Annotated in this window: 54 protein-coding genes and 2 tRNA genes (2 of these 56 cut by a window edge); 27 read left to right on the plus strand and 29 right to left on the minus strand. The window is 66.5% G+C overall.

What is annotated here, in order from left to right; genetic code table 11:
* The 10 genes from trpD to pdxH all read right to left on the minus strand — a co-directional run.
* On the minus strand, positions 1-173 hold the start of the coding sequence (gene trpD / locus AC2D9V_RS12450) for an anthranilate phosphoribosyltransferase (protein ID WP_484714384.1). The gene continues 841 nt to the left of window position 1, outside the view; the window shows 173 of its 1014 coding nt (coding positions 1-173); its start codon is at positions 171-173; its stop codon lies beyond the left edge, outside the window.
* Positions 170-769 carry an aminodeoxychorismate/anthranilate synthase component II gene (locus AC2D9V_RS12455; protein ID WP_484714385.1) on the minus strand — a complete coding sequence of 200 codons (600 nt, stop codon included), beginning with the start codon at positions 767-769 and terminating at the stop codon, positions 170-172. The genes trpD and AC2D9V_RS12455 overlap by 4 nt, the downstream gene beginning before the upstream one ends.
* Before the next feature lie 277 nt (positions 770-1046).
* Complete coding sequence (locus AC2D9V_RS12460) at positions 1047-2519, minus strand: mannose-1-phosphate guanylyltransferase/mannose-6-phosphate isomerase (RefSeq protein ID WP_484714386.1); 1473 nt, start codon at positions 2517-2519, stop codon at positions 1047-1049.
* 203 nt (positions 2520-2722) lie between these two features.
* Positions 2723-3769 (minus strand): L-threonine 3-dehydrogenase, encoded by a 1047-nt coding sequence (gene tdh / locus AC2D9V_RS12465; RefSeq protein WP_484714387.1) that lies wholly within the window; start codon positions 3767-3769, stop codon positions 2723-2725.
* Positions 3766-4956 carry a glycine C-acetyltransferase gene (locus AC2D9V_RS12470; RefSeq protein WP_484714388.1) on the minus strand — a complete coding sequence of 397 codons (1191 nt, stop codon included), beginning with the start codon at positions 4954-4956 and terminating at the stop codon, positions 3766-3768. Before AC2D9V_RS12470 ends, tdh begins: the two co-directional genes overlap by 4 nt.
* A gap of 126 nt (positions 4957-5082) precedes the next feature.
* Positions 5083-6489, minus strand: a complete 1407-nt coding sequence (locus AC2D9V_RS12475; RefSeq protein WP_484714389.1) for a protein adenylyltransferase SelO — start codon at positions 6487-6489, stop codon at positions 5083-5085.
* Positions 6490-6595: 106 nt separating this feature from the next.
* A tRNA-Pro gene (locus AC2D9V_RS12480) sits at positions 6596-6672 on the minus strand.
* Positions 6673-6713: 41 nt separating this feature from the next.
* Positions 6714-7214, minus strand: coding sequence for a DUF192 domain-containing protein (locus AC2D9V_RS12485; protein WP_484714390.1), 501 nt, complete (start codon positions 7212-7214; stop codon positions 6714-6716).
* On the minus strand, positions 7184-7717 hold the full coding sequence (locus AC2D9V_RS12490; protein ID WP_484714391.1) for a cold-shock protein: 534 nt from the start codon (positions 7715-7717) through the stop codon (positions 7184-7186). The genes AC2D9V_RS12485 and AC2D9V_RS12490 overlap by 31 nt, the downstream gene beginning before the upstream one ends.
* Positions 7718-7832: 115 nt before the next feature.
* Positions 7833-8450 carry a pyridoxamine 5'-phosphate oxidase gene (gene pdxH / locus AC2D9V_RS12495; RefSeq protein ID WP_484714392.1) on the minus strand — a complete coding sequence of 206 codons (618 nt, stop codon included), beginning with the start codon at positions 8448-8450 and terminating at the stop codon, positions 7833-7835.
* 100 nt (positions 8451-8550) lie between these two features.
* Here pdxH and fabI point away from each other — a divergent pair, with 100 nt between their 5' ends.
* The 6 genes from fabI to trpE all read left to right on the plus strand — a co-directional run bounded on the left by fabI (position 8551) and on the right by trpE (position 15268).
* A complete protein-coding gene (gene fabI / locus AC2D9V_RS12500; protein ID WP_484714393.1) occupies positions 8551-9381 on the plus strand; it encodes an enoyl-ACP reductase FabI in 831 nt (276 codons plus the stop codon).
* A complete protein-coding gene (locus tag AC2D9V_RS12505; RefSeq protein ID WP_484714394.1) occupies positions 9378-9992 on the plus strand; it encodes a LysE family translocator in 615 nt (204 codons plus the stop codon). Before fabI ends, AC2D9V_RS12505 begins: the two co-directional genes overlap by 4 nt.
* Positions 9993-10004: 12 nt before the next feature.
* Positions 10005-10529, plus strand: coding sequence for a xanthine phosphoribosyltransferase (gene gpt, locus AC2D9V_RS12510; RefSeq protein ID WP_484714395.1), 525 nt, complete (start codon positions 10005-10007; stop codon positions 10527-10529).
* 79 nt (positions 10530-10608) lie between these two features.
* Positions 10609-11802 carry an aminotransferase gene (locus tag AC2D9V_RS12515; RefSeq protein WP_484714396.1) on the plus strand — a complete coding sequence of 398 codons (1194 nt, stop codon included), beginning with the start codon at positions 10609-10611 and terminating at the stop codon, positions 11800-11802.
* Positions 11803-11888: 86 nt separating this feature from the next.
* Positions 11889-13760, plus strand: coding sequence for a peptidylprolyl isomerase (locus AC2D9V_RS12520; protein WP_484714397.1), 1872 nt, complete (start codon positions 11889-11891; stop codon positions 13758-13760).
* On the plus strand, positions 13760-15268 hold the full coding sequence (gene trpE, locus AC2D9V_RS12525; RefSeq protein WP_484714398.1) for an anthranilate synthase component I: 1509 nt from the start codon (positions 13760-13762) through the stop codon (positions 15266-15268). Before AC2D9V_RS12520 ends, trpE begins: the two co-directional genes overlap by 1 nt.
* 77 nt (positions 15269-15345) lie before the next feature.
* On the opposite strand, the gene AC2D9V_RS12530 is transcribed toward trpE, so the two are convergent.
* Together AC2D9V_RS12530 and AC2D9V_RS12535 are read right to left on the minus strand one after the other, a co-directional pair.
* A complete protein-coding gene (locus tag AC2D9V_RS12530; RefSeq protein WP_484714399.1) occupies positions 15346-17235 on the minus strand; it encodes a divergent polysaccharide deacetylase family protein in 1890 nt (629 codons plus the stop codon).
* Positions 17236-17954: 719 nt separating this feature from the next.
* A complete protein-coding gene (locus tag AC2D9V_RS12535; protein ID WP_484714400.1) occupies positions 17955-18854 on the minus strand; it encodes a hypothetical protein in 900 nt (299 codons plus the stop codon).
* A gap of 232 nt (positions 18855-19086) precedes the next feature.
* On the opposite strand from AC2D9V_RS12535, the gene AC2D9V_RS12540 reads away from it, so the two are divergent.
* From AC2D9V_RS12540 to AC2D9V_RS12550, 3 genes are read left to right on the plus strand one after another with little or no spacing between them, the layout of a single operon-like run.
* Complete coding sequence (locus AC2D9V_RS12540) at positions 19087-19590, plus strand: PepSY domain-containing protein (RefSeq protein ID WP_484714401.1); 504 nt, start codon at positions 19087-19089, stop codon at positions 19588-19590.
* A 45-nt stretch (positions 19591-19635) separates the two neighbouring features.
* Entirely contained in the window at positions 19636-20295 is a 660-nt protein-coding gene (locus AC2D9V_RS12545; protein WP_484714402.1) for a response regulator transcription factor, read from the plus strand.
* Positions 20295-21653 (plus strand): sensor histidine kinase, encoded by a 1359-nt coding sequence (locus AC2D9V_RS12550; protein ID WP_484714403.1) that lies wholly within the window; start codon positions 20295-20297, stop codon positions 21651-21653. The genes AC2D9V_RS12545 and AC2D9V_RS12550 overlap by 1 nt, the downstream gene beginning before the upstream one ends.
* 117 nt (positions 21654-21770) lie before the next feature.
* Here AC2D9V_RS12550 and AC2D9V_RS12555 read toward each other — a convergent pair.
* The 4 genes from AC2D9V_RS12555 to AC2D9V_RS12570 all read right to left on the minus strand — a co-directional run bounded on the left by AC2D9V_RS12555 (position 21771) and on the right by AC2D9V_RS12570 (position 26078).
* Positions 21771-21844: transfer RNA gene (locus AC2D9V_RS12555), tRNA-Cys, on the minus strand.
* Positions 21845-21902: 58 nt separating this feature from the next.
* Entirely contained in the window at positions 21903-23021 is a 1119-nt protein-coding gene (locus AC2D9V_RS12560) for a lipocalin-like domain-containing protein (RefSeq protein ID WP_484714404.1), read from the minus strand.
* Positions 23011-25407, minus strand: a complete 2397-nt coding sequence (locus AC2D9V_RS12565) for an ABC transporter permease (protein WP_484714405.1) — start codon at positions 25405-25407, stop codon at positions 23011-23013. Before AC2D9V_RS12565 ends, AC2D9V_RS12560 begins: the two co-directional genes overlap by 11 nt.
* Positions 25404-26078, minus strand: a complete 675-nt coding sequence (locus AC2D9V_RS12570; protein ID WP_484714406.1) for an ABC transporter ATP-binding protein — start codon at positions 26076-26078, stop codon at positions 25404-25406. The genes AC2D9V_RS12565 and AC2D9V_RS12570 overlap by 4 nt, the downstream gene beginning before the upstream one ends.
* A gap of 161 nt (positions 26079-26239) precedes the next feature.
* Between AC2D9V_RS12570 and tpa the strand changes: the two genes are divergently transcribed.
* From tpa to ureC, 14 genes are all read left to right on the plus strand, one after another.
* Positions 26240-27619 (plus strand): hypotaurine--pyruvate aminotransferase Tpa, encoded by a 1380-nt coding sequence (gene tpa / locus AC2D9V_RS12575; protein ID WP_484714407.1) that lies wholly within the window; start codon positions 26240-26242, stop codon positions 27617-27619.
* Positions 27620-27924: 305 nt separating this feature from the next.
* Positions 27925-29385, plus strand: coding sequence for a MocR-like pyridoxine biosynthesis transcription factor PdxR (pdxR, locus tag AC2D9V_RS12580; RefSeq protein ID WP_484714408.1), 1461 nt, complete (start codon positions 27925-27927; stop codon positions 29383-29385).
* A 63-nt stretch (positions 29386-29448) separates the two neighbouring features.
* The gene (gene xsc, locus AC2D9V_RS12585; RefSeq protein ID WP_484714409.1) at positions 29449-31227 is read left to right on the plus strand and encodes a sulfoacetaldehyde acetyltransferase; all 1779 of its coding nucleotides are present in this window, start codon (positions 29449-29451) and stop codon (positions 31225-31227) included.
* Between the two features lie 36 nt (positions 31228-31263).
* Positions 31264-32004, plus strand: a complete 741-nt coding sequence (locus tag AC2D9V_RS12590; protein WP_484714410.1) for a sulfite exporter TauE/SafE family protein — start codon at positions 31264-31266, stop codon at positions 32002-32004.
* Complete coding sequence (locus tag AC2D9V_RS12595) at positions 32004-33077, plus strand: acetate/propionate family kinase (protein ID WP_484714411.1); 1074 nt, start codon at positions 32004-32006, stop codon at positions 33075-33077. Before AC2D9V_RS12590 ends, AC2D9V_RS12595 begins: the two co-directional genes overlap by 1 nt.
* Positions 33078-35936 carry a molybdopterin-dependent oxidoreductase gene (locus tag AC2D9V_RS12600; protein WP_484714412.1) on the plus strand — a complete coding sequence of 953 codons (2859 nt, stop codon included), beginning with the start codon at positions 33078-33080 and terminating at the stop codon, positions 35934-35936. It begins immediately after the preceding gene.
* Positions 35933-36661 (plus strand): 4Fe-4S dicluster domain-containing protein, encoded by a 729-nt coding sequence (locus tag AC2D9V_RS12605; RefSeq protein ID WP_484714413.1) that lies wholly within the window; start codon positions 35933-35935, stop codon positions 36659-36661. Before AC2D9V_RS12600 ends, AC2D9V_RS12605 begins: the two co-directional genes overlap by 4 nt.
* Positions 36662-37534, plus strand: coding sequence for a dimethyl sulfoxide reductase anchor subunit family protein (locus AC2D9V_RS12610; RefSeq protein ID WP_484714414.1), 873 nt, complete (start codon positions 36662-36664; stop codon positions 37532-37534). It begins immediately after the preceding gene.
* A gap of 12 nt (positions 37535-37546) precedes the next feature.
* Positions 37547-38890: a phosphohexomutase domain-containing protein gene (locus tag AC2D9V_RS12615; protein WP_484714415.1), complete on the plus strand. Its 1344-nt coding sequence runs from the start codon at positions 37547-37549 to the stop codon at positions 38888-38890.
* Between the two features lie 144 nt (positions 38891-39034).
* A complete protein-coding gene (locus AC2D9V_RS12620) occupies positions 39035-39838 on the plus strand; it encodes an urease accessory protein UreD (RefSeq protein WP_484714416.1) in 804 nt (267 codons plus the stop codon).
* 7 nt (positions 39839-39845) lie between these two features.
* Positions 39846-40148 (plus strand): urease subunit gamma, encoded by a 303-nt coding sequence (locus AC2D9V_RS12625; RefSeq protein WP_484714417.1) that lies wholly within the window; start codon positions 39846-39848, stop codon positions 40146-40148.
* Between the two features lie 8 nt (positions 40149-40156).
* Positions 40157-40327, plus strand: coding sequence for a hypothetical protein (locus AC2D9V_RS12630; RefSeq protein WP_484714418.1), 171 nt, complete (start codon positions 40157-40159; stop codon positions 40325-40327).
* Positions 40324-40629, plus strand: coding sequence for an urease subunit beta (locus AC2D9V_RS12635; protein WP_484714419.1), 306 nt, complete (start codon positions 40324-40326; stop codon positions 40627-40629). Before AC2D9V_RS12630 ends, AC2D9V_RS12635 begins: the two co-directional genes overlap by 4 nt.
* Positions 40630-40646: 17 nt before the next feature.
* Positions 40647-42389 carry an urease subunit alpha gene (ureC, locus tag AC2D9V_RS12640; protein WP_484714420.1) on the plus strand — a complete coding sequence of 581 codons (1743 nt, stop codon included), beginning with the start codon at positions 40647-40649 and terminating at the stop codon, positions 42387-42389.
* 4 nt (positions 42390-42393) lie between these two features.
* On the opposite strand, the gene AC2D9V_RS12645 is transcribed toward ureC, so the two are convergent.
* On the minus strand, positions 42394-42600 hold the full coding sequence (locus AC2D9V_RS12645; protein ID WP_484714421.1) for a hypothetical protein: 207 nt from the start codon (positions 42598-42600) through the stop codon (positions 42394-42396).
* A gap of 70 nt (positions 42601-42670) precedes the next feature.
* On the opposite strand from AC2D9V_RS12645, the gene AC2D9V_RS12650 reads away from it, so the two are divergent.
* The 4 genes from AC2D9V_RS12650 (at position 42671) to AC2D9V_RS12665 (ending at position 45372) form a co-directional block, all read left to right on the plus strand.
* A complete protein-coding gene (locus AC2D9V_RS12650; RefSeq protein ID WP_484714422.1) occupies positions 42671-43117 on the plus strand; it encodes an urease accessory protein UreE in 447 nt (148 codons plus the stop codon).
* The gene (locus AC2D9V_RS12655) at positions 43107-43736 is read left to right on the plus strand and encodes an urease accessory protein UreF (protein WP_484714423.1); all 630 of its coding nucleotides are present in this window, start codon (positions 43107-43109) and stop codon (positions 43734-43736) included. Before AC2D9V_RS12650 ends, AC2D9V_RS12655 begins: the two co-directional genes overlap by 11 nt.
* Positions 43733-44350 (plus strand): urease accessory protein UreG, encoded by a 618-nt coding sequence (gene ureG / locus AC2D9V_RS12660; RefSeq protein WP_484714424.1) that lies wholly within the window; start codon positions 43733-43735, stop codon positions 44348-44350. The genes AC2D9V_RS12655 and ureG overlap by 4 nt, the downstream gene beginning before the upstream one ends.
* A gap of 191 nt (positions 44351-44541) precedes the next feature.
* On the plus strand, positions 44542-45372 hold the full coding sequence (locus AC2D9V_RS12665; RefSeq protein ID WP_484714425.1) for an SDR family oxidoreductase: 831 nt from the start codon (positions 44542-44544) through the stop codon (positions 45370-45372).
* A 61-nt stretch (positions 45373-45433) separates the two neighbouring features.
* On the opposite strand, the gene AC2D9V_RS12670 is transcribed toward AC2D9V_RS12665, so the two are convergent.
* From AC2D9V_RS12670 to AC2D9V_RS12725, 12 genes are all read right to left on the minus strand, one after another.
* A complete protein-coding gene (locus tag AC2D9V_RS12670; protein WP_484714426.1) occupies positions 45434-45865 on the minus strand; it encodes a c-type cytochrome in 432 nt (143 codons plus the stop codon).
* A gap of 76 nt (positions 45866-45941) precedes the next feature.
* Complete coding sequence (hemA, locus tag AC2D9V_RS12675; RefSeq protein WP_484714427.1) at positions 45942-47150, minus strand: 5-aminolevulinate synthase; 1209 nt, start codon at positions 47148-47150, stop codon at positions 45942-45944.
* A gap of 5 nt (positions 47151-47155) precedes the next feature.
* Positions 47156-47959 (minus strand): putative photosynthetic complex assembly protein PuhE, encoded by an 804-nt coding sequence (puhE, locus tag AC2D9V_RS12680; RefSeq protein WP_484714428.1) that lies wholly within the window; start codon positions 47957-47959, stop codon positions 47156-47158.
* 97 nt (positions 47960-48056) lie between these two features.
* Positions 48057-49154 carry a magnesium-protoporphyrin IX monomethyl ester (oxidative) cyclase gene (acsF, locus tag AC2D9V_RS12685; RefSeq protein WP_484714429.1) on the minus strand — a complete coding sequence of 366 codons (1098 nt, stop codon included), beginning with the start codon at positions 49152-49154 and terminating at the stop codon, positions 48057-48059.
* Entirely contained in the window at positions 49151-49447 is a 297-nt protein-coding gene (locus tag AC2D9V_RS12690) for a hypothetical protein (protein ID WP_484714430.1), read from the minus strand. Before AC2D9V_RS12690 ends, acsF begins: the two co-directional genes overlap by 4 nt.
* A 12-nt stretch (positions 49448-49459) precedes the next feature.
* A complete protein-coding gene (gene puhC, locus AC2D9V_RS12695) occupies positions 49460-49921 on the minus strand; it encodes a photosynthetic complex assembly protein PuhC (protein WP_484714431.1) in 462 nt (153 codons plus the stop codon).
* 10 nt (positions 49922-49931) lie between these two features.
* Positions 49932-50567 (minus strand): photosynthetic complex putative assembly protein PuhB, encoded by a 636-nt coding sequence (puhB, locus tag AC2D9V_RS12700; RefSeq protein ID WP_484714432.1) that lies wholly within the window; start codon positions 50565-50567, stop codon positions 49932-49934.
* A 65-nt stretch (positions 50568-50632) separates the two neighbouring features.
* Positions 50633-51403 carry a photosynthetic reaction center subunit H gene (puhA, locus tag AC2D9V_RS12705; protein WP_484714433.1) on the minus strand — a complete coding sequence of 257 codons (771 nt, stop codon included), beginning with the start codon at positions 51401-51403 and terminating at the stop codon, positions 50633-50635.
* Between the two features lie 18 nt (positions 51404-51421).
* Positions 51422-52855: a PucC family protein gene (locus AC2D9V_RS12710; RefSeq protein WP_484714434.1), complete on the minus strand. Its 1434-nt coding sequence runs from the start codon at positions 52853-52855 to the stop codon at positions 51422-51424.
* On the minus strand, positions 52852-53517 hold the full coding sequence (gene bchM / locus AC2D9V_RS12715) for a magnesium protoporphyrin IX methyltransferase (RefSeq protein WP_484714435.1): 666 nt from the start codon (positions 53515-53517) through the stop codon (positions 52852-52854). Before bchM ends, AC2D9V_RS12710 begins: the two co-directional genes overlap by 4 nt.
* Positions 53517-54419 (minus strand): ferredoxin:protochlorophyllide reductase (ATP-dependent) iron-sulfur ATP-binding protein, encoded by a 903-nt coding sequence (gene bchL / locus AC2D9V_RS12720; RefSeq protein ID WP_484714436.1) that lies wholly within the window; start codon positions 54417-54419, stop codon positions 53517-53519. Before bchL ends, bchM begins: the two co-directional genes overlap by 1 nt.
* 28 nt (positions 54420-54447) lie before the next feature.
* Positions 54448-56199: the 3' end of a magnesium chelatase subunit H gene (locus AC2D9V_RS12725; RefSeq protein ID WP_484714437.1), read on the minus strand. It continues 1821 nt past the right edge of the window; only the last 1752 of its 3573 coding nucleotides appear in the window; its start codon lies beyond the right edge, outside the window — the gene reads right to left on this strand; it ends in the stop codon at positions 54448-54450.

Below are 56199 nucleotides of genomic sequence, written 5' to 3' on the forward strand. Positions count from 1 at the left end.
GCGGCGTATTCATCCACCGTCTCGCCACGGGTGCGCAGCGCCATCAGGAAGCCGCCCATCTGGGCCGGTGTGCCCTGGCCTTCGAAAAGCGCATCGAAGGCGGCCACTGCCTCGTCCCGCGTGAGGGGACGGGTGGCGGCGACGCCGATCAGGGGTTTCAGGACCTCGCTCATGCCGGGACCGCAGAACGGTTTGTGGCGCGGGCCTCGTCAAGGAAGTTCCGCAAAAGCTGGTGGCCGTGTTCCGAGGCGATGCTTTCCGGGTGGAACTGCACGCCCTCGATCAGGTGCTTCTTGTGCCGAAGGCCCATGATCGTGCCGTCCTCGAGCCAGGCAGTCACTTCCAGTTCCGCCGGCAGGCTTTCCTTCTCGACGACGAGGCTGTGGTAGCGCGTCGCCTGGAAGGGCGAGGGCAGGCCGCGGAAGACGCCCTTTCCGGCATGATGCATCGTGCCCATCTTGCCGTGGACGATCTCGTGGCAGCGGATGACCTTGCCGCCGAAGGCCTCGCCGATGGTCTGGTGGCCAAGGCAAACGCCCAGAAGGGGTATGCCGGCAGTCGCGGCGGCGCGGGTCAGGGGAAGGCAGATGCCGGCGGCGGCGGGGTCGCAGGGGCCGGGGGAAAGGACGATCACCTCGGGCCGCATGGCGACCACCTCCTGCACCTCAAGCGCGTCGTTGCGCTTGACGACGACCTCGGCCCCAAGCTCGCCCAGGTAGTGGACGAGGTTGTAGGTAAAGCTGTCGTAGTTGTCGATCAGAAGAAGCATGGACGTCACCCGGGGCCGCTACCGGCTGGTTATCGCCGATGCCGGGGGCGGTGTAAACCGGGGGCGTCGCGGGGTAGCCGCGGTGGCGGACGGTGCCGTCCAAGCGAAATCAAGGGGTTGCCCTCGCGCTTTAAGATTTGCCATATCGTGAAAGGTAGGACCTTTCGCCTGTCCGGGACGCACGATCCTTCTGCGGGATCGAAGTCGGGCGGCTCTCGCAGACTTCGGCCGGGTGAAGGTGACCGATCCTTCGCAGAAGGATCGTCCGCGCTGCCGGTCAGGTCCGGGCGTAGCGGTCGTCGTAGCGGATGATGTCATCCTCGCCCAGGTAGGCGCCGGTCTGAACCTCGATCAGTTCCACTGGCAGGTGGCCGGGGTTTTCCAGGCGGTGCATCTCGCCCAAGGGGACGTAGATCGACTGGTTTTCCGCTACGAGGCTGATCCGGTTGCCCACCGTCACCCGCGCGGTGCCCTGCACCACGACCCAATGCTCGGACCGGTGGAGATGCGACTGCAATGACAGTGCGGCGCCTGGATCCACATGGATGCGCTTGACCTGGAAGCGGGAGCCCGCGCCGATCGTCTCGTACCACCCCCAGGGCCGGTGGTCGCGCGCGAAGGCCGTCGCCTGCGGCGCGCCGCGCGCCTTCAGCGTCTCGACCGCAAGGCGCACCAACTGGGCCGAGCCCTTGTCCGCCACCAGCACCGCATCGCGCGTGGCGACGGCGACGATGTTGGTCAGGCCGATCCCAACCAGTTCCACCCCGTCATGGTCGGACCGCAGGAAAGTATTCCGGCAACCGATCGCCGCCGCATGGCCCATGCTTGCATTGCCCTCCGGGTCATGGTCCACCTCGTCGAAGACGGCAGCCCAGGACCCGAGGTCGGTCCACTGGCCATCGTAGCGGACGACCGACAAAAGCCCAGACCGTTCCATGATCGCATGGTCAAGCGACAGGGCCTCGGTCATCGCCCAGGCAGCGGCGGAAAGTCGGACAAAGCCAAGGTCGAGCCTCGCCCCCGCCAGCGCCTCACGCGCGGCAGCAAGCGTTGCGGGCGCATGACGGGCCGCTTCGGCAATCAGCACATCGGCCCGCGTGAGGAAGATGCCCGCGTTCCAAAGGCAGTCCGGGCTGGCGAAAAGCGTGGCCGCAACCTCGGCGTCCGGCTTTTCGATGAACCGCTCCAGCCGCTCGACCCCCGGATGGCTGGGCGCGCCGCAGTCAAGCCAGCCATAGCCGGTTTCGGCATGGGTCGGGCTTATGCCAAAGGTCACGATCCGCCCCTCACGCGCCGCCAGCGTCCCCCGGTCCACCGCCGTCCGGAAGGCGACAGGGTCGTCGATCAGCTGGTCGGTCGGCACGATCAGCATCAGTGCCTCGGGTTCGACCAGCGCGAGCATCAGCGCGGCGGCGATGGCGGCGGGCGCGGTATTCCGCGCATCGGGTTCGATCATCAGGGCCTGGGGCTGAAGCCCGGCCTTGCCCAGCTGTTCGGCAACGATGAAGCGGAAATCCTCGGCCGTGAGGACAAGGGGCGAGGCAAAGCCCGGCGCGTCGAACCGACGCGCGGCGGTCTGGAACAGGCTTTCCTCACCGAAGAGGGGTGCGAACTGCTTGGGGAACCGCGCCCGTGACACGGGCCAAAGCCGCGTGCCCGACCCGCCCGCAAGGAGCACAGGCGTGACCAGCCCTGCGCCGACCCGCCCGCACCGGATCATGCCGCTGTCTTCGTGGAGGCTGCCGTCCATGATGCCCTCACCTGACCCTGGGTCAGACTGGGGTAGAAAAGGTTACCAAAGGGTAAAGAAATCAGGGAAGGAACTGCCTGAAGGCTGGATTTTTCCCATGAGATTCAAGGCTCTGCGTGCTGTTGCCTGGCCTTCGGACACGCGGCCCGGCACTACCTACGGTGGTTGATCATGTCACAACCGCAAGTGGTTGCGCATACTCTTCAGGTCCAGTCCAGCACGACCTTGCCAGAAAGGCCCGAGCGCATGGCGGCGAAGCCGTCCTGGAACTCGTTCACCTTGAACCGGTGGGTGATCACGCGGCGGATATCGAGGCCGTTTTCCAGCATGGCGATCATCTTGTACCAGGTCTCGAAGATCTCGCGGCCGTAGACGCCCTTGATGGTGATGGCCTTGAAGACGATGCGGCTCCAGTCCACAGGCGACTTCCCCGGCGGGATGCCCAGCATCGCGATGCGGCCGCCCATCACCATATGCTCGACCATCTGGTCAAGGGCCTGCTGGGAGCCGGACATTTCCATCCCCACGTCAAAGCCCTGGGTCATCTTGAGGGTGGGGTAGACCGACCGGAGGTCGGTGGTGGCGACGTTCACGGGGACGACGTCGGCGACCTGCCCTGCGAGGTCAAGCCGCGCCTGATTGATGTCGGTGATCACGACATGCCGCGCCCCGACATGCCGGGCGACGGCGGCTGCCATGATGCCGATGGGACCGGCGCCGGTGATCAGGACGTCCTCGCCCACAAGGTCGAAACTGAGCGCGGTGTGGACGGCATTGCCAAGCGGGTCGAGGATCGCCCCGATCTCGTCATCGATCGCATCGGGCAGGGGGACCACGTTGAAGGCCGGAAGGCGCAGATACTGGGCGAAGGCGCCCGGTTCGTTGACGCCGATCCCGCGCGTCTCGGGGTCGAGGTGGAACTTCCCCGACCGGCTCTGGCGCGAGGTCTTGCCGATCAGGTGGCCCTCGCCCGAGCAGCGCTGGCCAATGCTCAGCCCCTCGACGTTGCGGCCCTTGTCGACGATGATGCCTGCGAATTCATGTCCGGTGACAAGGGGCACCGGCACCGTCTTCTGCGCCCAGTCGTCCCAGTTCCAGATGTGGATGTCGGTGCCGCAGATGCCGGTCTTGTGGATCTTGATTAGCACGTCGTCGGGGCCGATCTCGGGGACCGGGCGGGTTTCCATCCAGAGTCCGGGCGCAGGATGCGACTTGGCGAGGACCGTCATTTCGTTCGGGCGTTCGGTCATGTCAGGACTCCGGTGGCTTTTCCGGCTGCAGTAAAGGCGTCGAGGGCGAAGTCGAGGTCCGCGCGGGTCAGGGCCGCGTTCATCTGGGTGCGGATGCGGGCCTGGCCCTTGGGCACGACGGGAAAGAAGAACGGCGCGACATGGACGCCCCGGACGTAAAGGTCGGCAGCCATCGCCTGTGCGAGCTTCGCTTCGCCCAGCATGACGGGAACGATGGGGTGGGTGCCCGGCAAAAGGGTGAAGCCAGCGGCGGTCAATCCCGCGCGCCAGTGGTTCGCATTGGCGGTCAGCCGCGCGCGGAGGTCGTCGGCCGCCTCGACGATATCAAGCGCGGCCAATGCGGCGCCGACGACGGCGGGGGGCAGAGCGTTGGAGAAAAGATAGGGCCGCGCACGCTGGCGCAGAAGGTCGATCACCGGCTGAGGCCCGGCGATGTAGCCGCCCAAGGCTCCGCCCAGCGCCTTGCCGAGGGTGCCGGTCAGGATGTCGACCTGCACCCCCGCCCGCGCCGGGGTGCCTGCGCCCTTGGGGCCGGTAAAGCCCGTGGCGTGGCAATCGTCAACCATCACAAGCGCGCCGTAAGTATCTGCCAGGGCACGGATTTCCGGCAGATTCGCGTAGTAGCCGTCCATCGAGAAGACGCCGTCCGTCGCGATCATGACGAACCGTGCCCCATCGGCACGGGCCTGTTTCAGCTGCGCCTCAAGGTCGGACATGTCGGAATTCGCATAGCGGTAGCGCCGCGCCTTGCAGAGGCGGATGCCGTCGATGATGCTCGCATGGTTCAAGGCATCCGAGATCACCGCATCCTCGGGGCCGAGAAGCGGCTCGAACAGCCCGCCGTTGGCATCGAAACAGGCGGCGAAGAGGATGCTGTCGTCCTGACCCAGATAACCGGCCAGCCGGGCTTCCAGTTGGCGGTGCAGGTCCTGCGTGCCGCAGATGAAGCGGACCGAGGCCATGCCGAACCCGTGGTCGTCCATTGCGGCCTTCGCGGCCGCGATCAGGCGCGGATCGTCGGCAAGGCCAAGGTAGTTGTTGGCGCAGAGGTTCAGCATCTGCCGCCCGGCGATCTTCATATGCGCGCCTTGGGCACCCGTGATCAGGCGCTCGCGCTTCATCAGGCCGTCGGCATCGATCGCGGCTAGGGTCGCAGTGATGTGCTCCAGGAAGGCGGGGTTGGTCATGCAGACCTCATGTGGCGTCGCAGGACATTGAAGCGGAAGGTGGAAAGCGTCAATGACCGGGGCTCGTCGTCGCCTTCGGCGCTCCTCGCTGGCGACGAGATGCCGAAGGCGCACGAGGAGCGCCGGTCAGGTCCCGCAGAAGGTAACGTATTGGCCAAAGCCGGACGGGGCGGGCAGCATGTAGGCCTCGGCCTCGGCAAAGGGCTGCCGGATCGCGGCGAGAAGCGCGTCGAAGGGCGCCATGTCGCCCGTCGTCGCGGCAGTGAGCGCCTCTTCGACCTTGTGGTTGCGCGGGATCACGGCGGGGTTCGCGGCGGCGATCCTATCGGCGGCACCAGCCCCTGCGCGCGCCCGCCAGCGGGGCAGCCAGTCGGCCATCCGGCTGAAATCGTCAAAGAGCGGGCGAAGCGCGCCTTCGTCGGCGAGCCGGCGGAAGGTCAGCGTCCAGTCCGCCCCCTCCATCGCCACGAGAAGATCGTCGGCGAGAGCCGCATCTCCCTCCTCCTCGCCGACGAGTCCCAGCTTGCGGCGCATCACTGCCAGCCATTCTTCTTGGTAGCGCCCGGCGATCCCAGCAAGCCGCGCATTGGCAAGGTCCACCGCGCGGTCCGCGTCCGCGTCGAGGAGCGGCACCAGCGCTTCGGCCAGCCGGGCCAGGTTCCAGCCCAGGATCAGCGGCTGGTTGGCATAGGCATAGCGCCCCTGATGGTCGATCGAGGAAAAGACCGTGCCGGGCGCATAGCCTTCCATGAAGGCGCAGGGACCATAGTCGATCGTCTCGCCCGAAATCGCCATGTTGTCGGTGTTCATCACCCCGTGGATGAAGCCGAGCCCCATCCATTCGGCGATGAGCCGCGCCTGCCGGGCGATGACCGCGTCAAGGAAGGCAAGGTAGGGCGCCTCGGTGCCGGCGAGGGTGGGGTAATGCCGGGCAATGGCGTAATCCGCCAGCCGCCGGACCTGCGCCTGGTCGCCCCGGGCAGAGAAGAACTGGAAGGTGCCGACGCGCAGGTGACTGGCCGCGACACGGGCGAGGACGGCACCCGGCAGCTTCGTTTCGCGCCAGACCTCCTCGCCCGTGGCCACGACGGCCAGGGCGCGGGTCGTTGGCACCCCCATCGCGGCCATGAATTCCGAGATCAGCACCTCGCGCAGCATCGGGCCCACGGCGGCCTTGCCGTCGCCCCCGCGCGAAAAGGGCGTGCGGCCCGATCCTTTCAGCTGGATGTCGAAGCGTCGGCCATCCGGGGCGACGCTTTCACCCAGAAGATGCGCGCGCCCGTCGCCCAGCTGGGGCGAGAAACCGCCGAACTGGTGCCCGGCATAGGCCTGCGCGATCGGATCGGCCCCGGGCGGCAGCGCCGCGCCGGAGAACCAGTCCCGCGCCTCGTCCTCGGAGATCGCAAGGCCAAGCTCGGCGGCAAGCGCGCGGTTCAGCATCAGAAGCCGCGGGGCAGGGGCCGGGTCCGGTGCCACGCGCAGATAGGTGCCGGGCAGGTCGCGGGCATAGGAATGATCGAAGGCGATGGTCATGGGTATACCCTTTGGTCATGGATATGGGCCCGCCCGCGGCCCGAAGCAAGCGGCGGCGGGAATGTCCAACCGCAGGATCAACCAGAATGGCGACGACCGGAGGTGATGGTCGGGGCGGAGGGATTCGAACTCTCGACCTACGGTACCCAAAACCGTCGCGCTACCAGACTGCGCTACGCCCCGACTGCGCTTCCCTTACCGGTATCGCGCGGCGAAGGAAAGCCTTAGCTGTCGCAGGGCCATGCCGCCGATGCCCCCACCGCGGGGTGGCGCAGTTCGGCGCCGGGGGCGATCCCCAGCCGGGCCGCAAGACCGCCATTGATCTCAAGGACGAAGACCACGTCCTCGCCGCCGTCGATCGGGGTTGTGTCGCCCGGGACCGCGTTGGCATGCACCCTGGTCACGGTGCCTGTCGCATCCGCGAAGATCATGTCCAGAGGAATGAGGGTGTCCTTCATCCAGAAGGAGGCACGGCGCGGGCTTTCATAGACGAAGAGCATGCCTGCCGCCGGATCAAGGCTTTCGCGGAACATCAGGCCTCGCGCCCGTTCCGCACCGTCATCTGCCACTTCGACCGAAAAACTCTCTGCCCCGCCGGACCACCGCACATCGACCCGGTCTGGGGCGCAGGCGGCTTCGGCCAGCACCGGGACGGGGGCGATCGAAAGGCCCAGACAGATCAGGAAGCCGCGGGTCATGCCGTGCCGCGCGATGCGACTTCCCATGACAGGACCTGAACCGCCATCCGGCCGCGGCGTCCCTCGACAATTCGCAGGGCAATGGCCTCTCCGGCAGTCAGATCGGCAAAGCCCGAGACCCGCAGCACCTCGGCATGGATGAAGACGTCCTCGCTGCGGCTGAAGACATTGGCAAAGCCGAAGCCCTTGCTCTTGTCGAACCATTTCACGCGCGCCGGTTCCAGTTCCAGCGACTGGATATCTGCGGCGATGACCTGCGCGGCCTCTTCTGCGAGCGGGAAGGTCACACCTTCCGGCGGGTCGATCCGAAGTACTTCGGCTGCCTGCACGCCGCGCAGTGTTCGTTGGACCCGTACGACGATCCCTGCGTTGTCCGCGACCGAACTCTGGCCGAAGTTTCGCAGTACGTTGGCGTGCAACAGGATGTCAGTATCGGTCTCATCGGATACAATGAACCCGAAACCCTTTGCCGGATCGAACCACTTAACGCGACCATGCACAGTCTGCATGACCTCAGTTTCTTCCGTCATCAGCAGAGCCTTCTCCCCAGAATGAGCCCTAATCGCGGCAGATGCTGGCATTCCGAAGGCAGCCGCAAGTGCGAATCCGCAACGGCAGACAGCTTCTTGACCAACTGTGTCAAAACTAGGGATAGAGACGCTGGGAAAACCAACTAATTTTGTTGGCATCGCGCGACCAGCGAAAACGATCGTGCAACCTGAAGTTACCGTCTGCCCAAAATTCGATCTCGACCGGGCGGATGCGGATGCCGCCCCAGAACGGCGGCCGGGGCGGATTCGGGCCCTTTGTGACGCCAACCTTTGCCGCTTCGGCCATCAGATGCTCGCGAGATGAAAGGGGCTGCGACTGCTGGCTGGCCCAGGCGCCCAGCCTCGATTTCAGGCTGCGGCTGGCAAAGTAGGCATCGGCCTGCGGGCCTTCCTCGCGGCTTGTCATTCCGCGCACCCGGATCTGGCGGCGCAGCGACTTCCAGTGCAGCACGAAGGCCGCCTTGCCCGAGGCCGCGATCTCCTGCCCCTTCGTTGATCCGTAGTTGGTGTAGAAGACGAAGGCGCCGTCGCCGTTTCCGTCGCTTTCGATCTCCTTCAGAAGCACCATCCGTACATTCGGCATCCCCTCGGTATCGACCGTCGCCAGCGCGATCGCATTGGGATCGTTCGGCTCGGTCTTCTCGGCCTCTTCCAGCCAGGCGCGGGCCAGAAGGAAGGGGTCGTCACCCGCAAAAATGCCGGTCCTGTCCATGGACTCTCTCCTTGGTTCATGCGGCGGGTCCCGCCTTGAAGCAGGGGAATACATCGCCTACACGTCGTGCACGGGGTCAAAGGTGGGCGAGGGGGCGGGAATGTCAACCGGACTGATGCAGGGCAAGCGCGGCCTGATCATGGGGCTTGCGAACGACAAGTCGATCGCTTGGGGCATCGCGCAGGCAATTGCGGGGCAGGGCGCGGAACTGGCCTTTTCCTATCAGGGCGAGGCCCTGAAGAAACGGGTCGAGCCGCTTGCAGCATCGCTTGGCACCCCGCTTCTCTTTGAGTGCGACGTGGCCAGCGACGATAGCATTGACGCGCTCTTCGCCGGGCTGAAGGCGCACTGGGGCCAGATCGACTTTCTCGTCCATGCCATCGGATTTGCCGACAAGAACGAGCTTCGCGGCCGCTATGTCGACACCAGCCGCGCGGGCTTTGCGCTTGCGATGGACATCTCGGTCTACAGCTTCACTGCCGTCTGCCAGCGGGCGGCGGCGATGATGGGTCCGGGGGGCAGCCTGCTGACCCTGACCTACTACGGCGCCGAAAAGGTTATGCCGCATTACAACGTGATGGGCGTGGCCAAGGCGGGGCTTGAGGCGTCGATCAAGTACCTGGCCGAAGACCTCGGCAAGGACGGCATCCGCGTCAATGCGATCTCAGCGGGCCCGATCAAGACGCTGGCGGCCTCTGGCATCGGCGACTTCCGTTACATCATGCGCTGGAACGAGCTGAACTCGCCCCTGCGCCGCAACGTGACGCAGGAAGAGGTTGGCAAGGCCGCGCTCTACCTTCTCTCCGATCTCGGGTCGGGGACTACGGGCGAGAACCTGCATGTCGACGCGGGCTATCATGTCGTGGGCATGAAGGCGATCGACGCGCCCGACATCGACATCGTGACGGGGAAGAAAGAGGGCGGACAGTGACCCTTGCGGCGCTCGCCACCGTCTGGTTCGTGCATCTCCTGGCCGCGGCCAGCCCCGGCCCCGCGATCCTGATGGCGGCGCGCACGGGCGTCACCCAGGGCTTCGTCACCGGCATGTGGCTGTCCTTCGGGATTGGCGTCGGCGCGCTCTTCTGGGCCCTGGCGGCGCTCTTCGGGATGGCGACGCTGTTCCACGTCGCCCCCTCGCTGCTCTGGGGTTTCAAGATCGCAGGCGGCCTTTTCCTGTGCTGGATCGCCTTTCAGATGTGGCGCCATGCGCCGGAGCCTCTTGAACTGCCGACCGGGGGCGTCACGCCGCGCAGCCCCTGGTCCGCCTTCCGGCTCGGTCTTTTCACGCAGCTCTCCAACCCCAAGCCGGCGGTCTTCTTCGGCGCGGTCTTCGTCAACACGATTCCCGCCGGGACCGGGCTGCCCTGGATCGCCCTGATCCTGGTTCTCGTCATGCTGAACGAACTCGCCTGCACCCTGATCGTCGCCCGCGCCTTCAGCCTCGACCGCCCGCGCCGGGCCTATCAGCGCTTCAAGCTTTACATCGACCGCAGCTTCGGGGGCATCCTCGCGGCTCTGGGGATCAAGATCGCCACTACCTGAGGGGAGCCACCGATGTCCGCCGAACGTCTGCCGCACGAAAAAGGGTTCCATGTCAGCTGGGACCAGATCCACCGCGACGCAAGGGCGCTGGCCTGGCGGCTGGACGGCAAGGGGCCGGAAGAAGGCGGGTCCTGGCGGGCGGTCGTGGCGATCACCCGCGGTGGCCTCGTCCCGGCGATGATCGTGGCGCGCGAGCTTGACATCCGGGTGATCGACACGATCAGCGTAAAGTCCTACCACTCTGGCGGCGGCCAGGCAGACCAGCGGCGCGAGGCGCGGGTGCTGAAGGCCCCCGATGCGGCGCTGATGGGCGATGGTGCAGGGATTCTGGTGGTTGATGATCTGGTGGACAGCGGCAAGACGCTGGAACTGATCCGCAGCCTTTACCCCAAGGCGCATTGCGCCACGGTCTACGCCAAGCCGCATGGCAAGCCCCAGGTCGACAGCTACATCACCGAGGTCAGCCAGGACACCTGGATCTTCTTCCCCTGGGATATGGCGCTGCAATACGTCCAGCCGATGCGCGGGACGGACTGACGCTCTTCGTCGCATTTCATGCGCTTATCGCTTGGGCGCTCCCCTTACGACGAGAAGCGAAGCGCACGAGGAGTGCCTCATGACCCTTCCCCTGAACCCTGCCTTCGCCGCGACCGAACCGCCCCCGGTGATGGAGGCGCGGCGCTGGCTGAACGGTGTCACCTTCCCGGCCGACCGTCCGCTGATTAACGTCAGCCAGGCCGCCCCGGTCGAAAGCCCGCCGCTCGGCCTCCGCCAGGCCCTTGCCGACGCCGCGCTGAACGACCCCGCCGCGCATCTTTATGGCCCGGTCCTCGGGCTTCCCGCCCTGCGCGCCGAGATCGCGGCGCAATTCTCGGCGGCCTACGGCGGCCAGATAGGTGCTGAAGAGGTGGCGATCACGCAAGGTTGCAACCAGGCTTTCACCGCTGTCATGGCGACCCTCGCCGGGGCAGGGGACGAGGTGATCCTGCCGACGCCGTGGTACTTCAACCACAAGATGTGGCTCGACATGACCGGTGTGACCGCCGTGCCGCTGGATACCGGGCCGACGCTGATCCCCGACGCAGAGGCCGCCGCGGCGCTGATCACGCCCCGCACGCGCGCCATCGTCCTTGTCACGCCGAACAATCCCGGCGGCGTCGAATACCCGGCCGAAACCGTCGCCGCCTTCCGCGACCTTGCCCGCTCCCGAGGCCTCGCGCTCATCATCGACGAGACCTACCGCGACTTCGACAGCCGCCATTCGATCGAGCTTGGCGGCCGTCCGCACGACCTTTTCGCGGATCCCGACTGGCAGGACACCGTCATCCAGCTCTACAGCTTTTCCAAGGCCTACCGTCTGACCGGCCACCGCGTCGGGTCCATCGTCGCCGGCACCGCGCGGCTGGCCGAGGTCGAGAAATTCCTCGACACAGTGGCGATCTGCCCGTCGCAGCTGGGCCAGATCGGCGCGCTCTGGGGGATGCGGAACCTTTCGCAATGGGTCGCGGGCGAACGGGATGAAATCCTCGCCCGCCGCCGCGCGATGACCGAAGGCTTCAAGGCGCTGAAGGGCTGGAAGCTTCTGGGCTGCGGCGCCTATTTCGCCTATGTCGAACACCCCTTCGACATGGCCTCGGACAGGCTGTGCAAGCGGCTCGTCAGCGAGGCCTCGCTTCTGATGCTTCCCGGAACCATGTTCCAGCCCGAAGGCAGCCACGCAGGCCAGCAGCAGATCCGCATCGCCTTTGCCAATGTCGATGCCGCCGGCATCGCGGAAATGTTTCGTCGTCTGGCCGCTTTCCGGCCCTGAAACCCGTTTACGGTCTCGCTTCCGGTCTTGCCCCGCTGTCGGGCAGACACTATTCACCAGATCGGCAACAACCCATAGGCAGGCTGATGGCGAAGACCCCCGAGACGGACGCAAAGCGCCCGAAGAACGTGGTGAAGGAAACCGCGGTCTGGGTCATGATGGGGATGCTGATCCTGGGCCTAGGCGGCTTCGGCGTCACCAATTTCGGTGGCGGGGTCAGCACCGTCGGCACCGTGGGCGATGTCGAGATCACCGCCGACGATTATGCCCGTGCCTTCCAGTCGCAGGTCAGCGCCTTTTCGCAGCAGGTCGGCCAGCCGATCTCGTCGCAGGAAGCGCTGGCCTTCGGGCTTGACCGTCAGGTCCTGCAAAGCCTCGTGACACAGGCTGCACTGGACAATGAAGCTGCGCGGGTCGGCATATCCGTGGGCGACGAGGTGGTTGCAGCCGAGATAACCAATCTCGACGCCTTCAAGGGCATCTCCGGTACCTTCGACCGCGAGGCCTACCGCTTCGCCCTGGACCGCACGAACCAGACCGAGGCCGAATTTGAATCCGGCCTGCGCCGGGACATCACCCGTTCGCTCTTGCAGGGCATGGTTGCGGGCGGATTTGCTGCCCCTGATACGCTGACCGAAACGCTGTACGCCTGGATCGCCGAACGCCGCGGCTTCTCGATGATCCGGCTGGGCGAGGCGGATCTTGTCACGCCGGTCCCTGATCCGACCGAGGACGAGCTGAAGGCGTTCCACAGCGACAACATCGACCGCTTCACCGCGCCCGAAGCGAAGCGCATCACCTATGCGGCGCTGCTGCCCGAGGCCATCGCCGCCGATCAGCCGGTCGACGACGCGGTCCTGCGCGACCTTTACCAGTCCCGGATCGACGAATTCGTGATCCCCGAACGCCGGATCGTGGAACGGCTTGTCTATCCTGACCAGGTCGCCGCCGATGCCGCGCGGGCTGAGCTGGACGCGGGCACCACCTTCGAAGACCTCGTCGCCGCGCGTGGACTGACGCTGGATGCAATCGACCTCGGCGATGTCACGCGCGAGGATCTGGGCGCTGCGGCTGACACCGTGTTCGCAGGGGCCGAAGGCGACGTGATCGGCCCGGTCGCATCGGACCTCGGTCCTGCGCTCTACCGCGTGGTCACCGCCCTCGACGGCGAGGAGACCAGCTTCGAAGACGCCCGCGCGACCCTGGCCATCGAGATCCAGACCGATGCCGCGCGCCGCGCGATCTCGGACAAGGTGGAACTGGTCGACGATCTGCTGGCCGGCGGGGCCACACTCGAAGACCTTGCGAAAGAGGCGGGCATGACGCTTGGTACCGTCGACCACGTCGTCGGCCAGCAGGGCAGCGCCGCCATCGAAGGCTATCCGGCCTTCCGCGAGGCCGCCGATGCCGTCCTTGCCGATGACTTCCCGCAGGCGATCTTGCTTGAGGACGGGGGGCTTGTCGCGCTCCGTCTTGACGAAATCGTGCCCGCCGCACCCATCCCGTTCGAAGAGGCGCGCGAGGCGGTCGATGCCGGCTGGCGGGCTGATGCGCTGGCCAAGGCACTCTCAGCCCGGGCGATCGAGATCAAGGCCGCGATCGAGGGCGGGGCCGCCATCGGCAGCTTCGGCATCGTGGATGTGACCCCCGAAATAGCCCGCGACGGCTTTGTCTCCGGTGCGCCCGAGACGTTGCTGCCCTCCGTCTTTTCTATGTCCGAGGGGGATGTGCAGGTGATCGAGGCCGAGGGCTTCATCGCGGTCGTTCAGCTTGACCGCATCCAGCCCGCCGAAACCGAAGGCGAGGATGCCGAGGCCCTGCGCGAGGCGATCGCGACCCAGGCCCGCCAGGCGATCACCGCCGATGCCTTTGCCGCCTTTACCGCAGCCCTCAGCGCCGAGGCCGGGATCACCCTGGACCAGACCGTGATCAACGCGGTCAACACGAGCCTGCCCTGATGCAGCTTTCGCCAGACTTCGCCGCCTTCGAGGCGGCCTGGAACCGTGGTGAGAACCAGATCGTCTGGGCCCGCCTTGCAGCCGATCTCGACACGCCGGTCAGCCTGATGCTGAAGCTTGGCGATGCCCGGGCCGATACCTTCATGCTGGAATCAGTGACCGGCGGCGAGGTGCGCGGGCGCTACTCCATCGTCGGGATGAAACCCGACCTCATCTGGCGCTGCCGCGGCACGGAAAGCGAGATCAACCGTGAGGCGCGCTTTGATGCCGGGGCGTTCCGGCCGCTGGAAGGTCACCCGCTCGACACGCTGCGCGCGCTGATCGCGGAATGCCGGATCACCATGCCCGAAGGTCTGCCCGCCGTGTCTGCGGGGCTCTTCGGCTATCTCGGCTATGACATGATCCGGCTGGTGGAACACCTCCCGGACGTGAACCCCGACCCTCTCGGCGTTCCTGATGCGGTTCTGATGCGCCCGTCGGTGATCGCGGTCCTCGACGGCGTCAAGGGCGACGTCACCCTTGTTGCGCCCGCCTGGGTGGCCTCGGGGCTGACCGCCCGCGCCGCCTATGCCCAGGCGGCCGAACGGGTGATGGACGCGCTCCGCGACCTCGACCGCGCGCCCTCGGCGGCCCGTGACCTGGGCGAGGTCGCCCCGGTCGGCGCGCCGAAATCCAACTTCACGCATGCGGGCTACAAGGCCGCGGTCGAAAAGGCGAAGGAATACATCCGCGCCGGCGACATCTTCCAGGTCGTGCCCAGCCAGCGCTGGGCGCAGCGCTTCGAACTCCCGCCCTTCGCCCTCTACCGCAGCTTGCGCCGGACCAACCCGTCGCCCTTCATGTTCTTCTTCAACTTCGGCGGCTTCCAGGTCGTCGGTGCCAGCCCCGAAATCCTCGTCCGCCTGCGCGATGGCGAGGTGACGGTCCGCCCCATCGCCGGCACCCGCAAGCGCGGTGCGACGCCGGACGAGGACAAGGCGCTCGAGGCGGACCTGCTGGCCGATCCCAAGGAACGGGCCGAGCACCTGATGCTCCTCGACCTCGGCCGCAATGACGTGGGCCGGGTGACCAAGGTCGGCACCGTGCGCCCGACCGAACAGTTCATCATCGAACGCTACAGCCACGTGATGCACATCGTCAGTAACGTGGTGGGCGAGATTGCCGACGGCGAGGACGCGCTCTCTGCGCTGCTTGCAGGCCTGCCGGCCGGGACCGTCTCCGGCGCACCCAAGGTCCGGGCGATGGAGATCATCGACGAACTTGAACCCGAAAAGCGCGGGATCTACGGCGGCGGCGTCGGCTACTTCGCGGCGAGTGGCGAGATGGACTTCTGCATTGCGCTGCGGACGGCGGTCCTGAAGGACGAAACCCTGTACATCCAGGCCGGGGGCGGGGTGGTCTATGACAGTGACCCCGAGGCTGAGTATCAGGAAACCGTCAACAAATCCAACGCCCTGCGCCGCGCGGCCGAGGACGCGGGCCTCTTCGTCCGACAGGGCAACCGCTAGGAGTCCTTCTGCGAAGGATCAGAAGCAGGCCGCAGCCCGATCCTTCGCAGAAGGATCGTGACCTGTCTCCGGCCCCGCTATTCGACCGTCATCACCGCTGTCACCGGCCCCAGCGCGACCGTGGCGGCCTTGCCTTCGACGGTCCATTCCAGAAGCGCCGCGACCGTTTCAGGCGTGGCGGTGCCCGCAACGGCGGCACGGCCGTCCTGCCCGGCCTTGAAGACCGCCCGGTCCAGAACCCTGCGGATCGCCGTGCTGCCCGTCCCCGCCTGGTCAAGATCGCGGAAGAGAACCGCAGCCGGTACATCGTCGCGCCGGGCAACCTGGTCGGCAGCGTTCAGACCCCGGTCCCAGGTCAGGAGGCCCCGGCCCTGCGCGCCGACGACGGGAACAACCACGCTTGCAACCGGACGCCGGTCCTGGAACTGCGGCTCGGCCAGGTCCATCACCGCCACCGCTTCGGGCAGCCCCTGCGCCATCGACTGGAAGGCGACCTCGATGTCTGATGGCTGGGCGCCCTCGGCGATGCCGGTGGCGAGCATCACCACCTCCTTGCCCGCCGCCCGGTAGATCGCCGCACGCTCGGGCGTGGCGGGGTCCATCGGGTCAAGCGCAAAGCTGACCGGGAAGGGCAGGGCGGCCAGACCCGCGCGGTCCAGACCGGCGGTGCCGGGGTCAATCAGCACAAGGGCGAGAACCGGCTTCTGGTCGGGGTTCTCGAAGTCCGCGGCAAACGCCGTGATGGGCAATTCCGGCGCTCCTGTCCCGGCTCCGGGAAGGGCTTCGGCAGCCTCGGTCTCGCCCGTCGCCGGGGCCGCCTCGGCCGGCGCGTCACCGATCCGGGGGAGGCGACCGACAATCACGCCCTCGGCAGTGTCGCCAAGGCTCGGCGTCGGCGTGAAGGTCGAGTCGGACGTGTCCGGCGCGGCATCCTCGGCAAGCTGGCCCGCCTCCGGCTCTCCGGCTTCCCCTTCGGGCATGACCGGCTCGTCCGCATCCGGCGTCATCCCCTCGACCTGGGGCAAGGGTTCGTCCGCCGGCAGCCCGGGCTGCGGTGCGGACGGCGCCTCCGTCGCAGGTGCTGCGTCCTGGGGGGCCTCGGCGGGAGAGGCCTCGGGCACCGGCGTCGGTTCAGGTGCCGCCTCCGCAAGCTCCAACTCCGGCGCGGACTCCTCGACTGTTGCCGGCGCAGGCTCAGTGGCCTCGGCAATCACGGGGGGCGCCTCCGCCGCAACGTCCGGAGCGGCATTCGCATCCGCCGCCGGCGGCTCCAGTGCGGCCGGCGCCTCGGGCGGTGTCGCCGCTTCGGCAAGAACGGGCGTCTCGGGAGTGACCTCTGCCGCAGGCGCAGTCGCTGCTGGTGCCTCGGGGAGCTCCGCCTCTTTCGTTGCCGGCTCTGGCGCCGGGTCCAGCTCGGCGGTTGCTTCCGGGCTGGCCCCGGCCTCAGCAGCTACCGCGGCATCAGCTTCCGCAGCCGCGTCGGAAGAGGGTTCGTCTACTGTAGCAGACTGCGCGTCCGGTGCCGTTGCTTCCACCGCCCTCGGCGCGGGAGCGGCTTCTGGGGCGGCTTCGGGTTCGGGCGCGGCTTGGGGGGCAGGCGCAGGTTCGGCAGCTGCCTGTGGCGCGGCTTCGGCCTCCGGAACGGCAGGCTTAGGCGCAGGCTCGGGTGCAGGCGTCGCGGCCGGTTCTGCTGCGGCCTCGGGCTCAGGCGCGGGCGCAGGAGCGGGCTCGGGGGTCGGCGCAGGCGCAGGTTCGGGCGCGGGTTCTGGTGCAGGTTCAGGCGCGGGTTCTGGCGCTGGGGCTGGCCCTGCCTCCGGCTCCGCAGCCGGTTGCGGTGCCTCGGGCGCATTGGCGACCTCGACGGGCGCGACCGCCCTTTCAACCGGGATCACCATCGACCCGACGACAAAGGCACCCGTAACCAGCACCGCACCGGAGAGCACGCCGTATAAGAACCTGCCGTTCACTGCCGCCTCCGCGTTCTTTTCTTGCACGGCTGGCGCAAGGGCGCTCTCGCCGCCGCCTTGCCCGATTGATCCCTCGGGCCGAGGCACTCTGTCCCAACGCAAACGAGTATAGCGCGCGGCAGGGCTGCCATCACCCCCAATTCATCGCATGAGTCAACAAGTTGCCGGTCAGTGTTCCCGTTGCCATAGGGCAAGCCCGGCGCTGCGGACCGGACGGCATGGCTCAAGCGCCCGTCTGGCTGAACCTGGGACCACGTTCCGGGCGTGCCTGCCGTTCACCATGATGAACGGAAGATGAATGGCATCTTTGCGGCGTGTTTAACTCCGGTAGTGCAATCTTGACGAGAATCGTGGCTTGGACGGAATCCCATGTGTCGTCCTGATGGGGAATGCAAGATGCCTCGAGTTGGATTTGATCAAGCAAGGCTGTTGTTGACGGCAGAGTTCCTGACACGGGATGCGTTGCACAGCTTGTTGCCTTCGCCCCAGGGCCAGAAGACCGGCAGGAAGTGGGAACACCGTTTCGAACCGGTCGAGGATCTGGTGATATCGCTCGATTCGCACGCAGCGGCAGCAGTCGCGGTCTGATCCGCGGCGCCTCCGCAAGCAGGCAAAGCCAGGGGCCGTCCTTCCGCGGGGCGGCCTTTTGCGTGGCCTGACTGTCTTCAATCGGAAAGAGGCGGCGGAACATCCGCCGCCCCGACCCCTTCCGCCAGCGGTCAAAGGCCCAGGAGTTTCTTCACCGCCGCTTCGACATCGTCGGTCACCGGCTTGTTTGCCGCAGCTTCCAGGAGCGAGCGCTCGAGGTCCGGCTGGTTCTCCACCAGTTCTTCCAACTCGGCGATCCTAGCGCTCAGGGTTTCGTACTCTTCGGCGGCAGCCAGTTCGGCCTTCAGTGCCGTCACTGTGCCCTCGGCCACCACCACCGCTTCGCGGGCGAGTACAAGCTCGGCTTCGATCTGCGCGGGATCTCCGACGCCGTCACGGAGGTCCTGCTCAAGCTTGGTCACCGTTGCCCTGGCTTCCGCAGCGACAAGCTCTGCGGCATCAACCTCATTCTGGATCTCCGCGCTGCTGCTGTCCGGCGGTGTCAGGTCATCCAGCTCGGCCTGCTTGTCCTCAAGCTCTTCCGCCAGCGCCTCCCCTTCCAGGACAGCCGCCTTGTAGGCCGCGATCCTGCCGACGCGCGAGTTGGGCGAGGCATTCGCCAGTGCGTTCGGCGACGCATGGGCCGCGTTCAGGGCGCCAAGTTCGGAAGGGCTCAGTCCCAGTTCCTCGGCCGGGGGCTTCTTCTTGGTCTTTTTCGCCTTCTCGGATTTCACCGCCTTGGTGGCGGCCTTCTCGCTCTTGGACTTGGTCGAGCTCTCGGCTTTCTCCGACTTGGCGCTGTTGCCGTTACCCCCGCCGCCGTTGCCGCCGCCCCCGTTGCCCCCACCGTTGCCGCCGCCGCCCCCGTTGCCCCCGCCGCCGTTGCCGCCGCCGTTGCCGCCACCGTTCCCCTTGCCGTTGTCGGCATATGCCGGAAGCGGAAGGGCGGTCGACAGCACGAGCGCCGCCGAACCAGCCAGAGCCAGCGATAGCGAGCAGGCCCGCAGGACTTTCACCGTTGTGTCTTTCATGGTCAGCCTCGTTGCAATGCAGCCGGACAAGCCGCATGGTTTCGTCAGATCAGCGGCGTTTCCCGCGGAACCGCGAGCCCCGCTGCCGGATGCCGAAACAGTAAACAACAGATGGGTTTAACTCAGCGGGAACCACCTATTCATCTTGGGTTCACCTCGCAGGTGATAGACAAAAGGCATGATACCCAGAGCCTCCATTCTGCTCTCCGCCCTTCTGGTCCTTGCGGGCTCAATGGCCGGGGCGACGGTCCGCGAAATCGGCGCATCGGAATTGCGCCGAATGGTCGGTTCGGGCGAGACGCTCAGTCTGAAGTCGGTCGTCGCCTCGGTTGCCGCGTCGACAGGGGCCGAGCCGATCGAGGCGCGCGCTTTCGACGTTGAGGGGATCTATTACCGCATCGTCCTGAAGCGGCCCGACGGCTCGCTTATCAGTGTCATCATCGACGCCGGAAGCGGCCAGCAGGTGAAGTCGAACTCTGCGGTCGGCAAGCAGGTCAGAGAGGCCGCCACCTCTTCGGAAGGCACGTCGAACCGGGGCAAGAGCGCGACGGCCGGCGAAAAGGCGAAAGGCAGTGCCGGCGCCGACAAGAAATCCGGGGGCAACGGCAATTCCGGCGGCAATGGCAAGGGGGGCGGCAACGGAAACAGCGGCGGTGGCGGCAGCAACGGCAATGGTGGCGGCAACGGTGGCGGCAACGGCGGTGGCGGTAATGGCGGTGGCGGCGGAAAGGGATGAAATCCGCCGCAAAGAATGTCAGTGTTAGGCAAACGTGGAACTGACATGCGCATCCTGCTTGCCGAAGACGAACCGGTCCTCTGCGACCAGATCAGGAAACTTCTTGCCGCCGAAGGCCGGATCGTCGACGTCGTGCATGACGGCGAAGAGGCCGGTTTCCTTGGGGCCACCGAACCCTATGACATGATCATCCTAGACATCGGCTTGCCGATCCGGGACGGCACGTCGATCCTCAAGGAATGGCGCAGCAAAGGTATCGACACGCCGGTTCTCATCCTGACGGCGCGGGACGGGTGGTCCGACCGGGTGGACGGGCTTGATGCAGGTGCCGACGATTACATGACCAAACCGTTCCATCTCCAGGAACTTGCCGCCCGCGTCCGCGCGACGCTGCGGCGCAGATCCGGACGGACAAGCCCGATTTTCGAGCGCAATGGCGTCGTCTTCGACACACGCTCGGGCCGGGTCACGGTGGCCGGGATGCCGGTTGACCTGACCGGGCAGGAAGTCGCGGTCCTGTCCTACCTTGTGCACAATACCGGCCGCATGGTTTCGCGTACGGAACTGTCGGAACATATCTACAGCTATGACAACGACCGCGATTCAAATACGATTGCCGTCTTCATCAACCGGCTGCGGAACAAGTTGGGCCCTGACCTGATCCAGACGATGCGCGGTCGGGGATACACCATCGACCCCTCCTGATGCCGTCCCTCCGCAAGCGAGCCTGGATCAGCGGCGGCCTGTCGGCCCTGGCGGCGGTGACGGTCGGAACGCTACTGCTCTACTCCTACCTTGACCGCAGGACACAAGAGCGTTTCGACCGCGCGCTGGCGGACCGGCACACGCAGATCGTCGTGGCGCTCAGCAATGTCGCTGACGACCCGGACCGGCTGGGCGAGCTGATCTTCGATCCCGCCTTCAACATGGCCGCCTCCGGCCGCTACTGGCAGGTTGTCGGACCGGACGGGGGAATCTACACCTCGGGTTCGCTGTTCGACGGAACGCTTCCGCCTTTGCCGCAGGGCGGTGATCTGACCATCAGCGACGCCATCAGCGCGGATGGCGAAAGACTGCGCATCGCTCAGCAGCTCATCACCCTCGAGGATGGCAGTGCCTGGACCGTGGCCGTTGCCGAAAGCCTCGCCGGGCTGGACGCGGACCGCGCCGAGACCCGCCGCAGTCTCGTTCTGGCTTTCGCCCTCGTCGCGGCCATGGGCCTTGCGGGAACGCTTTTCCAGACGGCCGTGATCCTGAGACCGCTGGAAAGGCTTCGCAAGGATGTGACGCGCCGGTGGGAACAGGACGAGGTCCTGAATGCGGACGACTATCCCGAAGAGGTCGCCCCCCTTGTCGTCGACATCAACATCCTTCTGCAGCGCAACCGCGACATTGTCGGCCGGTCACGTCGTCAGGCGGCCGACCTCGCCCATGCGCTGAAGACCCCGAGCGCCATCCTGCGCAACGAGCTGTCGCAGTTGTCAGAGGACGGCCACGACATCCAGAGGGCCCAAGACGCGCTTGACCGGCTGGACGCACAACTCGCCCGATCGCTTGCGCGGATCCGCATGTCGAACACCGGGGAATCCAGTTATTCGCGGACTGATCTCACCGCGACGGTGTCCCGTTTTGCCCGTTCCTTCGGCAAGCTGGCCGAGCGCGACGGATTGCAGATCAGCCTGCGCTGCGACCCCGATCTCATCGTCCGCATGGATCCGCAGGATCTGGAAGAGGTCATCGGCAACCTTCTCGACAACGCACTGAAGTGGTGCCGCAAGCAGGTGCTGCTTTCGGCTCGTCGCCTGCCGGACGGGATCGAACTCATGATCGAGGATGACGGGCCCGGCATCCGGACCGAAGATCGCGAGGCAGCCGTCGAGGCCGGAAGACGGCTGGACACATCGAAACCCGGGACCGGACTTGGCCTGTCGATCGCAACCGATCTGGCGGCAGCCTATGGCGGGCGTCTGGAACTCGGCGTCGGGCCCAAGCTCGGCGGCCTTCTGGTCACCATCGTGCTGCCCCGCCTGCCGGAAGCGCCTGCTGCCGGCTCCGGCGCCTGATCCCGCAGCGGCGCATTTCGTCGGTGCGCAGCGGGGACACCGCGCATGGCCTGCGGCAGGGAAGCCACCCGTCGCCAGCCGCCGGGCAGGACAAGGCGCAAAGGTCGACCGAACGGATGGAGGCGGGTACCGGAATCGAACCGGTCTACACGGATTTGCAATCCGCTGCGTAACCTCTCCGCCAACCCGCCGGAAGAGTGAAGCGGGGATAACGGATCGGCCGGGGGGCCGCAAGGGCCTCGTGTGGGGTCAGTAGCCCGTCATCTCCAGATAGCCGCGCCCCGCATGGCTGCCCATGATGCTGACGGGGCCTTCCCAGTAGGGCACGCTGGTGGTCATCCAGGCGTTCGGGTTCAGGGCCGAAAGCGTCACGTCAAGGCCGCGTTCGGGCAGGGTCAGTCGCCAGCCGACCGGCACCTCGCGCCCGGCAACGCTGGCGAACTCCAGGGGTTCGGCCTGCAATTCGCCCGGTGCCAGCGGCGCGGGCGTCCCGTCTGCCGCGATCCAGGTGCCCGATGTGAACCCCGGCCCCCTGTCGCGCAGCACGAAGCCCATCAGCTTTTCGCCCGTGTTGAACGACAGCGAAAACCAGTCCCAGCCCGTCTGGTCGGGTGCCAGCGGCTGGGACGACCACTCGCGGTCCAGCCAGGCCTGTCCGGTCACCTCGACCGGGCCGCCGGGCAGCTCAAGCGTCCCGGTCAACTGGTAGAAGGGCTGCGAATAGTAGTGGCTTGCCTGGCCGCTTTCGGACTTGACCGAATACCCCGCCTCTCCCTGCAGAACGAGCGGCCCTTCGGCCTCAAGCCACATCTCGTAGCCGAAGTTCGCCCCGTGCGCCGTGAGGCGCAGCGCCGACAGGGGATCGCTGCCGTCCGGGGCCAGCGAAAGCATCTCCCAGTCGTCGATCCAGGCGCGGAAGGGCGCGCCGGTGCCCTCGGGACCGGACAGTTCCACCCCCGCCTGCCCGGTGCCACCGCGGGCAAGACGCTCGGCGACGAAATGCTCGGCTTCCGTCGTGACAGCGGCATGTCCCATCCAGAGCTGCGGGCTCTTCCAGCCTTCGGCCTCGCCAGGGGCCATCGCCGTGCGGAAAAGCGTCCATTGCAGGCCATAGGGCGTTCCGTCCGGCCCTTCGAGGTTCGCCGTCAGATACCACCACTCGATGCGGAACTCGGGATGCGCACCGTGGTCTTCCGGGAAGGTCAGGACCGTCTCGCGCGAGGGCAGGGCAAAGCCGTCTGCCGGGGCGCCCATGTCGGCAAAACCCTGTGGCAGGGCTGGAGTGGCAAGCGAGGCCAGCAGCGTGGCCAGTCCCGCGATCCAACGCCGCGTGCGCCCGCCCCGCATCTTTAGAAGGTCAGCGTTCATTGGCAAAGACCCGCAACAACTCGGCCGGCTGCCGCCGCATCAGCCGCAGGGCCGGAACCAGGCCTGCCAGGAGCGCCGCGGCCAGCGCCGCCAGGAACAGCGTCAGCCAGTCCGCCGGAAAGACCTGCATCGGCAGCCGCCAGCCGAAGGCGGCCACATTGACCACCGCCAGAAGCACCCAGGCCAGCGCCAGACCAAGGGGCAGCGCGGCAATCGCCGTCAGGATTGCCAGCACCACCGTCCGCCCCAGATCAAGGCCCGCAAGCCGCCCTTGCGTCAGTCCCGTCGCCCAGACCGGGGCCAGCTGCGGCAGGCGGCGGTCGGCGAGCGTCAGAAGGCTGGTGAGGATCGCGATGGCGGCCACCCCCAGGGTCAGCACGTTCAGCGCCCCGGTGACGGCGAAGGTTCGCTCGAAGATCTGCAGGGAAAAGGCCTTGATCCCCGCCTGGTCGATCAGGGCCCCCTCGGGCAAGGCAAACTCCCTTCGCAGCGCGGTCGCAACCTCGTCCACCCGGTCCGCCGGCAGCCGCAGGGCAAGGCGTGTCACCTCCACCCCGGGGAACCGCGCCATCAGGCTGTCAAAGCTGATAATCGCCTGTGGCGATGGGTTGCCGTAGTCGGAGTAGACTCCGACCACCGACAGCGCCCCGCCCGGTAGATCGATCTCGCTCCCAAGGTCCAGCTCCGCGCGGCGGAAAAGCTGCTCATTGACCAGCACGCCTTCGCCCGCAGCGATGCGGTCCCAGACATCGGGGAGGGCGGCGAGCAGCGGCCAGTAATCGCGGTAGGTCGCGTGGTCGGCAACCCCGTAGATCTCGCCCGGCTGCCCCAGAAGCCCGGTCTCGGCGGCGGCGATGGGCAGGATCGCGTCGACCCTCGGCTCCAGCCAGTCGCGGATCGCCTCGGCCTCGGCCGGGCTCTCGGCGGTCAGGTAAAGCTCGGAGGCCAGCCGCTGGTCCAGCCAGCCGGTGAAGGTCGCGCGGAAGCTCGCCACCATCGTCCCCACGCCCACGTTCGCGGCAAGGGCAAGCAGCAGCGCCATCATCGCCAGCGAAAGGCCGGGCAGCTGAAGTCGGGCATCGGCCCAGAACCACTGTGACACGACACCCGCCGCCCGCGCCTCGCCCATCCTCAGCCCCGCCGCCAGTACCAGCGGCAGCAGAAGCGCCGCCCCAAGCAAGAGGCCGGCCAACCCCGCGAACCCGGCCCAAAGCCCGTCCCCCAGTGCCAAAGCCAGCCCCGCCCCGGCCAGAAGGGCCACTCCCGCCACTGCCTGCCAAAGCCTGGCTCTGGCCGCCGTCCTTGCCCAGGCCTGCGGTGCCGCAGATGCCAGCGGCGGCAGCCGCAGAAGCTGCCAGATGCCCTGCGCCCCCGCCGCCAGCGTGCCCCCCACGGCCATCGCGAGACCCGCCAGCGCCCAGCCGGGCCGCAACTCCAGCGTCCCCGGCACCGCCGCACCGTAAAGCCCGCCCAGCGTCGCCGCCACATCCGGCAGAAGCGCCGCAGCAAGGACATATCCCAGCCCAACCCCGACCAGCCCCGCAACCAGCGCCAGCGTCACCAGTTCCGCCATGACCAGGACGGCCAGCAATCGCCCCGGAACCCCCAGCGCCCGCAGCGTCCGCATCGCGCCGCGGCGGCTTTCGAAGGCAAGCCCGATCGCGGCATGGACGATGAAGATGCCCACCGCAAAGGCCAGCACACCGAAGGCGGTCAGGTTCAGGTGGAAGCTGTCGGTCAACCGCGCCAGCCCGTCATCCGCCGCCGGGGCGCGCAGGGTCAGCCCCTCCGGCACCGGCCCCGGGATCGGACGCGCCGGATCAAGGAGCAGCGCCGAGATCTGGCCCGGCCGGTCCAGCAGCCGCTCTGCCAGCCCGATGTCGACCAGAAGCGTCATCGGCGGCAGGTCCGGGGCTGGGCTGGTCGCCATGCCTTCAAGGGACCCCACGACCTCCGCCCGCGCCAGCGTTTCCGGCGCGCCAAGGGCCAGCTCACCCCGCAGGAACGCGCCCAGATCTCCTGCCCCCACAGCCGGAGCTCCCGGTGTCGCAGCCGCCTCGGGCAGGGTCAGAGGCTCGATACCAAGGATCCGCAGCCTCGCCTCCGTTCGCCCCTCCAGGACCGGCGAGACCGGCCACCCCGCCTGCCGCAGCGCCGCGAAGTCGGCCAGCGTCAGGCCTTTCCCCGCCGCAGGCACCAAACGGTCCAGACGGTCCTGCCCCAGCGTCGCCGCCGCCCGGGCATAGGCCGCGCGCGCTTCGGCATTGATCGCCTGCACCCCGGACCAAAGTGCGGTGGCCAGCGCGAGGCCCAGGACCAGCATCGCCAGCTGCAACGGATGCCGCCGCCAATGCGACAGAAGGGCGGTGAGGACCGTGCCGATCATGCCTGCACCCGCCCGCCCGCCAGGTGCAGCCGCCGGTCCAGCCGCGCCGCCAGCCGCCCGGAATGGGTGACCATCAACAGCGCCGCTCCCGTCTCGGCCACGAGGCCCAGCATCAGGTCCAGGACCGCATCGCCCGTGGCCTCATCAAGGTTCCCCGTCGGCTCATCCGCAAGGATCAGGTCGGGCCGCACCGCCAGCGCCCGGCCGATCGCCACGCGCTGCTGCTGGCCGCCGGAAAGCTCTTCGGGATAACGGTGCAGCAGCGCCGCCAGCCCCAGCGTCGCCGCCAGGTGGTCGCACCAGCCCGCGTCATGCCGCCCCGCCAGTCGCGCCTGGAACGCAAGGTTCGCCCCCGCCGTCAGCGAGGGGATCAGGTTGAACTGCTGGAAGACCAGCCCGATCCGATCGCGCCGCAGCCGCGCACGCCCCGCATCGTCCAGGCTTTCCACCGCCACGCCGCCAATTTCGACCCGCCCGCTGTCGGGCCGGTCCAGCCCCGCGATCAGGTGCAGAAGCGTCGACTTCCCGCTGCCGGATTCCCCCGTCAACGCCAGGCTTTCGCCGGCCGCAAGCGACAGGCTGACATCGGCCAGCACCGCGACCCGCCCCTCGGCCGAGGCATAGGACTTTGAAACCCCGCTGACGTTCAGAACCACTGTCGACCTGCTCACCTTTTTCTGCGTTGATCATCTAGCGCCGGTCCGGCAGTCTCAACCCGCAATCGATGTCGCAGCCAGCGGTTCTGGACCTATCGGGCCCTAGGCTCTGGACATAAGCCAGAGACCCGGTTTCGCCGATACTGCAAGGTGACATTTTCCAAGAAGGACAGCCCATGGAAGACTATGCAGGCATGAACGACATCGGCGCCGTGGTCGAGGCCGACCGCGCCCATGTCTGGCACCACCTCTCCCAGCACAAGCAGTACGAAACCGTAGATCCCCGCGTGATCGTCGAAGGCAAGGGGATGCGCGTCTGGGATGCCAAGGGCAAGGAACATATCGACGCCGTCTCGGGCGGCGTCTGGACCGTGAACGTGGGCTATGGCCGCGAAAGCATCGCCAACGCCGTCCGCGACCAGCTGATCAAGATGAACTATTTCGCCGGCGCCGCCGGGTCGATCCCCGGCTCGATGTTCGCCAAGCGCCTGATCGAGAAGATGCCAGGCATGACCCGCGTCTATTACTCGAACTCGGGGTCCGAAGCGAACGAGAAGGTCTACAAGATGGTCCGCCAGATCGCCCATCGGCATCACGGCGGCAAGAAGTGGAAGATCCTCTACCGCGACCGCGACTACCACGGCACCACCATCGCCGCGCTTGCCTCCGCAGGCCAGGACCAGCGCGCGATGCAGTACGGGCCCTTCCCCGACGGCTTCGTTCGCGTCCCGCATTGCCTTGAATATCGCAAGCAGTGGGACGTGGAAAACTACGGCCAGCGCGCTGCTGACGCGATCGAGGAAGTGATCCTGCGCGAAGGCCCCGACACCGTCGGCTGCCTGATCCTGGAACCCGTCACCGCCGGCGGCGGCGTGATCGTCCCGCCCCAAGGCTACTGGGACCGCGTCCAGGAAATCTGCAAGAAATACAACATCCTCCTCGCGATCGACGAGGTCGTCTGCGGGGTGGGGCGCACCGGCACCTGGTTCGGCTACCAGCACTACGGGATCAAGCCGGACTTCGTGACCATGGCCAAGGGCGTCGCCTCCGGTTACGCCGCGATCTCCTGCACCGTGACCACCGAAGCCGTCTTCGAAATGTTCAAGGACGACCCCTCGGACCCGATGAGCTACTTCCGCGACATCTCCACCTTCGGTGGCTGCACCTCCGGCCCGGCGGCGGCGCTTGAGAACATGGCGATCATCGAACGCGAAGGCCTTCTCGCCAACACCGTGGCGATGGGCGACTATTGCCTTGGGAACCTCGCCGCGCTGATGGACAAGCACAAGGTCATCGGCGACGTCCGTGGCAAGGGCCTCTTCCTCGGGGCCGAGCTGGTTGCGGACCGTTCGACCAAAGAGCCGGTGGACGAGAAGAAGGTCCAGGCCGTCGTCGCCGACTGCATGGCGCAGGGGGTGATCATCGGGGCGACGAACCGTTCGCTGCCGGGGCTGAACAACACCCTGTGCCTATCGCCTGCGCTGATCGCGACGAAGGACGATATCGACGAGATCACCACGGCAATCGACGGCGCACTGACCCGGGTGTTCGGGTAAGGACTGAAGTCCGTTGCGGGCAAGGAGGGTGTCCGGAAACGGGCACTCTTTTTCGTGACCGGCGTCAAGGCGCTCTTGCACCGCCGTGCAGGCGCTGCTTTCGGCGACGGGATCGGTGCGCTGTAGCGCAGGCTGCTCCGCAGCGTTGGGCGCGATACAGCGCACCGTCCTCTGCGATTCCCCTACATGGTTAACACTTTCCCATCTCCACGCGCGTAGAGACGGAAGGAAGACGCATGGAAGACGGAACGAAGACGGCAAAATCGTCTTGACTCAAGGCGTTAAGCGACCGCTCATCTGGACTCATGCCTGCGATCCCCGTCGAAGCCTTCTACCTCACTCCAGGAGCCACCGGATCGCTGCAACAGCAGATCCGGACCATGGTCACGCAAGGTATCCTCGGCGGCCGTTTCCGGCCCGGTAGCCGGATGCCCTCGTCGCGCGGCCTTGCCGAACACCTCGGGGTCAGCCGGATCACCGTCACGCTGGCTTATGCTGATCTTGTCTCATCGGATTACCTCACCTCGTCGGGCCGGTCGGGCTATTTCGTCTCGGACACTGCCCCCTTGGCACCAGAATTCCCGCAATCCGAACCCCGCGCAGAGGCCATAGATTTCAAGGGCTTGACCGGCGGTCGCTTCACCCTGACCCCGCGCGTCGAACGGCCGGAGGATTGGGATCGCTACCCATATCCCTTTATCTACGGCCAGGCCGACCCCACGCTTTTCGACCATCAGAACTGGCGGCAATGCGCGTTGCGCGCGCTTGGCAAGCGCGACTTCGCGGCGCTGACGACCGACTACTACGAACGCGACGATCCCCTTTTGATTCAAGAGCTTCTCCGCACCATCCTTCCCCGTCGGGGCATCGCCGCGCGGGAAGATGAGGTTCTGCTCACTCTGGGCGCGCAGAACGCACTTTGGATCGCGGCCACCACGCTTCTGGGCCCCGGCCGCCGGGCCGTGGTCGAAAACCCCGGCTACCCGGCCTGGCGCGCCATCGTCGCAGCCACCGGCGCCACCGCCATCCCGGTTGACGTCGATGCCCAGGGCCTTCCCCCGCAAGTGCTTGACGCAGATGTGGTTTTCACCACCCCCTCGCACCAGTGCCCGACCAATGCCACCATGCCCGTCGACCGCCGCGTTGCCCTGTTGGAGGCTGCGGAGGCGCAAGGCGCGATCATCATCGAGGATGACTACGAATTCGAGATGTCCTTCCTGAAGCCCGTCGCCCCGGCGCTGAAATCGCTCGACCGGAACGGCAGGGTGATCTACGCCGGCAGCTTCTCGAAATCGGTCTTTCCCGGCCTCCGCCTCGGCTATCTCGTCGGCCCGCCCGGTTTCATCGCCGAGGCACGTGCGTTGCGGGGCCTGATGCTGAAGCATCCCCCCGGCCATATCCAGCGGACGATGGCCTATTTCCTGGGCCTCGGCCACTACGACGCCCTCGTCAACCGGATGAAGAACGCCTACCGCCGACGCCGCCAGCTGATGTCCGAGGCCATCGCTGCAGAAAGGCTGACCGTGGCAGGGCAGGGCGGTTTCGGCGGTTCCAGCTTCTGGATGCGCGCGCCGGACGGCGTCGACACTGAGCATCTGGCTCTATCCCTGCGGCAAGAGGGCGTCCTCATCGAACCCGGCCGCGCCTTCTTTGCCGGCGACGGCCCGCGGAACTTCTACCGCCTCGCCTATTCCTCCATCGCCCCGCAGAAGATCGCCGAAGGCATCCAGCGGATCGCCAAGGCTCTGGCGATAGCGGGCCGCTGAAACTGGCCCTAAGCTTGGACTCATCGCGGCGCTAATGTGCCACGCAAACCAGGGAGACGCGCCATGAAGATGACGACCGAAGAAGCCTTCGTGAAAGTCCTGCAGATGCACGGCATCGAACACGCCTTCGGGATCATCGGGTCCGCCTTCATGCCGATCTCCGACCTCTTTCCCAAGGCCGGCATCACCTTCTGGGACTGCGCCCATGAAGGGTCTGGCGGCATGATGGCCGATGGGTTCACCCGCGCTTCGGGCAAGATGTCGATGATGATCGCCCAGAACGGGCCGGGCATCACCAACTTCGTCACGGCGGTCAAAACCGCATACTGGAATCACACGCCCTTACTTCTGGTTACCCCCCAGGCCGCCAACAAGACCATCGGGATGGGCGGCTTCCAGGAAGTGGAGCAGATGGCACTTTTCAAGGACATGGTCTGCTACCAGGAGGAGGTCCGCGATCCCGGCCGCGTGGCCGAGGTGCTCAATCGCGTCATCCTGCAGGCGAAACGCCAGTCGGCCCCGGCGCAGATCAACATGCCGCGGGACTACTTCACCCATGTCATTGATATTGCACTGCCCGCAGTGGTGGAGTTCGAGCGCCCCTCGGGCGGCGAGGAGGCAATCGCTCAGGCGGCGCAGCTTCTGTCCAGCGCCAAGTTCCCGGTGATCCTGAACGGCGCGGGCGTGGTGATCGGCGGCGCGATCCCGGCCTCGATGGCCTTGGCGGAACGCCTGACCGCCCCGGTCTGCGTGGGCTACCAGCACAACGATGCCTTTCCGGGAAGCCACCCGCTGTTCGCGGGGCCGCTCGGCTACAACGGGTCAAAGGCGGGGATGGAGCTGATCGCTCAGGCCGACGTCGTGCTGGCACTGGGCACGCGGCTCAACCCGTTCTCGACCCTGCCGGGCTACGGGATCGACTACTGGCCGAAGGCGGCCAAGGTGATCCAGGTCGACATCAACCCTAACCGGATTGGCCTCACGAAGCCCGTGACGGTGGGCATCGTCGGTGACGCGAAGAAGGTGGCCGAGGCGATCCTGGCGCGGCTGTCGAAGACTGCCGGCGATACAGGGCGGGCCGAGCGGAAGGCGCTGATCGCGCAGAAGAAATCGGCCTGGGCGCAGGAGCTGTCCTCGATGGACCACGAACAGGACGATCCCGGCACCACCTGGAACGAACGGGCGCGCAACGCGAAGCCCGACTGGATGAGCCCCCGAATGGCCTGGCGCGCGATCCAGGCGGCACTGCCGAAAGAGGCGATCATCTCGTCCGACATCGGCAACAACTGCGCCATCGGCAACGCTTACCCTTCGTTCGAGGCTGGGCGGAAATACCTCGCCCCGGGTCTCTTCGGCCCCTGCGGCTATGGCTTGCCGTCGATCATCGGCGCCAAGATCGGCTGCCCGGACACGCCCGTGGTGGGCTTTGCCGGGGATGGCGCCTTCGGGATCGCGGTGACCGAACTGACAGCCATCGGTCGCAAGGAATGGCCGGCGATCACCATGGTCGTTTTCCGCAACTACCAGTGGGGGGCGGAGAAGCGGAACTCGACGCTTTGGTATGACGACAACTTTGTGGGGACCGAGCTGGATACCGACGTGAGCTACGCCGGGATTGCCAAGGCCTGCGGGTTGCAGGGCGTGCAGGCCCGGACGATGGAGGAACTGACGGCGGCGCTGCGGAAGGCCATCGACGACCAGATGAACCACGGCAAGACCACGCTGATCGAGGCGCTGATCAACCAGGAACTGGGCGAGCCCTTCCGCCGTGACGCGATGAAGAAGCCGGTCGAGGTGGCAGGGATTTCCAAAGCCGACATGCGGCCGCAGGTGGTTGGGTGAAACACGGGTTTTCTGCGAAAGCCCGGGGGCCCGACGGTGCCCTTTGACCTTGGACCCGGGGCGCTGGTCTGGCTGGCCCTGGCCTGCCTGGTCGCCGGCTTCGTGCGTGGCTATTCGGGTTTCGGCTTTTCGGCGCTGCTGATCGCAGCCTCGAGTCTTGTGACCAATCCGCTGAATTTCGTCGCAGTTGTCGTCATTCTGGAAACGGTGATGTCGCTTCAGGCTGCCAAGGGGGCAGGGCCCGACGTGGACTGGCGGCGGGTTGGCTGGCTCCTGGGCGGGGCGGCAATCGGGCTGCCTTTGGGCCTTTGGGTCCTGACCGGCGTCAGCGAAGACGCCGCGCGGGCGGTGATCTCGGGCTACGTGCTCGTCATGTGCCTGGTGCTGATGTCCGGCTGGCGATTGGCGACAGAGGTGCGGGGGGCTCCGAACGGTGTGGCCGGAGTGATCTCGGGCCTTGCCAACGCACCCGGCATGGGGGGGCTGCCGGTCGCGGCCTTCTTCGCGGCCCAGCCGATGCCTGCAAGCGTGTTTCGGGCGACGCTGATCGCCTATTTCCCGCTGCTCGACCTTTACTCTGCGCCACTCTACTGGCTCGCGGGGCTGGTCACGTGGGACACGCTCTGGGCCAGTCTCATGGCGCTGCCGGTGACACTTCTGGGCAACTGGCTGGGAGGGCGGCATTTCTCCGGCACCGATCCGCAGGACTTCCGGCGGTTCGCGATCGTCCTCCTTGCCGTGCTTGCCGCCTTGGGTCTGGGAAAGGCCATCCTCTGATGTGGCTGATTGTGAACGCCGGTTCATCTTCGCTGAAGTTGAAGGTTTTCGACGGACTTCGGGAGGTCGCCAAGGCTTCAGTGAGCGAGATCGGACCGGACGGCCACAAGGCCACGATGGCTGCCGCACTGGCCGAGGCGGGGGTTCCGATTGACCGTCTGATGGCCGTTGCGCATCGCGTTGTGCATGGCGGGGCCGAATTGACCGCGACATGCCGGGTAACCCCCGACGTCCTGCGCCAGATCGAGGCCTGCGTGCCCCTGGCACCACTGCACAATCCGGCGAATCTTGTGGGAATTCAGGCGATTGCTGCGCTGGCACCGCGCCTGCCCCAATATGCTGCCTTCGACACCGCCTTCCACGCCACGAATCCCGAGGTTGCCGTGACATATGCGCTGCCCAAGGCCGAACGTGCCCGGGGCCTCAGGCGCTATGGCTTTCACGGGATCAGCTATGCAGCCGTCGTGCGCATCTTGCGGGACAGGGGAGACTTGCCCACGCGCCTTCTGGCTTGCCATCTCGGCAATGGCTGTTCCCTCGCAGCCATTGTGAACGGGCGTTCGGTTGGGACAACGATGGGCTATTCTCCGCTCGACGGGCTGACGATGGGCACTCGGACCGGGGGAATAGACGGCAACGCGGTCCTGCGGCTGGCGGAGTTGCACGGAGTAGAAGGGGCAGGCCGGATCCTGAACCGGGAAAGCGGGCTTCTTGGCCTTGGCGGAATGAGTGACGTGCGCGCGTTGCATGCAGCCGGGACGCCCGAGGCACGGTTCGCTCTGCACCATTTCGCTTATTGGGCGGTCCGTCACGCCGGGTCGATGGTCGCCGCTATGGGGGGCCTCGACGCCGTGGTCTTCACCGGCGGCATCGGCGAGAACGATCCCTGGATGCGGAAGGAAATCCTCTTTGGCCTTGCCTATTTGGGAGTATCTTCCAGCGAAGAGGCGAACAACCGGAACGAAAGCGTGCTACATGATGCGACAAGCCGTGTCGCGATCTGGACAGTTCCGGCCGACGAGGAACGCCAGATTGCGATGGAGGCGCAGGCCGTGCTGGCCAGGGAGGGCTGAGTGAACCAGCCGAGGGTGGAGACGCAGCGCGAGGTTGGCGACGAGGTCCGCCAGACCACCTGCTACATGTGCGCCTGCCGCTGCGGGATCAACGTGCATCTGAAGTCCGGGAAGGTTGCTTACATCGAGGGGAACCGCGACCACCCGATCAACAAGGGCGTCCTCTGCGCCAAGGGCGCGAGTGGGATCATGCAGGTCACTGCGCCGTCCCGCCTGAAGGCGCCTTTGCGACGCGTCGGGCCGCGCGGGTCCGGGGCCTTCGAGGAGATTTCCTGGGAGGAGGCGCTCTCCACCGCCGTCTCCTGGATGAAGCCCCTGCGCGAGACCGCACCGGAAAAGCTCGCCTTTTTCACTGGCCGCGACCAGAGCCAGAGCCTGACCGGCTGGTGGGCGCAGAACTTCGGCACCCCGAACTATGCCGCGCATGGCGGCTTCTGTTCGGTGAACATGGCCGCGGGCGGTATCTACACCATCGGGGGCGCCTTCTGGGAATTCGGCCAGCCGGATTGGGAGCGGACGAAGCTTTTCGTCATGTTCGGGGTGGCCGAGGATCATGATTCGAACCCGATCAAGATCGGTATCGGGAAGCTGAAGGCCCGCGGCGCGCGGGTCATCAGCGTGAACCCCGTGCGTACCGGCTATTCGGCAGTGGCCGATGACTGGATCGGGATCACGCCGGGGACCGACGGCCTTCTGATCCTGTCGCTGATCCACTGCCTCTTGGAGGCGGGAAGGCTTGACCTCGACTATCTTGCGCAATGGACCAACGCCGCCCTTCTGGTGACCGAAGCCGACGGCCCGGAGAAGGGCCTTTTCGTCCGGAACGCCGAAAGCCAGCCCTTCGTGATCGACCGCCGCACCGGCCACCCTGCACCTTGGGATGGGAAGGGGGTGGAGCCCGACCTCGGGGCCGAATGGCAGGGGAACCGGACGGTCTTCCGCCACATGGTCGAGGAATACCTGAAACCGGACTATGCGCCCGAGGCCGTGGCCGCCCGCTGCGGGGTGACGGCCACGCGCATCCGCCAGCTTGCCGCCGAACTCGCCGAGGTCGCGTTCAATCAGGCCATCTCGCTCGACCGCCCATGGACCGACTTTCGCGGCAACGAACATGCCGACATGCCCGGCCGCCCGGTCAGCTTCCATGCGATGCGGGGTCTTTCCGCCCATTCCAACGGCTTCCAAACGGCGCGGGCGCTGCATCTCCTTCAGATCCTCCTCGGCGCGGTCGAGACCCCCGGTGGCTACCGGCTGAAGCCGCCGTACCCCAAGCCCATCGAGGCGCATCCGACGCCCCATTTCGTGACTACACCGGGCAAGCCCCTGACCGGGCCGCACTTGGGCTATGTCCGCTCGCCCGACGACCTCTGCCTTCTCCCCGACGGCCAGCCGGCCCGGATCGACAAGGCTTTCAGCTGGGAAAATCCGTTCTCGGCGCATGGGTTGATGCACATGGTCATCCCCAATGCCCATGCCGGGGACCCGTACCGGATCGACACGCTCTTCCTCTACATGGCGAACATGTCGTGGAATTCCAGCATGAACTCAGCCCGCGTGATGGAGATGCTGACCGAAGAGCGCGACGGCGAATACGTCATCCCCCGGATCATCTACTCCGACGCCTATGCCTCCGAGATGGTTGCCTATGCCGACCTGATCCTGCCCGACACGACCTACCTGGAACGCCACGACTGCATCAGCCTTCTCGACCGCCCGATCTCTGAGCCCGACGCGGCGGGGGATGCGATCCGCTGGCCGGTGATCGAGCCCGACCGGGAGGTTCGCTGCTTCCAGTCGGTGCTTCTGGAGCTTGGTGCGCGGCTGGGTCTGCCTGGGATGGTCAACGAGGACGGGACGGCCAAGTTCAAGGACTACGCCGACTACATCGCCAACCACCAGCGCCGGCCGGACGTTGGGCCGTTGATGGGCTTCCGGGGGAATGGCGAGGCGGAGGGGCGCGGCACGCCGAACCCGGATCAGCTCAACCGCTACATCCAGAACGGGGCCTTCTACCAGGCGCATGTCCCCGAGGAAGCCGCCTTCTACAAGCCCTGGAACGCGGCCTATCAGGACTGGGCGGTGAAGCTTGGCCTTTACGAAACCCCGCAGCCCTATCTTTTCAGCATCTGGTCCGAACCGATGCGCCGTTTCCAACTGGCCGCCGAGGGGCACGGCCCGCGCCAGCCGCCCGAACACCTGCGCGCCCGCCTGAAACAGGCGATGCACCCGCTTCCCATCTGGTATGCGCCGTATGGAGACGAGGACGCGGCCTTTGGCTACCCGGTCCATGCCCTGACCCAGCGACCGATGGACATGTACCATTCCTGGGGCAGCCAGAACGCCTGGCTGCGGCAAATCAAGGGGCACAACTATCTGTATCTGCCCACGAAAATCTGGGAGGCGCAGGGCTTTGCGGAGGGCGACTGGGCGCGGGTGTCCAGCCGCGCGGGGACTATAGTGGTGCCCGTCGCGCACATGGCCGCGCTGAACGCGTGCACTGTCTGGACCTGGAACGCCATCGGCAAACGCAAAGGCGCCTGGGCCTTGGACGAAAACGCGCCTGAGGCGACGACCGGCTTTCTTCTGAACCACCTCATCTCGGAACTCCTGCCGGACCGGGAGGGCGTGCGCCTCTCGAACTCCGATCCCGTAACCGGCCAGGCGGCCTGGTTCGACCAGCGGGTCCGGGTAGAGCGGGTCGCGGCCGAGGATCACCCGCGCGGCACAGTGGAGCCGATGTTCGAGCGCCTGCCCGACCCACCGCGTGCCGGTGGCGGCCGGGGACACAATTCTTCTGCGAAGAATTGGGCTGCGAATTTTCGCAGAAAATTCGTGGCTCCAGTGGGGGCCAAGCAATGACCACACTCCCTGGAGCCACCGAAAAGCGCCTCGGCCTTGTGATCGACCTCGACACCTGCGTCGGCTGCCAGGCCTGCGTCACCGCCTGCAAGGGCTGGAACGATGCCGGGATCGGCCTTTCCGACCAGGACCCCTACGGCGCCGACCCCTCGGGCACCTTCCTGAACCGGGTCCATTCCTATCAGGTCACCGTGCCAGAAGGCCCCGCCCAGGTCGTCACCTTCCCGCGCTCCTGCCTCCATTGCGACAACGCGCCATGTGTCACCGTCTGCCCGACCGGGGCCAGCTACAAGCGGGCCGAGGACGGGATCGTGCTCGTCAACGAGGACGCCTGCATTGGCTGCGGCCTTTGTGCCTGGGCCTGCCCCTATGGCGCGCGGGAAATGGATGCGGCGCAGGGGGTGATGAAGAAATGCACCCTTTGCGTCGACCGGATCTACAACGAGACGCTTCCGGAACAGGACCGCGAACCTGCATGTGTCCGAACCTGCCCGACAAATGCCCGCCATTTCGGCGACTTTGCGGATCCGGAGAGCGCTGTCTCCCAACTGGTGGCGAGCAGAGGCGGCTATGACCTGATGCCCGACATGGGAACAAGGCCCACGAACAAGTACCTGCCGCCGCGCAAGAAGGGTCCGGGAAAGGCCAGCCCGCTTGCCCCGCTTCTGGACATCAAGGCAACCGGTGTCGCCGGTTGGCTGGACCGGATGCTTGGAAAGCTTTGAATGCATCCCGCGCCGTCCGTCATCCTCTTCTCGACCCTTTCCGGCCTCGGCTTCGGCTTTCTGGCCTTTCTCGGCTTTGGCGCGCTGCAGCCATCGGGCTGGACGGCGTTCTTTCTTTGGGGGCTGGGCTACGGGTTGGCGGTGGCTGGGCTTCTGGCCGCGACTTTCCACCTTGGCAACCCGAAGAACGGCCTCAAGGCCTTCACTCAGTGGCGCACCAGCTGGCTGAGCCGCGAGGCCTGGGCCTCGGTTTCGGCCCTGGTCCTTCTGGCCCCCGTTGCGCTGTCGGACTGGCTGGGCCTTGGACTGCCGCGAGGTTTCGGATGGATCGGGGCGACGCTGGCGGTGGTAACGGTCCTGACGACAGGGATGATCTATGCCCAGATCAAGGCGGTGCCGCGCTGGCACCATTGGCTGACACCGGTCATGTTCCTTACCTTCGCCCTGAGCGGAGGGTCGTTGCTTGCAGACATGCCATGGGCGCCACTGGCATTGCTGGCGACCGGCCTTGTCCTGCTGGCAGTCTGGCGGGTGGGTGACGGCGCCTTCGCCCGTGCGGGTCAAACCATCGGATCGGCGACGGGCCTGGACCGGCTTGGGGAAGCGGCAGTTCTTGACCCGGCGCACACGGCCGGGAACTATCTCAAGCGCGAGATGATCTTCGTCGTCGGCCGCAAGCATGCGCGGAAGCTGCGCCAGATCGCGCTTATACTGGCTTCGCCCGGTCCGGCCCTTGTTCTTCTTCTGCCCTTCGGCGTCTCGGGCATCGCGCTGGCCGCCCTTCTGCACCTGACCGGAGCCATTGCCGCCCGTTGGCTGTTCTTTGCCGAGGCCGAGCATGTCGTCGGCCTTTACTACGGCGCGCGGGCGTGATCCGCTGCTGTAATGAACCCGTTCAAGCGTTATGATATTCGCGGTCGTCTTGGAGTGGACATCGACGCGGGGTTTGCCAGCCGCATCGGCAGCGCCTTCGCCATGGTCACTGGCGCGGATAGCGTGGTCATCGCGCGCGACAGCAGGGAAAGCTCGGCCGAACTTGCCGATGCGACGGCGGCCGGGCTGATCGCCCAGGGTGTCAGGGTGCTCGACCTTGCGCTTGCCGGGACAGAGGAGATGTACTTTGCTACGGCCCATCTGGGGGCGGGTGGCGGGATCATGGTCACGGCCTCGCATAATCCCAGGGATTACAACGGGATGAAGCTTGTCGGCCCAGGCGCGATGCCACTGTCTGACGCCGAATTCGCGCAGGTGCGGACGCTTTGCGACGCCAGGCCCGATCGCCTTTCGCGCGGCTCTTACGAGGCAGTGCCGGGCGTCCGCGCTGACTATGTCGCCCATGTCGCCGGGCTGGTCGGGTCGGTCGGGCCGCTCCGGGTGCTGGCAAACTCGGGCAACGGGGCGGCGGGGCCTACACTTGACGCGCTCGCCGAGGGGTTGGCGGCGCGCGGCTCGCGCCTGGACCTGGTGCGGATGCATCACCAGCCCGACGGCAGCTTTCCGAACGGAATTCCCAACCCCCTGCTGCCGGAGAACCGGCCGCAGACGGAAGCGGCGGTCCGTGCTGCCGGAGTGGACATGGGCGTGGCCTTCGACGGCGATTTCGACCGCTGCTTCCTCTTCGATGCCGATGGCCGCTTTGTCGACGGCGAGCATGTGGTCGCGCTTCTGGCGCGCGCCGCGCTGTCGCAGCATCCCGGGGCGGCGATCGTGCATGACCCGCGCGTGCTCTGGGCGGTGCGCGACACGGTAACGAGGGCCGGTGGTCGCTCGGTCCTCGCCCCGACCGGACATGTGTTCCTGAAGGCTGCCATGCGGCGCGAGAATGCCGTCTATGGTGGCGAGATGTCCGCACATCACTATTTCCGCGACTTCATGGCCTGTGATTCCGGGATGATCCCGTGGCTCATGGTGGCGGGCCTTCTCTCGCGGTCCGGCGAAAGCCTTGCCGACATGGCCGCGGCCCTGCGGCGCGATCACCCGTCCTCTGGCGAGATCAACTTCACCGTGGCGGATACCGCAGCCGTGATCGGGCGGGTCCACAGGGCGCTTGCCCCGAAGGCGCGGGGGGAAGACCGGATCGACGGGCTCAGCCTCGATTTCGGGGACTGGCGCATGAACCTGCGCGCCTCGAACACCGAACCGCTCCTGCGGCTGAATGTTGAAGCGCGGGGCGACAGCGCCCTTGTGGCCGAAGGGGTTGTCCTGGTTCGGGACCTCATCCTCGGCTGACTTTGCGATCTGCCCGTTTTTTCATCGGCTGGATGGAATAGCAGGCGATCGTGCCGCGCCTTCGGGTCAGGCGGTTCCGGTCCGGGCGCGGGGCGTTGTCACGGCCCCGTGCGGGGCTGACAGTCAGGTCTCAAGGGGGACCGGATGACCGTATTCCAGCCGATGGAGACGCCAGAGAGCGGCGCCATGCAAAGGGCGCGGGGCGAGGCGCTTGTCCGCCTTGGCCCTGCACGGCTGGAGCGGCTGCGGACCGAAGGCTCGGCCAAGGCGATCCTGCCGGGCGGGGCCACGGGGCGCGAAGTCGTGTTCCTGAACACCTCGGGCGGGCTGACCTCGGGCGACCATCTGCGGTTCGGCCTCGACCTGCAGGGCGAGGCCGTTGCGACCACCCAGACTGCCGAGCGCGCCTACAAGGCGACGGGCACACCCGCGCGGATGGATGTGCGGCTGACGGTCGGCCCTGGCGGCTGGCTCGACTGGCTGCCGCAAGAGACGATCCTTTTCGACCGGGCAGCACTTGACCGCCGCACGCTGATCGATCTGGCCCCGGGTGCCGGCTGCCTTGCACTGGAGGCCGTGGTCCTTGGCCGCGCCGCGATGGGCGAGACGGTGCGTGATATCCGCTTTCGCGACCGGCGAGAGATCCGGCGGGAGGGCGCGCCGGTCTGGATCGACCCGTTGGCGCTGGATGCTTCTGCCCTTTCGGGCAGCGCCACCCTGCGGGACGCACGGGCCTTCGCGACAATCATCGTCACGGCCGAGGCGCATCTCCCACCATTGCGCGCCGTCCTGGACGAGCCCGGCGTCGCGGCCAGCGCCACTGCCTTTGACGGACGGACGGTCGTGCGGATGCTTGCCCCCGATGGCTGGCCGCTCCGCCGCCAGATCGTCCGCGCACTTCATGTTCTGCGGCAGGGCCGTCCCCTGCCGCGTGTCTGGCAGGTCTGAGGAAGAAATGAACCTTACCCCCCGCGAAAAGGACAAGCTTCTGGTCAGCCTGGCCGCCATGGTCGCCCGCGGGCGGCTGGCGCGCGGTGTCAAGCTGAACCACCCCGAAGCCATTGCCCTGATTACCGATTTCGTCGTCGAAGGCGCGCGCGACGGGCGTTCTGTCGCTGACCTGATGGAGGCGGGCGCCCATGTGATCACCGCCGACCAGTGCATGGACGGCATCCCGTCGATGATCCACTCCGTCCAGGTCGAAGCGACCTTCCCGGACGGCACCAAGCTTGTCACCGTTCACCACCCGATCCGCTGAGGCACCCCATGTCCCGCCTGACCTGTCTGATCCTGCCCCTCCTCGCCACCCCGGCCCTGGCGCATGAAGGGTTTCACCACCACCCGCACGGAATCGAGTTCGGCTGGATCGCCGCCGCTCTGATCGGCTCTGCCCTGGGTGGCGGAGCGGTCTATGCATATCTGCGGCGGCGCAAATGATCCCGGGCGAGATCATCCCCGCACCCGGTGACCTGATCCTCAACGCAGGTGCCGAGGTCACGGTCCTGACCGTCGCCAACACCGGCGACCGTCCCGTGCAAGTCGGCAGCCACTACCATTTTGCCGAGACGAACCCCGGCCTCGCCTTCGACCGCGCCGCCGCCCATGGCAAGCGGCTCGACATCCCCGCCGGCACCGCCGTCCGGTTCGAACCCGGCCAGACCCGCGAGGTGCGGCTGGTGCCACTCTCCGGGGCGCGGGTCGTCTACGGCTTCAACCAGAAGGTCATGGGCCCCTTGTAGGCCGCGAAGGACATACGATGCCCGCCACCATTTCCCGCAAGACCTATGCCGACATGTATGGCCCGACTGTGGGCGACAAGGTGCGGCTGGGCGATACTGACCTGATCATCGAGGTCGAGCGTGACCTGATCGCCGAACGCTCCAGCGCCCGCGCGAATGCGCTGAGGTACGGGGACGAGGTCAAGTTCGGCGGCGGCAAGGTGATCCGCGACGGAATGGGGCAGTCGCAGCTAACCCGGGCGCAAGGGGCGATGGACACGGTCATCACGAACGCGCTGATCGTCGACTGGACCGGGATCGTGAAGGCCGACGTCGGCCTGCGCGATGGCCGCATCGCGAAGATCGGCAAGGCCGGGAACCCCGATACCCAGCCCGGCGTCGATGTCATCATCGGCCCGGGGACCGAGATCATCGCGGGTGAGGGGCGCATCCTGACCGCCGGTGGCATGGACGCCCACATCCACTTCATCGCTCCGCAGCAGATCGACGACGCGCTCCATTCCGGGATCACCACAATGCTTGGTGGCGGCACCGGACCCGCACATGGCACGCTCGCCACGACCTGCACGCCGGGGCCGTGGCACATCATGCGGATGCTGCAGGCGGCGGATGCCTTTCCGATGAACCTGGCCTTTGCGGGGAAGGGCAACGCCTCTCTCCCCGCCGCGCTGGAGGAACAGATCAGGGCCGGCGCCTCCTGCATGAAGCTGCACGAAGACTGGGGGACGACGCCGGGAGCCATCGACTGCTGCCTGACGGTCGCCGATCAGATGGACGTGCAGGTGATGATCCACACCGACACGCTGAACGAGAGCGGCTTTGTCGAGAATACGCTGAAGGCCATCGCGGGCCGTACGATCCACGCCTTCCACACCGAAGGCGCGGGGGGCGGCCACGCGCCCGACATCATCAGGGTCGTGGGGTCGCAGAACATCCTGCCCTCCTCCACCAACCCGACGATGCCCTACACCGTGAACACGATCGAGGAACACCTCGACATGCTGATGGTCTGCCATCACCTCGACCGCCGCGTGCCCGAGGATGTGGCCTTCGCCGAATCCCGCATCCGGCGCGAAACCATCGCCGCCGAGGATATCTTGCACGACCTCGGGGCCTTCTCGGTGATCAGTTCCGACAGCCAGGCGATGGGCCGGGTGGGCGAGGTCATCACCCGCACCTGGCAGACCGCGCACAAGATGAAGGTCCAGCGCGGGCGGCTGGAGGGCGAGGCAGGCGAGAACGACAACCTGCGCGTCAAGCGCTACGTCGCGAAATACACGATCAACCCCGCCATCGCGCATGGGCTTTCTACCCACATCGGGTCGGTGGAGGAGGGCAAGCGTGCCGACCTTGTGCTCTGGTCCCCCGCCTTCTTCGGCGCGAAGCCCGAGATGGTGCTGATCGGCGGTTGCATCGTCGTGGCCCAGATGGGCGACCCGAACGCCAGTATCCCCACACCGCAGCCGGTGCATACACGGCCGATGTTCGGCGCCTTTGGCGGCAGCCTGACGCGGAACGCCGTGACCTTCGTCAGCCAGGCCGCGCAGGACGCGGACATCCGCGCGGCCTACGGGCTGGCAAAAGAGACGCTTGCCGTCCACCATACGCGTGGGATCGGAAAGCGGGACATGAAGTTGAACGATGCGACCCCGACCATCGAGGTTGACCCGGAGACCTATGAGGTGCGGGCCGACGGTGTCCTTCTCATCTGCGAACCCGCGCGGGAGTTGCCGCTTGCGCAGCGCTATTTCCTTTACTGATCGGTCAGGCAGAGGCGCTGGTCATGGCCCCGGTTGTCCCCGTTCCGGCCCTGTCGGCTTGGGACTGCATCTGGTGGCTGCGGCGGAAGACCGGCACCTTCGGGAAGTTGTGCTCCATCGAGGCAAGGGCATTTTCGCGCGACCTGAGGCGGGCGATTTCGGCCCGGATCGCGGCCAGTTCGTCGGCGAGTGCAAGCTGGGGCCTGGTCATCTTGATCCTCATTGGTTGTCTCGTATCCATCCTCGACTCAATCCCTCAAGGAATCGCTAAAGGCTGACCCATGCTGCCCCTTGCCCAGACCCTGCACCGTTCCGGCCAGTGGCCGCGGCTCGCCACCGGGCGTGTCGTCCTTGGCTATGATGAGCGTTTCCTCCGCCGGAAGCGGCTGACCATGGCTTCGGGCGAGGCCTTCCTTGTCGATCTGCCCGAGACGACGAACCTTCTCGCTGGCGACGCCTTCGAACTGGACGATGGCCGGGTGGTCGAGATCGCGGCAGCGGAAGAGCCGCTTTTGGTCGTCACCGGAGACCTCGTCCGCCTTGCCTGGCATATCGGGAACCGCCACACCCCCTGCCAGATCGAGGCGGACCGGCTGGTGATCCGGGCGGACCACGTTCTGGCCGACATGCTGCGCGGGCTGGGGGCCACGGTGACTCCAGTCGCAGGCCCCTTCACCCCGGAAGGCGGCGCCTACGGGCTGGGGCGCACGATGGGCCATGCGCACTGAGCTTCTGTCCCTCCTGCAATGGCTGTCCCCCGCCTTTCCGACCGGGGGGTACGCCTATTCGCACGGGCTGGAGACGGTGATCGCCGAGGGGGAACGGACGGCGGAAGGGATACGGGGCTGGATCGCAGGGGTGCTGCGCCACGGATCGGGGCAGGCCGACGCTGTGCTTCTCGCGGCGGTCCTTCGGGGTGAGGACGCCGCAGAGGTGGACGGTATCGCCCGGGCGATGGCCGGAACGAGGGAACGGCTGAGCGAGACCCTGGAACAGGGGGCTGCCTTTGCGCGGACCGTGCAGTCCCTGACCGGGCGCGAGCTACCGCCCCGTGCCCTGCCGGTGGCGGTGGGCGAGGCGGCGCGGGAGTTGAACCTGCCGGTCGAGGAGGTGGTGGCGGTCTACCTCCACGCCTTCACAGCAAACCTTGTCGCCGCGGCGACCCGCTTTGCACCGCTGGGCCAGACCGAGGGGCAGGGGTTGCTGGCGGCGCTCCACCCGCTGATCGGCGAGATGGCGGCCTGGGCCGCGACGGCGGAGGTTGACGAGATCGGCACGGTGGCCCTTGCGGCCGAGATGGCGTCGATGCGGCACGAGACGATGGATGTGAGGATCTTCAAGACATGAAGCACGGACCCTTGAAGGTGGGGATCGGCGGGCCGGTCGGGGTGGGCAAGACCAGCCTGACCGAGGCGCTCTGCCGGGCGCTGGCGGGGCGCTGTTCGATGGCGGTCATCACGAACGATATCTATACCCGGGAGGATGCCGAGTATCTGATGCGGGCGCAGGTGCTGCCATTGGACCGCATCCGAGGGGTGGAGACGGGGGGATGCCCGCATACGGCGATCCGCGAGGATGCCTCGATCAACCTGGCTGCCGTCGCGGACCTGCGCGCGGCCCATCCCGACCTTGACCTGATCCTGATCGAAAGCGGGGGCGACAACCTGGCCGCCACCTTCAGCCCGGAACTTGCGGACCTCTCGATCTACGTGATCGACACCGCCGCCGGGCAGGACATCCCGCGGAAGCGGGGGCCGGGGGTGACGCGATCCGACCTTCTGGTCGTCAACAAGACCGACCTCGCCCCGCATGTCGGCGTTGACCTCGACCTGCTGGAAGCAGACACCCGCCGGGCGCGGGGCGAGCGGCCCTACGTGATGGCCCGCGTCCGGCAAGGAGTGGGGATCGACCAAGTGGTCGACTTCCTGCAAACCGAGGGCGGACTGGTGCTTCAAGGGTAGAATCCACGAAGTGACCACGGTGGTCAATTTCTGAAAGTCAATTAGAAACAATAATTTGGCTGAGTCCGTTAAGGATTTGGCAAGCTTTCCCACGGCCGCTTTCGGAGAAGAGTTCCGCGAGTTCCACTCATATCTTGACAGTGAAAACATGCTCTGAGCATATGTTGTCACTGTAAAGATCGGAGGATGCGATGACGGATGCAAAAGCCCCGAAGACACGGGTGGTGCTGATCACCGGGGGCACGCGCGGGGTCGGGGCGGCGATCGCTGCGCGACTGCGGCGGGACGGGGACCGTGTCTTTGTTACCAGCCGCACCGGCCATGCCTCCGACGGCTTACCTCAGGGAGTGGAGTGCCTTCAGCTTGACGTCCGCGACGCGGCCAGCGTGAATGGATGCATCGGTGAGGTCGTTGCCCGTGCCGGGCGGATCGACGCCGTGGTGAACAACGCGGGCTACGACCTGATCGGTTCGCTGGAAGACACTAGCGAGGCGCAGTTCCTGGATCAGATGAACACCAACTTTGCCGGTGTGATGCGTGTCACCCGCGCCGCGCTGCCGGTGATGCGGGCGCAAGGGTCGGGGCGGATCGTGCAGATCGGCTCGCTTGGCGGCAGGCTTGCCCTGCCGATGAACAGCGCCTATGCGGCCAGCAAGTTCGCCGTCGAGGGCTTTACCGAGGCCCTGCGGTTTGAGGCGCTGCCCTTCGGCGTCTTCCTTTCGGTCGTGGCGCCGGGTGCAGTCGCCACCGATACGCTGGACACGTCGATCGTGGATGTCGCGGGTGGCGTGCCGGCCTATGCCGGGAGACAGCGCAAAATGCGCGCCTTCATGCAGGAGGACAGCGGGAAAAGCAGCCGGACGCGGCCCGAGGACGTGGCGGATACTGTTGCGCGCGTGCTGGCCGCCCCGCGCCCGGCCCTGCGCTATGCGGTGGGCGGGCAGGCAAAGATGCTGCCCTTCCTCAAGGCGGTGATGCCGCAGCGCCCGTTCGAGGCGATGCTGTCACGCATCCTGCCCTGACCGGAAAAGAAACGCCCCCGGGCCTGCAGGACCGGGGGCGCATGAAATGAGCGGCGACGGATCAGTTCGTCGCGGCGGGCGACAGCGAGGTGATGAAGGCCCAGACGTTGGCCGCATCTTCGGGCTTTCTCAACTTGAAGGCCATCTTCGACTTGGCCTTGTCGTCACCCAGCTTGGCTTTCAGGAACTTTGCCGGGTCCTGGACATATTCCACAAAGCTCGCCTCGTCCCAGACAAAGCCGCCTGCGCCAAGTGCTACCAGCGACTCGCCATATCCCTTGAACTCGGGATAAGCACCGGCCGCACGACCGGCGAGGCCGTAAAGGTTAGGTCCAGTCTTGGCATTCTTGCCGGCCAGCACTTCACCCGCCTCGTTCTGGACGACGTGGCAGGTCTGGCACTGGTTGAAGGTCTTGGCCCCGGCCTCGATGTCCTGTGCCACGGCTGGCACGGCAAGGCTGGCGAAGGCAAGGGCAGTCAGGGTCAGTCGCATGGGATCCTCCCGGGGGTTTCTTCGCGGTGTATACTGTCGCGCACGAAACCTTTGGCAAGGGGTTTCACGCGCAATTTCACGCGACTGCGTGGGAAATTGCGCAACGGCTCCAAAGCGTGGTGAGGGCGGCGATCAGCCGGTCGATGTCGGCGTCGCTGTGGTGGGGTCCGGGGGTGATGCGCAGACGCTCGGTGCCTTTCGGGACGGTCGGATAGTTGATCGGCTGGACGTAGATGCCCCAGTCGGCCATCAGGATGTCCGAGATCATCCGGCACTTCACCGGGTCGCCGATCATCACGGGGATGATGTGGCTTTCGTTGGCCATGTGCGGGATGCCGGCGCGGTCAAGCCGGGCGCGGACCTTGGCGACGTTCGCCTTCTGACGCGCGCGTTCCTCCTGGCTGGCTTTGAGGTGGCGGATCGAAGTGGTGGCAGCGGCGGCGACGGCCGGGGGCAGGGCCGTGGTGAAGATGAAGCCCGAGGAAAAGCTGCGGACGAAGTCGACCAGTGCCGTCGTGCCGGTGATGTAACCGCCGACGCAGCCGAAAGCCTTGCCGAGCGTGCCCTCGATCACGTCGATCCGGTGAGCCAGGCCCTCGCGTTCCGTCACCCCGCCGCCGTGATCGCCATACATGCCGACGGCATGGACCTCATCGATATAGCTCAGCGCCCCATGCGCCTCGCAGACCTCGACGATCTCGCGGATCGGCGCGATGTCGCCGTCCATCGAATAGACGCTCTCGAAGGCCACGATCTTCGGCCGGTCACCGACGGCGTGGAGCTTGCGGTCAAGGTCGCGCCAGTCGTTGTGCTTCCAGAGTACCTTGTCGGCGCGGGAATGGCGGATGCCCTCGATCATCGAGGCATGGTTCTTTTCGTCCGACAGGATGACCGCATTCGGGATGCGCGCGCCAAGCGTGCTAAGCGCGGCCCAGTTCGAGACGTAGCCGGAGGTGAAGAGAAGGGCTGCCTCCTTGCCGTGAAGATCGGCGAGTTCGGCCTCAAGCGCGCGGTGCTGGATCGAGTTGCCGCCGATGTTTCGCGTGCCGCCCGCCCCGGTGCCGCAGGTGCGGACGGTGTCGATCATCGCGGCGACGACCTCGGGGTGCTGGCCCATGCCGAGGTAGTCGTTCGAGCACCAGACGGTGACCTCTTCCACGCTGTTGCCGTGGCGGTTCGCTTTCGGAAAGGCGCCGCAGCGGCGTTCCAGATCGGCGAAGGTGCGGTAGTTGCCTTCGGCTTTCAGGGCGTCGAGCTGGCTTTGGAAGTGGCGAGCGAAGTCCATCGGGGTCACTTTCTTGACATCAATGTGGGGTCGGTGGCGGCGGGTCCGGCAGGCAGCATCCAGCGCCAGAGTTTCTGGTCGGGAAGGGGAAGCACCATGAACCAGTGCTCAAGAAGCGCGAGCGCGGTCAGGGCGGCTAGAAGAATATGGCCGATCAGTGCGGTCTCGGTTGGGGCCGATACGGCGCGTTCCAGCCAGCAGGCGGTGGCGAAGGTCAGAAGCGTGACCGACACCGGGAAGAGCCAGTTCATCCTTGCGTGGCGGAAGTGGCTGGCGAGGTGCGCAAGCGGGCGGGGCAGGAATTCCACGTTGATCCGCGGCACCCCGAGGAAGAGGTTCAGCTTGGCCGAGGCGCGGGCGAAGAAGAGGAGCGCGAAGGTGTAAAGGCCGAAGGGGTTGGCGGCATTCCACGCGGCATAGGCCAGCAGCGACAGGGCCGCCACAAGAAGTGCCTCATGCCAGAGGAGCGTGAGGATGGCGCGCCGGAACCTGTCCCAGCCACGGGCGAAGGGTGGGCAGGGGGCGGTGTTGGGGCCGGTAATCACGCCGGAGAGGAAGGCAAGCTCGATCCAGCCCCAGACGGCAAGGGCAGAGAGGAAGGCGATGTAGGTGCCGTTCGCCGTCGCCTCATCGAGCGAGGTGCCGAGGCCCCAGATCCCTGCGGCGAGAAGTGGCAGGCCGAGAAGGACCGAGGCGGAATGGGCAGTGCCGCCCCGGCGGTCGGCATGGCGGACGCGCCAGAGGATCGCGCCGGTGGAGAACCACCAGACGAAAAGCGTGATCAGTGCGGCGGCCCAGGGGCTGGTCATGCACGGCCCCTCCCGGAGGAGGGGCCGCACAGGCCTGCGAACCGCGCCCAGTCCGCAAGGCCACCCGCTGCCGGAACAGCGGTATGGGGTTTACCGGTCAATAGGACGGCTCCAGCCGGACAGAGGCAGGGAGCGCATGGCGCTTGACCGGGATCGTGTAGAGCGCCGCAAAGGCCAGCGCCGCGCGGGCTGCGGCGGCCTTGCCTTTCAGCCAGCCGCCGACCCCTCCCTGACGTTTTGCGGCGTCCATGGCGACGAAGGCCTTTTCCATCCGGCGGAGCGCCGGTTTCCAGCGCGGGTGGTCGATGTCGATCTCGATCGGGAAGATCTGGCGGCTGATGGTCGAGGTCTTGCGGAAGACCTCCTGGTCATACCATTCGATATCGACGCCCAGGGCCTCGTGGAACTTCGGCCGGGCATGGTCGCGCACCCACATGGTGGAATAGACGGCGGTCAGGAAGAACTTGATCCAGAGCTTGTTGACGGTGCTTTCCGTCAGCTTCGGGTCGGTCTTCATCAGAAGCGCGAAGGCCTCGCCATGGCTGAACTCGTCGTTGCACCATTCCTTGAACCATTTGAAGATCGGGTGGAATCGATGCTCGGGGTTCGCTTCGAGATGGCGGTAGATGGTGATGTAGCGGGCGTAGCCGATCTTTTCCGACAGGTAGGTGGCGTAGTAGATGAACTTCGGCCGGAAGTAGGTGTACTTCTTGGCCTTGGTCAGGAAGCCGAGGTTCACCGCCACCCCCGCCTCGCGGAGCGCGTCGTTGATGAAGCCGGCATGGCGCGCCTCATCGCGCGACATGTAGCTGAAAAGCTCACAGATGTCGGCGTTGGTGCCCCGGCGCTTCATTTCCTTGTAAAGGACGCAGCCCGAGAACTCGGCGGTGCAGGACGAGACGAGGAAGTCGATGAATTCGGCCCTGAGGCCCGGCTCCATTCCCTCCCAGTCGATTTCGTCCCAGTCGGCGTTCTTCTTGAAGTGGCCCTTGTTCGGGTCTGACTTCATCTGGGCCAGAAGCTTGTCCCATTCCTTGCGGACCGGTGTCACGTCGATCCGGTCCATCTCGTCGAAGTCGGTGGTGTAGAAGCGCGGGTTGAGAAGCGTGGTCTCGGTCGCCATCGCGGTCGTGTCGAACTGACCCGCGATTTCGCCGTGCAGCTCTTCATGCGCAGTGCCTTGGGTGTCTTTCATAGCCGGATCTCCTCGGAGAAGGAAAACTCGCAAAGCTCCATGAAGCCGAAATCGCCGGTCATCCTGGTCCAGAGCCGCTCGATCGGGGTGGCGCGGGTGATGGTGGCGGTGCGGTCCTCGACGATGACCTCGCCGAAGGCCGCCATGATCGGCGCCCCGTGCACCAGCACCTCGTCGCCCGGATAGACGACAGCGCCGTTGTTGAAGCGGACGTGGGCGTGCAGGCTTTCGAAACGGTGGCTGACCTCGACGGTGCAGGGCACCCTTTCCTTGGTTCGCGTGAAAAGTCCCATGATCGTGGTTCCCTATTTCTGATCCAGAAGCCGTTCGAATGCGGCCTTGTTTTCCCCGCCGAAGGCATAGAGCTCGACGCTCCAGCCGGTGTCGGGGTCTTCTACGGCAAGCCTGCCGTTCGCGTATTCGACGATCCGCACCGGACGGAGCGGGTCGACGCCATGCTTCTTGCGTTCTGTCGCAAGTCCGTTCTGGATGACGGTGACAAAGCCGCCATGCGCCAGGTCCTCGATCACCGTCCCGTCCGGGTCGCGGACGGTCACTGCCTTGGCATCGCGGCCCTCAAGCACGATCCAGCGGTCACGCAGGACCTCGGCCGCCTGCGGCTGCGCTTCGAGCGGGCGGTCGGTCGCCACCGCGAAGGTGGTGATCGCAAGGGCTGACAGCGCGAGGGCGAACATCGCCCAGAGAAGGGTCCGGGGAACCATCTCCTTTTCGCGGCTCTTGTAGGTGGGGCTGGGAGGATGTGCCATCGCGCGCCCCCTATTCCGCCGCGACCGGCGCCAGCGACGCGGTGCGCGACACCCGCGGCAGGGTCAGCCGTGCCTCGGCCGCTTCGGCCAGCATCCGGGCGACCCGTGCGGCATCGGGGATCGAGCGCAGGGCGGGCTGGGTCTTGGCCCAGTATCCGGGGCGAAGGTGCGGCCATGCAACGAGGACGGAGATCCGCGTCTCGCCCAACGTTTCCAGTGCGATGGTGCCGGTGCCATCCCGGCGCAGGTCCAATGCGGCCGATCCAACCTGCGCGAAGGGCAGGTTGAAGGTCACAGGCAGCGCCGCGCCGATCCGCATCACGACCCGGGCAGTCGTCAGGGTGTATACCGTGGCCCGGGCCTGTGCCCAGGCAAGGCCATAGATGATCGCAAGGCCGAGAAGGCCGAGAACAAGGTAGGGAAGCCCCATCGCAAGGGCCAGCGCCGGTCCGCCATCGGCCCAGGCCGACCCCGCGCGCCAGATGACGATCAGGGCGAAATAGGCGGCGAACAAGCGGATCTTGTAGGCATCCCGCGCCAGGGCCCAGGCGTCCGGGCGTCCCTGCCAGAGGATGTGTTCACCCTGCGGGGGCCGTTCCGGCAGCCCTGGCAGCGCGTCGAAGGCAAAATCGTCATGGCCTGACATCGCAGACCCTCCATTCTGAGGTTGAAAGGCGGGGGCCCGGGCGCGGGCCCCCGCCTGTCAGTCGTTCAGAACCCGTGCTTGCGCTTGGGCGCGTCGTACATCCACCCGGAGGCGACGTAGGACGAGATCTTGTCCTCCTCGAGCTTGGTCACTTCCGTCGCCGACTTCGTGGCGGGGATGTTCTCGAAGCTGTCCGAGGCAAGGAAGTTCACGCGCACCCGGTCATCCCAGATCCGGGCCAGGGTCATCGGCACCAGCCGCCGCTTGCCCGAGTTCAGTTCGATCTCGAGGTAGCGGACCAGTTGTTCGGGCGCGTCGACCCAGAGGTCGGCGACGCGGCCGACAACCTCCAGATCGCCCGCCTGGACCGGCAGGCCGCGCGGGTCGCGCCCGGCGCTGACCGTCAGCCCTTCGGCCCGCGACATCGGGAGGATCTTGTTGTGACCATGGCCGTCCAGCTCCGGTTCATCCCGGCGCGGCACCCAGGAGGCGGGACCGACGCCATCGAGCATCGGGTTGCCCGTCGGCGCATGGGGGAAGCCCTCGGACGCGGCGGTTCGGGCAAGGGCAAGGTTCGTGCGGCGATGCGCGGCCTCATTCGCGGCGGACGGAACCGTCACTTCGCCCTTGCCATGCGGCAGGCGGAAGGTCTTGGGCTTCGGCACCGGGAAGGGGCCCTGGTTCGGGGCGGTCTGGCCGTCCTCGGTCTCAAGCGGGTAGCCCTCGCGCATGTTCTCGGTCTGCAGGTAGTAGATCAGTAGCGCGAAGAAGAGCCAGAAGCTCCAGATCGCGGCCGAGGCGAGGTCGAAATCGCCGAAAAACTCGACACCTAACATGGTGGTATCCTCCGTGGGTCAGGTCGGAAACTCGGCGATGCCGAAGCGGTCGCCAGGGTCTTTGGTTGAGACAAGCGGGGTGAGGCGGACCAGGGGTCCAAGGGCGATGAGGGTCAGGAAAAGTAGCCCGATCTCAAGGTGGTAGACGAAGCTGTAGCCAAGGTTGGGGTCGGTCAGCGCCGGGCCGAGCGCGCCAGAGCCGGCAAGGTGGCCGACGATGTCGCGCAGGGCTCCGGCAAGGAAGATCGACAGGCCTGCGGCCGTGGCCTGTGCGGCACCCCAAGCCCCGAGGGCAAGACCCGCACCCGTGCCCGACGACTTAAGCGCCATCGCAGCGGTCAGGGTCGAGACGGCGAAGAGGCCAGCGCCGAAGCCGACCAGCCCGGCACCGGCGTAGAAGAGCGCCACGCTGTCCAGTGGCCCGGCGAAGATGATGGACGGAAAAGCCACGAGTCCCACCAGGATGCCGCGCGCGGCGGTGCGGTAGGGGTCGGCGTTCCGGGCCAGCCAGCGGGCGGCCATTAGAAAGCCAGCCAAGGCGCCCATCGCGTAAAGGGCGGTCAGAAGCGTGGTATGCGAGACGGAAAGCCCCAAGACCTCGCCGCCATAGGGTTCAAGAAGCACGTCCTGCATGTTGAACCCAAGGGTCCCGATCACCACGACCGCCAGCAGCCTCCCCGCGCTGCCGCCAGCCATCAGGTCGGCCCAGGCATCGCGGAAGCGCGGGCGCGGTGCCTCACGCTCGGCGCGGGTCATCGGGGTGACCTTCTCCTGCTTCCAGAGCGCGATCAGGTTCAGGATCAGCGTGGCGGCACCGCAGCCCTGAACCACGCGGACAAGGGTGATGGGGTCGAAGTCGCGCAGAAGCCAGCCGACCAGGACCGCCGAAAGCCCCATGCCCAGCAGGAACATGACGTAAAGAAGCGCCACCACCCGCGGCCGGGTTTCGTCATCGGCGCGGTCGCTGGCCAGGGCAAGGCCCGCGGTCTGGGTCATGTGAAGGCCAATCCCGGTCATCAGGAAGGCAAGGGCGGCCAGCACCTCGCCTGCCCAGGCGGGGCCGTGGACCTGATCGCCCGACAGCACGATGAGCGCGAAGGGCATCACCGCAAGGCCACCCATCTGCCAGAGGCTGCCGAACCAGAGATAGGGGATGCGCTTCCAGCCGATGGCCGAGCGGTGCGTGTCCGACCGGTGGCCGAGAAGTGCGCGGAACGGGGCCACCAGAACCGGGATCGCGATCATCGCGGCCACGATCATGGCGGGGACCGAAAGCTCGACGATCATCACGCGGTTCAGCGTGCCCAGAAGAAGCACCGTGGCCATCCCGACCGAGATCTGGAACAGCGACAGACGCAGAAGCTGGCGCAAGGGCAGCCCTTCGGAGGCCGCCTCGGCAAAGGGCATCCAGGCGGGGGAGAGGGCCTTGATGTGCTTCTGCCGCAGGATCATGCGCGATACTCCAGGCAGTCCGAGATGTAGAAGCCGCGCGCGACGCGGCCGACGCGCGAAAGGCCCGGCCCGGTTGCGCGGGAGAGGTCTTTCAGACCATGCGGGATCATCACGGGCGAGCGGTCGGAGCGTGGGAAAAGCTTGCCGGCATGCCACATGGCCATCAGCAGCGCCGTGCGCGGGGCGACGGTGAAGACGATATGCCCGGAGCGGGTGCCAAGGGCCTTGAGCGTCCGGCCGATGTCTTCGGCGGAATAGTAGATCAGGCTGTCCATCGCCACGACGGCATCGAAGGTGCCAAGTGCCGGGTCGGTCATGTCGCCGGCGTGGAAGGTCACCTGCTGGCGCAGGGCCGGGGGAAGGCGGTCGTGCGCGATCTCGACCAGCTTCGGCGAGATGTCGGCGGCGGTGACGGTCGCGCCGCGCCGGGCGAGTTCCTCGGTCATCATCCCCGTGCCGCAGCCTGCATCCAGAACGCGCGCCCCGCGCAAGTCCTGCGGCAGCTGCGTCAGCATCAACGCGCGCATCCGGTCACGCCCCTCGCGCACCGTCTGGCGGATACGGGAAACCGGCGCGTCCGAGGTCAGCCGCTCCCACGTCTTGGTGGCGGTGCGGTCGAAGTAGGTTTCAACCCGGTCGCGCGTGGTGGCGTAATCGGCCATCAGTCGAACCCCAGAAGTTCGAAGATCTCCCGATCGGGCAGGGGCTCGGGGAAGCTTTCAGGCAGGTTGACCGAAGCCCAGAGCGTTTCGGCCAGGGCAAGGTAACCGGCGCGGGCCATCAGGATGTCGTCCTCGTCCGGCATCTCGAAGAGGGTCTTCTTCTTCAGGCGGCTCCGGCGGATCGCGTCGATGTCGGGCATGTGGGCGAGGCGGTTGAAGCCGACCTTGGCGCAGTAGCGGTCGACCTCGTCGGTCGCCTTGCTGCGGTTTGCGACACAGCCCGCGAGCCGCACCTTGTAGTTCGACGATTTCGCCTGCACCGCCGCGATGATCCGGTTCATCGCGTAGATCGAGTCAAAGTCGTTCGCGGTCACGATCACCGCGCGGTCGGCGTGCTGAAGGGGTGCTGCAAACCCGCCGCAGACGACGTCGCCGAGGACGTCGAAGATCACCACGTCGGTATCGTCCAGAAGGTGGTGCTGCTTCAGAAGCTTCACCGTCTGCCCGACGACATAGCCGCCGCAGCCGGTGCCGGCGGGCGGGCCCCCGGCTTCGACGCATTTCACGCCGCCGAAGCCTTCGGTCACGAAATCCTCGGGGCGCAGTTCCTCGGCGTGGAAGTCGACTTCCTTTAGGATGTCGATCACCGTGGGCTGCAGGCGCCCCGTGAGGGTGAAGGTGCTGTCATGCTTCGGGTCGCAGCCGATCTGCAGGACACGCTTGCCTAGCATGGCAAAGGCGGCCGACAGATTCGACGAGGTGGTGGATTTGCCGATCCCTCCCTTCCCGTAGACCGAGAATACCTTGGCGCCCTCGATCCGTTGCGTGGGGTCAAGATGCACCTGCACCGAGCCTTCGCCGTCCAACCCCCGAAGCGAGGGAATGTCGTCTCTCGGGCTCATGTCTGATCCCCTTTCCTGGTCCATGCGGTCATTCCGCTGCAATTCCTTCCATCCGGTCCTCAAGCTCGTCCGCGGCGCGTTGCAGCGCGGCGAGCGTATCGGGCGAGGGTTGCCAGTAGTTCCGGTCCGACGCCTCGAGAAGCTTCGAGGCCATGCGGACCGAGGCTTCCGGGTTCAGCGCGGCCAGTCGCTGGCGCATGTCGTCATCGAGGACGAAGGTCTCCGACAGGCGCTGGTAGACCCAGGGCTCAACATGGCCAGTGGTGGCCGACCAGCCCATGGTGTTCGTGACATGCGCCTCTATCTGCCGGACACCTTCGGCACCGTGGCGCAGAAGGCCTTCGTAGAACTTCGGGTTCAGCGTGCGCGACCGGCTTTCCAGCGCGATCTGGTCGGCCAGCGTACGCACTTTGCCGCCGCCCCGGGTCTGGTCGCCGATGTAGACCGGCGTCGCCTCGCCGCCCCGGGCCCGTTTCACGGCGCGGGCGATCCCGCCCAGCGTGTCGAAGTAGTGGTCGACGGACGTAACGCCGAGTTCGACCGATTCCAGGTTCTGGTAGGCAAGGTCCACATCGCGCAGGGCCTTCTGCAGAAGCGCGGGCTGCTTCACCGGCTTGCCGTTCAGGCCGTAGGCAAAGCTCTTCCGCGCCTCGTAGGCATCGGCAAGCTCGTCCTCTTCGCCGAAGGCCGAGGAGCCGACCAGCACGTTGACGTTCGCCCCATAGGCCCCTTCCGCGTTCGAAAACACCCGCAGGGCTGCGGTTTCCAGCTCCACGCCCATTTCCTCGGCATAGGCAAGCGCATGGGCTCGGATGAAGTTCTGCTGCAGCGGCTCATCGGCAGATGCGGCCTTCCACGCGGCTTCGGCCAGCATCCGGGTCTGCAGGGGCAGAAGGTCGCGGAAGATGCCCGACAGGGTCATCACCACGTCGATCCGGGGGCGCCCAAGCTCGGCCAGCGGAACAAGGTCGGCGCCCGACAGCCGCCCGTAGTGATCAAACCGGGGCTTTGCGCCCATCAGCGCCAGCGCCTGGGCGATGGGTCCGCCGTCCGACTTGATGTTGTCCGACCCCCAGAGGACAAGCGCCACGGTCTGAGGCAGCCGGTCGTGCGCGTCCAGGAGCCGCTGCGCCTGTGCCGCCCCATCGGCCAGCGCAAAGGCGGTGGGCATGCGGAACGGATCGAAGGCATGGATGTTCCGGCCCGTGGGCAGGATCGCGGGCGAGCGGATCAGATCGCCCCCCGGGACCGGCGGGATGTAGCGGCCGCCAAGCGCGCGGAGGAGGGCCGGGATTTCTGTATCCTCGCTCAGGTGCCGCGCCGCTTCGGCCCGGGCCTCCTCTGGCACCAGCGACAGAAGCTCTTCCAGCGCTGCCGGGTCGGGCCTCTTGCCAAGCACATGCAGACCGTCGGTGATCAGCGCGCCTTCGGTTTCTAGCACCTTCAGCCAAAGCGTCTCGGGGTCGCCCGCCAGATCGACGGCCTTCGCCTGCTCTGCCACCAGAAGCAGCATTTCCTCACGTTCCGGTGCATCGGGCGGCAGGGCGCGGAGGCGGGTCAACGTGTCCTTGAGGTCCGCGAGCCCTTTGTAAAGCCCAGCGCGGGCGAGGGGCGGGGTCAGGTGCGTGACGGTGATCGCGTTCGACCGGCGTTTCGCCAGCGTCGCCTCGGAGGGGTTGTTCGCGGCGTAAAGATAGACGTTCGGCAGGTTGCCGATCAGCCTGTCCGGCCAGCAGGCCCCGCCGACTCCGGCCTGCTTGCCTGGCATGAACTCCAGCGC

The sequence above is a fragment of the Tabrizicola sp. T46 genome (assembly GCF_057219895.1).

Coding starts and splice junctions, on each gene's coding strand:
- AC2D9V_RS12455 (WP_484714385.1), bottom strand. CDS start 769: ATGCTTCTTCTGATCGACAACTACGACAGCTTTACCTACAACCTCGTC.
- AC2D9V_RS12460 (WP_484714386.1), bottom strand. CDS start 2,519: ATGGACGGCAGCCTCCACGAAGACAGCGGCATGATCCGGTGCGGGCGG.
- tdh (WP_484714387.1), bottom strand. CDS start 3,769: ATGACCGAACGCCCGAACGAAATGACGGTCCTCGCCAAGTCGCATCCT.
- AC2D9V_RS12470 (WP_484714388.1), bottom strand. CDS start 4,956: ATGACCAACCCCGCCTTCCTGGAGCACATCACTGCGACCCTAGCCGCG.
- AC2D9V_RS12475 (WP_484714389.1), bottom strand. CDS start 6,489: ATGACCATCGCCTTCGATCATTCCTATGCCCGCGACCTGCCCGGCACC.
- AC2D9V_RS12485 (WP_484714390.1), bottom strand. CDS start 7,214: ATGGGAAGTCGCATCGCGCGGCACGGCATGACCCGCGGCTTCCTGATC.
- AC2D9V_RS12490 (WP_484714391.1), bottom strand. CDS start 7,717: ATGACGGAAGAAACTGAGGTCATGCAGACTGTGCATGGTCGCGTTAAG.
- pdxH (WP_484714392.1), bottom strand. CDS start 8,450: ATGGACAGGACCGGCATTTTTGCGGGTGACGACCCCTTCCTTCTGGCC.
- fabI (WP_484714393.1), top strand. CDS start 8,551: ATGTCAACCGGACTGATGCAGGGCAAGCGCGGCCTGATCATGGGGCTT.
- gpt (WP_484714395.1), top strand. CDS start 10,005: ATGTCCGCCGAACGTCTGCCGCACGAAAAAGGGTTCCATGTCAGCTGG.
- AC2D9V_RS12515 (WP_484714396.1), top strand. CDS start 10,609: ATGACCCTTCCCCTGAACCCTGCCTTCGCCGCGACCGAACCGCCCCCG.
- AC2D9V_RS12520 (WP_484714397.1), top strand. CDS start 11,889: ATGGCGAAGACCCCCGAGACGGACGCAAAGCGCCCGAAGAACGTGGTG.
- trpE (WP_484714398.1), top strand. CDS start 13,760: ATGCAGCTTTCGCCAGACTTCGCCGCCTTCGAGGCGGCCTGGAACCGT.
- AC2D9V_RS12535 (WP_484714400.1), bottom strand. CDS start 18,854: ATGAAAGACACAACGGTGAAAGTCCTGCGGGCCTGCTCGCTATCGCTG.
- AC2D9V_RS12540 (WP_484714401.1), top strand. CDS start 19,087: ATGGCCGGGGCGACGGTCCGCGAAATCGGCGCATCGGAATTGCGCCGA.
- AC2D9V_RS12545 (WP_484714402.1), top strand. CDS start 19,636: ATGCGCATCCTGCTTGCCGAAGACGAACCGGTCCTCTGCGACCAGATC.
- AC2D9V_RS12550 (WP_484714403.1), top strand. CDS start 20,295: ATGCCGTCCCTCCGCAAGCGAGCCTGGATCAGCGGCGGCCTGTCGGCC.
- AC2D9V_RS12560 (WP_484714404.1), bottom strand. CDS start 23,021: ATGAACGCTGACCTTCTAAAGATGCGGGGCGGGCGCACGCGGCGTTGG.
- AC2D9V_RS12565 (WP_484714405.1), bottom strand. CDS start 25,407: ATGATCGGCACGGTCCTCACCGCCCTTCTGTCGCATTGGCGGCGGCAT.
- tpa (WP_484714407.1), top strand. CDS start 26,240: ATGGAAGACTATGCAGGCATGAACGACATCGGCGCCGTGGTCGAGGCC.
- pdxR (WP_484714408.1), top strand. CDS start 27,925: ATGCCTGCGATCCCCGTCGAAGCCTTCTACCTCACTCCAGGAGCCACC.
- xsc (WP_484714409.1), top strand. CDS start 29,449: ATGAAGATGACGACCGAAGAAGCCTTCGTGAAAGTCCTGCAGATGCAC.
- AC2D9V_RS12595 (WP_484714411.1), top strand. CDS start 32,004: ATGTGGCTGATTGTGAACGCCGGTTCATCTTCGCTGAAGTTGAAGGTT.
- AC2D9V_RS12605 (WP_484714413.1), top strand. CDS start 35,933: ATGACCACACTCCCTGGAGCCACCGAAAAGCGCCTCGGCCTTGTGATC.
- AC2D9V_RS12610 (WP_484714414.1), top strand. CDS start 36,662: ATGCATCCCGCGCCGTCCGTCATCCTCTTCTCGACCCTTTCCGGCCTC.
- AC2D9V_RS12615 (WP_484714415.1), top strand. CDS start 37,547: ATGAACCCGTTCAAGCGTTATGATATTCGCGGTCGTCTTGGAGTGGAC.
- AC2D9V_RS12620 (WP_484714416.1), top strand. CDS start 39,035: ATGACCGTATTCCAGCCGATGGAGACGCCAGAGAGCGGCGCCATGCAA.
- AC2D9V_RS12625 (WP_484714417.1), top strand. CDS start 39,846: ATGAACCTTACCCCCCGCGAAAAGGACAAGCTTCTGGTCAGCCTGGCC.
- AC2D9V_RS12630 (WP_484714418.1), top strand. CDS start 40,157: ATGTCCCGCCTGACCTGTCTGATCCTGCCCCTCCTCGCCACCCCGGCC.
- AC2D9V_RS12635 (WP_484714419.1), top strand. CDS start 40,324: ATGATCCCGGGCGAGATCATCCCCGCACCCGGTGACCTGATCCTCAAC.
- ureC (WP_484714420.1), top strand. CDS start 40,647: ATGCCCGCCACCATTTCCCGCAAGACCTATGCCGACATGTATGGCCCG.
- AC2D9V_RS12645 (WP_484714421.1), bottom strand. CDS start 42,600: ATGACCAGGCCCCAGCTTGCACTCGCCGACGAACTGGCCGCGATCCGG.
- AC2D9V_RS12650 (WP_484714422.1), top strand. CDS start 42,671: ATGCTGCCCCTTGCCCAGACCCTGCACCGTTCCGGCCAGTGGCCGCGG.
- AC2D9V_RS12655 (WP_484714423.1), top strand. CDS start 43,107: ATGCGCACTGAGCTTCTGTCCCTCCTGCAATGGCTGTCCCCCGCCTTT.
- ureG (WP_484714424.1), top strand. CDS start 43,733: ATGAAGCACGGACCCTTGAAGGTGGGGATCGGCGGGCCGGTCGGGGTG.
- AC2D9V_RS12665 (WP_484714425.1), top strand. CDS start 44,542: ATGACGGATGCAAAAGCCCCGAAGACACGGGTGGTGCTGATCACCGGG.
- AC2D9V_RS12670 (WP_484714426.1), bottom strand. CDS start 45,865: ATGCGACTGACCCTGACTGCCCTTGCCTTCGCCAGCCTTGCCGTGCCA.
- hemA (WP_484714427.1), bottom strand. CDS start 47,150: ATGGACTTCGCTCGCCACTTCCAAAGCCAGCTCGACGCCCTGAAAGCC.
- puhE (WP_484714428.1), bottom strand. CDS start 47,959: ATGACCAGCCCCTGGGCCGCCGCACTGATCACGCTTTTCGTCTGGTGG.
- acsF (WP_484714429.1), bottom strand. CDS start 49,154: ATGAAAGACACCCAAGGCACTGCGCATGAAGAGCTGCACGGCGAAATC.
- AC2D9V_RS12690 (WP_484714430.1), bottom strand. CDS start 49,447: ATGGGACTTTTCACGCGAACCAAGGAAAGGGTGCCCTGCACCGTCGAG.
- puhC (WP_484714431.1), bottom strand. CDS start 49,921: ATGGCACATCCTCCCAGCCCCACCTACAAGAGCCGCGAAAAGGAGATG.
- puhB (WP_484714432.1), bottom strand. CDS start 50,567: ATGTCAGGCCATGACGATTTTGCCTTCGACGCGCTGCCAGGGCTGCCG.
- puhA (WP_484714433.1), bottom strand. CDS start 51,403: ATGTTAGGTGTCGAGTTTTTCGGCGATTTCGACCTCGCCTCGGCCGCG.
- AC2D9V_RS12710 (WP_484714434.1), bottom strand. CDS start 52,855: ATGATCCTGCGGCAGAAGCACATCAAGGCCCTCTCCCCCGCCTGGATG.
- bchM (WP_484714435.1), bottom strand. CDS start 53,517: ATGGCCGATTACGCCACCACGCGCGACCGGGTTGAAACCTACTTCGAC.
- bchL (WP_484714436.1), bottom strand. CDS start 54,419: ATGAGCCCGAGAGACGACATTCCCTCGCTTCGGGGGTTGGACGGCGAA.